Source organism: Rhodococcus sp. ABRD24 (genome assembly GCF_004328705.1).
In the GTDB taxonomy this organism is placed as follows: Bacteria; Actinomycetota; Actinomycetes; order Mycobacteriales; family Mycobacteriaceae; genus Prescottella.
The window spans coordinates 3,682,322-3,738,140 of the sequence record NZ_CP035319.1 but is presented as its reverse complement, the minus strand read 5'-3'; the positions used below and the strand labels follow the sequence as shown (position 1 = coordinate 3,738,140).

At 67.3% G+C, this 55,819-nt stretch carries 58 protein-coding genes and 1 riboswitch (1 of these 59 only partly in view); of the genes, 30 read left to right on the top strand and 28 right to left on the bottom strand.

The annotated features are described in order from the left end of the window. The 3 genes in view from ERC79_RS16585 to pdxH are tightly spaced (each overlapping or abutting the next) and all read right to left on the bottom strand, a layout consistent with a single transcriptional unit that may run on beyond the window. A protein-coding gene (locus ERC79_RS16585; protein WP_131579532.1) for a carbohydrate kinase crosses the window boundary here: on the bottom strand, positions 1-558 show its 5' portion. 363 nt of this gene lie to the left of the window's left edge; the window shows 558 of its 921 coding nt (coding positions 1-558); the start codon lies at positions 556-558; its stop codon lies beyond the left edge, outside the window. Then, complete coding sequence (locus ERC79_RS16580; protein WP_131581242.1) at positions 551-1,831, bottom strand: MFS transporter; 1,281 nt, start codon at positions 1,829-1,831, stop codon at positions 551-553. Before ERC79_RS16580 ends, ERC79_RS16585 begins: the two co-directional genes overlap by 8 nt. Beyond that, positions 1,831-2,481, bottom strand: coding sequence for a pyridoxamine 5'-phosphate oxidase (pdxH, locus tag ERC79_RS16575; protein WP_131581240.1), 651 nt, complete (start codon positions 2,479-2,481; stop codon positions 1,831-1,833). The genes ERC79_RS16580 and pdxH overlap by 1 nt, the downstream gene beginning before the upstream one ends. Positions 2,482-2,768: 287 nt before the next feature. Between pdxH and ERC79_RS16570 the strand changes: the two genes are divergently transcribed. The 4 genes from ERC79_RS16570 (at position 2,769) to ERC79_RS16555 (ending at position 6,822) form a co-directional block, all read left to right on the top strand. Further along, entirely contained in the window at positions 2,769-3,896 is a 1,128-nt protein-coding gene (locus tag ERC79_RS16570) for a citrate synthase 2 (RefSeq protein WP_131579531.1), read from the top strand. A gap of 36 nt (positions 3,897-3,932) precedes the next feature. Next, positions 3,933-5,051, top strand: a complete 1,119-nt coding sequence (gene serC, locus ERC79_RS16565; protein WP_131579530.1) for a phosphoserine transaminase — start codon at positions 3,933-3,935, stop codon at positions 5,049-5,051. A 164-nt stretch (positions 5,052-5,215) separates the two neighbouring features. Then, positions 5,216-6,058, top strand: coding sequence for a septation protein SepH (sepH, locus tag ERC79_RS16560; RefSeq protein WP_131579529.1), 843 nt, complete (start codon positions 5,216-5,218; stop codon positions 6,056-6,058). Between the two features lie 5 nt (positions 6,059-6,063). Next, on the top strand, positions 6,064-6,822 hold the full coding sequence (locus ERC79_RS16555) for a hypothetical protein (RefSeq protein ID WP_131579528.1): 759 nt from the start codon (positions 6,064-6,066) through the stop codon (positions 6,820-6,822). A 12-nt stretch (positions 6,823-6,834) separates the two neighbouring features. Here the strand turns inward: ERC79_RS16555 and ERC79_RS16550 are convergent, their stop codons facing one another. The 4 genes from ERC79_RS16550 to ERC79_RS16535 form a co-directional block, all read right to left on the bottom strand. Next, a complete protein-coding gene (locus tag ERC79_RS16550) occupies positions 6,835-7,113 on the bottom strand; it encodes a DUF2537 domain-containing protein (RefSeq protein WP_131579527.1) in 279 nt (92 codons plus the stop codon). Beyond that, positions 7,110-7,916 carry an RNA methyltransferase gene (locus ERC79_RS16545; protein WP_131579526.1) on the bottom strand — a complete coding sequence of 269 codons (807 nt, stop codon included), beginning with the start codon at positions 7,914-7,916 and terminating at the stop codon, positions 7,110-7,112. Before ERC79_RS16545 ends, ERC79_RS16550 begins: the two co-directional genes overlap by 4 nt. Before the next feature lie 104 nt (positions 7,917-8,020). Beyond that, a complete protein-coding gene (locus ERC79_RS16540; protein WP_131579525.1) occupies positions 8,021-8,713 on the bottom strand; it encodes a DUF4386 family protein in 693 nt (230 codons plus the stop codon). A 275-nt stretch (positions 8,714-8,988) separates the two neighbouring features. Beyond that, positions 8,989-10,029 (bottom strand): NAD(P)-dependent alcohol dehydrogenase, encoded by a 1,041-nt coding sequence (locus tag ERC79_RS16535; protein WP_242676604.1) that lies wholly within the window; start codon positions 10,027-10,029, stop codon positions 8,989-8,991. A gap of 117 nt (positions 10,030-10,146) precedes the next feature. Between ERC79_RS16535 and ERC79_RS16530 the strand changes: the two genes are divergently transcribed. Together ERC79_RS16530 and ERC79_RS23760 are read left to right on the top strand one after the other, a co-directional pair. Continuing rightward, positions 10,147-10,821, top strand: a complete 675-nt coding sequence (locus tag ERC79_RS16530; RefSeq protein ID WP_131579524.1) for a TetR/AcrR family transcriptional regulator — start codon at positions 10,147-10,149, stop codon at positions 10,819-10,821. 68 nt (positions 10,822-10,889) lie between these two features. Then, entirely contained in the window at positions 10,890-11,021 is a 132-nt protein-coding gene (locus tag ERC79_RS23760; RefSeq protein WP_278249709.1) for a hypothetical protein, read from the top strand. 15 nt (positions 11,022-11,036) lie between these two features. Here ERC79_RS23760 and ERC79_RS16525 read toward each other — a convergent pair whose 3' ends face one another. Beyond that, positions 11,037-12,797, bottom strand: a complete 1,761-nt coding sequence (locus ERC79_RS16525; RefSeq protein ID WP_131579523.1) for a class I adenylate-forming enzyme family protein — start codon at positions 12,795-12,797, stop codon at positions 11,037-11,039. A 54-nt stretch (positions 12,798-12,851) separates the two neighbouring features. Next, positions 12,852-14,042, bottom strand: coding sequence for an acetyl-CoA C-acyltransferase (locus ERC79_RS16520; protein WP_131579522.1), 1,191 nt, complete (start codon positions 14,040-14,042; stop codon positions 12,852-12,854). A 172-nt stretch (positions 14,043-14,214) separates the two neighbouring features. Here ERC79_RS16520 and ERC79_RS16515 point away from each other — a divergent pair, with 172 nt between their 5' ends. The 3 genes from ERC79_RS16515 to ERC79_RS16505 are packed head-to-tail and all read left to right on the top strand — an operon-like array spanning position 14,215 to position 17,991. Beyond that, positions 14,215-15,438 (top strand): acetyl-CoA acetyltransferase, encoded by a 1,224-nt coding sequence (locus ERC79_RS16515; protein WP_131579521.1) that lies wholly within the window; start codon positions 14,215-14,217, stop codon positions 15,436-15,438. Positions 15,439-15,448: 10 nt separating this feature from the next. After that, positions 15,449-16,981, top strand: a complete 1,533-nt coding sequence (locus ERC79_RS16510; RefSeq protein WP_131579520.1) for a carotenoid oxygenase family protein — start codon at positions 15,449-15,451, stop codon at positions 16,979-16,981. 8 nt (positions 16,982-16,989) lie between these two features. Then, on the top strand, positions 16,990-17,991 hold the full coding sequence (locus tag ERC79_RS16505) for a helix-turn-helix domain-containing protein (RefSeq protein ID WP_131579519.1): 1,002 nt from the start codon (positions 16,990-16,992) through the stop codon (positions 17,989-17,991). A gap of 52 nt (positions 17,992-18,043) precedes the next feature. On the opposite strand, the gene ERC79_RS16500 is transcribed toward ERC79_RS16505, so the two are convergent. Next, complete coding sequence (locus tag ERC79_RS16500) at positions 18,044-18,475, bottom strand: MarR family transcriptional regulator (RefSeq protein WP_131579518.1); 432 nt, start codon at positions 18,473-18,475, stop codon at positions 18,044-18,046. Positions 18,476-18,510: 35 nt separating this feature from the next. Beyond that, the gene (locus ERC79_RS16495; RefSeq protein WP_131579517.1) at positions 18,511-20,001 is read right to left on the bottom strand and encodes an NCS2 family permease; all 1,491 of its coding nucleotides are present in this window, start codon (positions 19,999-20,001) and stop codon (positions 18,511-18,513) included. A gap of 81 nt (positions 20,002-20,082) precedes the next feature. Here ERC79_RS16495 and ERC79_RS16490 point away from each other — a divergent pair, with 81 nt between their 5' ends. Beyond that, entirely contained in the window at positions 20,083-20,331 is a 249-nt protein-coding gene (locus tag ERC79_RS16490) for a DUF2530 domain-containing protein (protein ID WP_131579516.1), read from the top strand. 46 nt (positions 20,332-20,377) lie between these two features. On the opposite strand, the gene ERC79_RS16485 is transcribed toward ERC79_RS16490, so the two are convergent. Continuing rightward, on the bottom strand, positions 20,378-20,932 hold the full coding sequence (locus ERC79_RS16485) for a phosphatase PAP2 family protein (protein WP_207390346.1): 555 nt from the start codon (positions 20,930-20,932) through the stop codon (positions 20,378-20,380). After that, positions 20,929-23,478: an ATP-binding protein gene (locus ERC79_RS16480; RefSeq protein ID WP_242676603.1), complete on the bottom strand. Its 2,550-nt coding sequence runs from the start codon at positions 23,476-23,478 to the stop codon at positions 20,929-20,931. Before ERC79_RS16480 ends, ERC79_RS16485 begins: the two co-directional genes overlap by 4 nt. Before the next feature lie 6 nt (positions 23,479-23,484). Between ERC79_RS16480 and ERC79_RS23565 the strand changes: the two genes are divergently transcribed. Then, positions 23,485-23,679, top strand: a complete 195-nt coding sequence (locus tag ERC79_RS23565) for a hypothetical protein (protein ID WP_242676602.1) — start codon at positions 23,485-23,487, stop codon at positions 23,677-23,679. A gap of 68 nt (positions 23,680-23,747) precedes the next feature. On the opposite strand, the gene ERC79_RS16475 is transcribed toward ERC79_RS23565, so the two are convergent. Then, positions 23,748-24,644 carry a DUF3027 domain-containing protein gene (locus ERC79_RS16475; RefSeq protein ID WP_131579515.1) on the bottom strand — a complete coding sequence of 299 codons (897 nt, stop codon included), beginning with the start codon at positions 24,642-24,644 and terminating at the stop codon, positions 23,748-23,750. Between the two features lie 69 nt (positions 24,645-24,713). Here ERC79_RS16475 and ERC79_RS16470 point away from each other — a divergent pair, with 69 nt between their 5' ends. From ERC79_RS16470 to ERC79_RS16460, 3 genes are all read left to right on the top strand, one after another. Then, complete coding sequence (locus ERC79_RS16470) at positions 24,714-25,463, top strand: glutaminyl-peptide cyclotransferase (protein ID WP_242676899.1); 750 nt, start codon at positions 24,714-24,716, stop codon at positions 25,461-25,463. Positions 25,464-25,553: 90 nt separating this feature from the next. Beyond that, positions 25,554-27,287, top strand: a complete 1,734-nt coding sequence (locus tag ERC79_RS16465; RefSeq protein WP_131579514.1) for an MFS transporter — start codon at positions 25,554-25,556, stop codon at positions 27,285-27,287. Positions 27,288-27,338: 51 nt separating this feature from the next. Further along, complete coding sequence (locus ERC79_RS16460) at positions 27,339-27,836, top strand: DUF2771 family protein (protein ID WP_131579513.1); 498 nt, start codon at positions 27,339-27,341, stop codon at positions 27,834-27,836. A gap of 10 nt (positions 27,837-27,846) precedes the next feature. On the opposite strand, the gene ERC79_RS16455 is transcribed toward ERC79_RS16460, so the two are convergent. After that, positions 27,847-28,260 carry a cold-shock protein gene (locus ERC79_RS16455; RefSeq protein ID WP_165497221.1) on the bottom strand — a complete coding sequence of 138 codons (414 nt, stop codon included), beginning with the start codon at positions 28,258-28,260 and terminating at the stop codon, positions 27,847-27,849. A gap of 695 nt (positions 28,261-28,955) precedes the next feature. Here ERC79_RS16455 and ERC79_RS16450 point away from each other — a divergent pair. The 4 genes from ERC79_RS16450 to ERC79_RS16435 all read left to right on the top strand — a co-directional run bounded on the left by ERC79_RS16450 (position 28,956) and on the right by ERC79_RS16435 (position 31,323). Continuing rightward, entirely contained in the window at positions 28,956-29,459 is a 504-nt protein-coding gene (locus tag ERC79_RS16450) for an alternate-type signal peptide domain-containing protein (protein ID WP_131579511.1), read from the top strand. 4 nt (positions 29,460-29,463) lie between these two features. Then, a complete protein-coding gene (locus ERC79_RS16445; protein WP_242676601.1) occupies positions 29,464-30,012 on the top strand; it encodes a hypothetical protein in 549 nt (182 codons plus the stop codon). Continuing rightward, on the top strand, positions 30,009-30,650 hold the full coding sequence (locus ERC79_RS16440) for a signal peptidase I (protein ID WP_131579510.1): 642 nt from the start codon (positions 30,009-30,011) through the stop codon (positions 30,648-30,650). Before ERC79_RS16445 ends, ERC79_RS16440 begins: the two co-directional genes overlap by 4 nt. A 97-nt stretch (positions 30,651-30,747) precedes the next feature. After that, on the top strand, positions 30,748-31,323 hold the full coding sequence (locus ERC79_RS16435; RefSeq protein ID WP_131579509.1) for an alternate-type signal peptide domain-containing protein: 576 nt from the start codon (positions 30,748-30,750) through the stop codon (positions 31,321-31,323). A gap of 411 nt (positions 31,324-31,734) precedes the next feature. Here ERC79_RS16435 and ERC79_RS16430 read toward each other — a convergent pair whose 3' ends face one another. The 4 genes from ERC79_RS16430 to ERC79_RS16415 form a co-directional block, all read right to left on the bottom strand. Beyond that, positions 31,735-33,201, bottom strand: a complete 1,467-nt coding sequence (locus ERC79_RS16430) for a cellulase family glycosylhydrolase (protein ID WP_131579508.1) — start codon at positions 33,199-33,201, stop codon at positions 31,735-31,737. Positions 33,202-33,340: 139 nt separating this feature from the next. Then, on the bottom strand, positions 33,341-35,092 hold the full coding sequence (locus ERC79_RS16425; RefSeq protein ID WP_131579507.1) for a signal peptidase I: 1,752 nt from the start codon (positions 35,090-35,092) through the stop codon (positions 33,341-33,343). Between the two features lie 7 nt (positions 35,093-35,099). Then, complete coding sequence (locus tag ERC79_RS16420; RefSeq protein ID WP_242676600.1) at positions 35,100-35,663, bottom strand: SipW-dependent-type signal peptide-containing protein; 564 nt, start codon at positions 35,661-35,663, stop codon at positions 35,100-35,102. A gap of 305 nt (positions 35,664-35,968) precedes the next feature. After that, a complete protein-coding gene (locus ERC79_RS16415) occupies positions 35,969-36,598 on the bottom strand; it encodes a hypothetical protein (RefSeq protein WP_131579505.1) in 630 nt (209 codons plus the stop codon). A gap of 115 nt (positions 36,599-36,713) precedes the next feature. Here ERC79_RS16415 and ERC79_RS16410 point away from each other — a divergent pair, with 115 nt between their 5' ends. From ERC79_RS16410 to ERC79_RS16400, 3 genes are all read left to right on the top strand, one after another. Beyond that, the gene (locus ERC79_RS16410; protein ID WP_131579504.1) at positions 36,714-36,950 is read left to right on the top strand and encodes a hypothetical protein; all 237 of its coding nucleotides are present in this window, start codon (positions 36,714-36,716) and stop codon (positions 36,948-36,950) included. Between the two features lie 81 nt (positions 36,951-37,031). Further along, positions 37,032-37,439 (top strand): YccF domain-containing protein, encoded by a 408-nt coding sequence (locus ERC79_RS16405; protein ID WP_131579503.1) that lies wholly within the window; start codon positions 37,032-37,034, stop codon positions 37,437-37,439. A 271-nt stretch (positions 37,440-37,710) separates the two neighbouring features. Further along, positions 37,711-37,918, top strand: a riboswitch (cyclic di-AMP (ydaO/yuaA leader). Between the two features lie 7 nt (positions 37,919-37,925). After that, positions 37,926-38,543 (top strand): resuscitation-promoting factor Rpf1 domain-containing protein, encoded by a 618-nt coding sequence (locus ERC79_RS16400; protein WP_131579502.1) that lies wholly within the window; start codon positions 37,926-37,928, stop codon positions 38,541-38,543. Between the two features lie 72 nt (positions 38,544-38,615). Here the strand turns inward: ERC79_RS16400 and ERC79_RS16395 are convergent, their stop codons facing one another. Next, positions 38,616-38,804: a hypothetical protein gene (locus ERC79_RS16395; RefSeq protein WP_131579501.1), complete on the bottom strand. Its 189-nt coding sequence runs from the start codon at positions 38,802-38,804 to the stop codon at positions 38,616-38,618. A 60-nt stretch (positions 38,805-38,864) separates the two neighbouring features. On the opposite strand from ERC79_RS16395, the gene ERC79_RS16390 reads away from it, so the two are divergent. Both ERC79_RS16390 and ERC79_RS23755 read left to right on the top strand, forming a co-directional pair. Next, entirely contained in the window at positions 38,865-41,168 is a 2,304-nt protein-coding gene (locus ERC79_RS16390) for a helicase-associated domain-containing protein (protein ID WP_131579500.1), read from the top strand. Positions 41,169-41,272: 104 nt separating this feature from the next. After that, positions 41,273-41,398, top strand: a complete 126-nt coding sequence (locus tag ERC79_RS23755) for a hypothetical protein (protein ID WP_278249708.1) — start codon at positions 41,273-41,275, stop codon at positions 41,396-41,398. On the opposite strand, the gene ERC79_RS16385 is transcribed toward ERC79_RS23755, so the two are convergent. After that, complete coding sequence (locus ERC79_RS16385) at positions 41,392-41,577, bottom strand: hypothetical protein (protein ID WP_131579499.1); 186 nt, start codon at positions 41,575-41,577, stop codon at positions 41,392-41,394. The genes ERC79_RS23755 and ERC79_RS16385 overlap by 7 nt on opposite strands. 50 nt (positions 41,578-41,627) lie before the next feature. On the opposite strand from ERC79_RS16385, the gene ERC79_RS23165 reads away from it, so the two are divergent. From ERC79_RS23165 to ERC79_RS16375, 3 genes are all read left to right on the top strand, one after another. Continuing rightward, positions 41,628-41,792 (top strand): hypothetical protein, encoded by a 165-nt coding sequence (locus tag ERC79_RS23165; protein ID WP_165497151.1) that lies wholly within the window; start codon positions 41,628-41,630, stop codon positions 41,790-41,792. A 135-nt stretch (positions 41,793-41,927) separates the two neighbouring features. Beyond that, positions 41,928-43,586, top strand: coding sequence for a DNA repair helicase XPB (locus tag ERC79_RS16380; RefSeq protein WP_131579498.1), 1,659 nt, complete (start codon positions 41,928-41,930; stop codon positions 43,584-43,586). 12 nt (positions 43,587-43,598) lie between these two features. Further along, positions 43,599-44,267 carry a DUF3239 domain-containing protein gene (locus ERC79_RS16375; protein WP_131579497.1) on the top strand — a complete coding sequence of 223 codons (669 nt, stop codon included), beginning with the start codon at positions 43,599-43,601 and terminating at the stop codon, positions 44,265-44,267. A gap of 14 nt (positions 44,268-44,281) precedes the next feature. Here the strand turns inward: ERC79_RS16375 and ERC79_RS16370 are convergent, their stop codons facing one another. Further along, entirely contained in the window at positions 44,282-44,518 is a 237-nt protein-coding gene (locus ERC79_RS16370; RefSeq protein ID WP_131579496.1) for a hypothetical protein, read from the bottom strand. A gap of 208 nt (positions 44,519-44,726) precedes the next feature. Between ERC79_RS16370 and ERC79_RS16365 the strand changes: the two genes are divergently transcribed. Further along, positions 44,727-45,686: a sigma-70 family RNA polymerase sigma factor gene (locus ERC79_RS16365; protein WP_131579495.1), complete on the top strand. Its 960-nt coding sequence runs from the start codon at positions 44,727-44,729 to the stop codon at positions 45,684-45,686. Here the strand turns inward: ERC79_RS16365 and ERC79_RS16360 are convergent. Beyond that, complete coding sequence (locus tag ERC79_RS16360; RefSeq protein ID WP_131579494.1) at positions 45,622-46,215, bottom strand: carboxymuconolactone decarboxylase family protein; 594 nt, start codon at positions 46,213-46,215, stop codon at positions 45,622-45,624. The two genes, ERC79_RS16365 and ERC79_RS16360, sit on opposite strands and share 65 nt — an antisense overlap. Before the next feature lie 121 nt (positions 46,216-46,336). Here ERC79_RS16360 and ERC79_RS16355 point away from each other — a divergent pair, with 121 nt between their 5' ends. Together ERC79_RS16355 and ERC79_RS16350 are read left to right on the top strand one after the other, a co-directional pair. Continuing rightward, positions 46,337-47,521 (top strand): pyridoxal phosphate-dependent aminotransferase, encoded by a 1,185-nt coding sequence (locus ERC79_RS16355; protein WP_131579493.1) that lies wholly within the window; start codon positions 46,337-46,339, stop codon positions 47,519-47,521. Then, the gene (locus tag ERC79_RS16350; RefSeq protein ID WP_131579492.1) at positions 47,518-48,534 is read left to right on the top strand and encodes an AraC family transcriptional regulator; all 1,017 of its coding nucleotides are present in this window, start codon (positions 47,518-47,520) and stop codon (positions 48,532-48,534) included. Before ERC79_RS16355 ends, ERC79_RS16350 begins: the two co-directional genes overlap by 4 nt. On the opposite strand, the gene ERC79_RS16345 is transcribed toward ERC79_RS16350, so the two are convergent. After that, positions 48,531-49,139 (bottom strand): TetR/AcrR family transcriptional regulator, encoded by a 609-nt coding sequence (locus ERC79_RS16345; protein WP_131579491.1) that lies wholly within the window; start codon positions 49,137-49,139, stop codon positions 48,531-48,533. The genes ERC79_RS16350 and ERC79_RS16345 overlap by 4 nt on opposite strands. Positions 49,140-49,387: 248 nt before the next feature. Between ERC79_RS16345 and ERC79_RS16340 the strand changes: the two genes are divergently transcribed. Continuing rightward, on the top strand, positions 49,388-50,494 hold the full coding sequence (locus ERC79_RS16340) for an alpha/beta hydrolase (RefSeq protein ID WP_131579490.1): 1,107 nt from the start codon (positions 49,388-49,390) through the stop codon (positions 50,492-50,494). An 18-nt stretch (positions 50,495-50,512) separates the two neighbouring features. Here the strand turns inward: ERC79_RS16340 and ERC79_RS16335 are convergent, their stop codons facing one another. The 4 genes from ERC79_RS16335 to ERC79_RS16320 form a co-directional block, all read right to left on the bottom strand. Next, positions 50,513-50,938, bottom strand: a complete 426-nt coding sequence (locus ERC79_RS16335; RefSeq protein ID WP_131579489.1) for a VOC family protein — start codon at positions 50,936-50,938, stop codon at positions 50,513-50,515. A gap of 42 nt (positions 50,939-50,980) precedes the next feature. Beyond that, positions 50,981-52,012: a zinc-binding dehydrogenase gene (locus tag ERC79_RS16330; RefSeq protein WP_131581230.1), complete on the bottom strand. Its 1,032-nt coding sequence runs from the start codon at positions 52,010-52,012 to the stop codon at positions 50,981-50,983. Positions 52,013-52,147: 135 nt separating this feature from the next. Further along, the gene (locus tag ERC79_RS16325) at positions 52,148-53,971 is read right to left on the bottom strand and encodes a BCCT family transporter (protein WP_131581228.1); all 1,824 of its coding nucleotides are present in this window, start codon (positions 53,969-53,971) and stop codon (positions 52,148-52,150) included. A 302-nt stretch (positions 53,972-54,273) separates the two neighbouring features. Then, positions 54,274-55,347 (bottom strand): 3-deoxy-7-phosphoheptulonate synthase, encoded by a 1,074-nt coding sequence (locus ERC79_RS16320; protein WP_131579488.1) that lies wholly within the window; start codon positions 55,345-55,347, stop codon positions 54,274-54,276. Positions 55,348-55,819 lie beyond the last annotated feature (472 nt).

Here is a 55,819-nt window from a genome sequence, read left to right as displayed (position 1 = left end):
GTCGTCGGAGACCTTGACGATGTCGATCGACGGCACCAGATTCGCGAACCGCCGCCGGTAGCCGTCGGGAAAGACGGCCGGACGGATGTTGGGGTCGACGATCGTGAGCCGGCCCTCGCTGCGGCTGCGGCGCAACAGATCCGCGTAAAGACTCGCACCCGGCTCGAACACCAGCGACAGGGTGCCGAAGGAGACCGCTGCCACCGAGTCCGGCAACGATCCGGGATCGGTGACCAGCCGGTCGGCGGTGCCGCTTGAGTAGAACGTGTACTGCGCGCCGCCGTCCGGGCCGATCCCCGCGACCGCGAGCGTCGTCGGCTCGGGACCCCGCTGAACCCGCGAAACATCGACGCCGGACGCGGCGAGCGCTGTGACGAGCCGCTCGCCGAACGGGTCGGTGGAGACCCGGGAGCAGAGGCCGACATCGCTGCCGAGGCGTCCGAGTGCGGTCGCGACATTGTACGGTCCGCCGCCGAGACGCGCCACGAACTGCGCGTCACCGGTCGGCACGAGATCGACCAGCGCCTCGCCGCACACCAGGATCCGTGGCTCAGACATGCTCCGGCCTTCCCGTCCGACCGACCCGGTACCGCATGAACGCGGGGAACGCGAGCATCGAGACGACCACCCCGATCACCACCAGGATGCCGCCACCGGCGGACGCGACGGCCGTACCGAACAGGAAGGCTGCACCGCCGTGCAGGACGTCGCCGATCCGCGGTCCGCCGGCCACGACGACGATGAACACACCCTGCAAACGGCCGCGCATGTCGTCGGTGGCGACCTGCTGGAGCATCGTGGAGCGCAGCGCCGCCGAGACCATGTCGACCGCGCCGCCGAATGCGAGGAAGCCGAGGGCCAGCCAGAGCAGGATCGGCGTGCTGTCGGGATTCGCGACACCGACGACGACGCCGAACCCGATCATCGCCACACCCCACAACGCGATGCAGATGATCACCGCCCGCCCCTGGTACCGGATCCGCGGCAGCCATCCGGAGAAGACCCCGCCCAGCACCGCGCCCGCCGACATCGCCGCGAACAGCAGTCCCAACGCGAGACCGCCGCCACTCGGGTCTCCGAAGGTGTCCTCGGCGATTTCCGGGAACAGCGCGCGGGGCATGCCGAACACCATCGCGATGATGTCGACCACGAACGACGCCAACAGCACTTTCTGGGTTGCCAGGTAGGCGAACCCCTCCCCGAGGACCCGTAGACCCACGCGGCGCGCTTCCCCGGTCGGCGGCAGAGCGGGCAGCTTGATCACGGCCCACAGCGTCGCGAGCAACGCGATCGAGTCCAGCAGGTAGATCGTCGCGAAGCCCAGATGCGGGATCAGGACACCGGCAAGCAATGGTCCGGCGATGGCGCCGAACTGCATCACCGTCATGTTGAGCGAGTTCGCGGCCGGTAGATCCTTCAGCGGCAGCAGCCGCGGGATGATCGCGCTGCGGGTGGGTGAGTTCACCGCGAAGAACACCTGCTGCAGCGAGAACAGGCACAGCAACAGCCACACGTTGTTCGCGCCGGACGCGGCCTGCAGCCACAACAGCACCGACGTGCCGATCAAGCCGTACGTGGTGATGATGATCAGCTTTCGCCGATCCATGACGTCGGCCAGTGCGCCGCCCCACAACCCGAACAGTACGAGCGGGACCAGACCGAACAATCCGGCAAGGCCCACGTACGCGGAGTTGCCGGTGATCGCGTAGATCTGCACCGGCACCGCGACGACCGTGAGCTGGCCACCGACCACGGTGACGATGCCGCTGGTCCACAGCCGTCGGAAGTCGGGGTTGCGCAGCGGTGTGGTGTCGGCGAGTAGCCCCCGCATCATGGCTGGAGACGCTCGACGGTCCAGCCGCCGTCGACGAGCCGGGTCCGGATCCGGTTGTGCATCCGGTTGGGCCGGCCCTGCCAGAACTCCACCGACTCGGGTCGGATCCGGAATCCGCCCCAGTGCGCCGGCACCGGAATGTCGGTGTCGACGCCGAATCGCTCACCGGCTTGCACCAGCGCCGCCTCGAGGTCGGCGCGCGAATCCACCGGCCGGGATTGCCGAGACGCCCACGCCCCCAGCTGGGATCCACGGGGACGGCCGTTCCAATAATCGGACGTCGTTTTCTCGCTGGTTCTTTCCACGGGGCCGCGGACGGTGATCTGGCGGGCCAGCGGAATCCAGGTGAAGGTCACCGATGCGTACGGTGTGGCCGTCAGCTGGCGTCCCTTGTCGGACTCATAGTTCGTGAAGAACAACACACCGTCGGCGTCCATCCCCTTGCACAACACGGTCCGGGTGCACGGATGTCCGTCGGCGTCGACGGTGCCCAGCACCATGGCATTGGGCTCGGGCAGTGCGACCTCGACCGCGTCCTCCACCCACCGCCGGGCGAGCGGTAACCAGCCCTGGTCCAGCCAGGACGGCTCCAGATCGGGCTCGACGATCGGACGCTCCGGCCCGATCTCGCCATAACTCACCCGCATGGCGGACAGGTCGGACTTCGGGGAAATCCGGCGTTGTGAATCTGATGACACAAGCCCAGAGGCTACTCGCAGGTACGCGCTGGCCAGCCGCACGGTGACACCCGCTAAGGTTTGAGAACCAGGCCCGTTCCAAGCGAGGATCCATGCAACGATTCCGCAGGGCAGGGGGTTGTCGATTGCGCGAACCGTGCGGCTGCTCATCGATGCACGCATGCGTCGCTGTAGTTGAAGGCTGAGGCAGTGCAGCTCTGATCGGGCGGCACTCGGATGAGGAGAGTCCACGAGCAATGGCACCTAGCGCTGCGGTACCCGAGGATTTCGTCAGCGGCCTGGAAGGCGTCGTCGCCTTCACCACTGACATCGCCGAACCGGACAAGGACGGCGGCGCGCTGCGTTACCGCGGCGTCGACATCGAGGATCTGGTGGGCAACCGGGTCACGTTCGGCAACGTGTGGGCGCTGCTGGTCGATGGCCGTTTCGGCCCCGGGCTGCCCCCGGCCGAACCGTTCCCGCTGCCCATCCACACCGGCGACGTCCGCGTCGACGTGCAGGCAGGCCTCGCAATGCTCGCGCCGATCTGGGGCTACCAACCGCTGCTCGACATCGACGACGAGACCGCCCGCGAGCAGGCCGCACGCGCCTCCGTCATGGCCCTGTCCTATGTGGCGCAGTCGGCGCGCGGCATCTACCAGCCCGCCGTACCGCAGAAGGTCATCGACGAATGTTCCACCGTCACGGCCCGTTTCATGACCAGGTGGAAGGGTGACCCGGATCCGGCCCACATCGAGGCCATCGACGCCTACTGGGTCTCAGCCGCCGAGCACGGCATGAACGCCTCCACCTTCACCGCCCGCGTCATCGCCTCCACCGGCGCCGACGTCGCGGCTTCGCTCTCCGGCGCGATCGGCGCCATGTCGGGCCCGCTGCACGGCGGCGCCCCGGCCCGCGTCCTGCCGATGATCGAGGAGACCGAGCGCACCGGCGACGCCCGCGCGCTGGTCAAGGGCATCCTTGACCGCAAGGACAAGCTGATGGGCTTCGGTCACCGGGTGTACCGGGCCGAGGACCCCCGCGCCCGCGTGCTCCGCGCCACGGCCAAGCGCCTCAACGCCCCCCGTTACGAGGCTGCCGCCGCTCTCGAGCAGGCTGCGCTGGCCGAACTGCGCGAGCGCCGGCCGGACCGCGCGATCGAAACCAACGTCGAGTTCTGGGCTGCCGTGATCCTCGACTTCGCCGAGGTTCCGGCGCACATGATGCCCGCGATGTTCACGTGCGGCCGCACCGCCGGCTGGTGTGCACACATCATGGAGCAGAAGCGTCTGGGCAAGCTCGTCCGCCCTGCCGCGATCTACACCGGGCCCGAGCCCCGCACCCCCGACTCGGTCGAGGGCTGGGACCAGATCTCGCACAGCTAGACCCGTCACCACAACCGAGAAGGACACCTCGCACCGATGAGCACCCCGATCATCCCCGCCGACCTCAAGCCCATGGACGGCCGCTTCGGTTGCGGACCGTCGAAGGTCCGCCCCGAGCAGCTGCAGTCCCTGGTCGACGTCGGCGCCTCGGTGTTCGGCACCAGCCACCGGCAGAAGCCCGTCAAGGACGTCGTCGCCCGCGTACGTGCAGGTCTGCGCGATCTGTTCTCGCTGCCCGAGGGCTACGAGGTCGTGCTCGGCAACGGCGGCTCCACCGCGTTCTGGGACGCAGCCGCGTTCGGCCTGATCCGTGAGCGTTCGCAGCACTTCACGTACGGCGAGTTCTCGTCGAAGTTCGCGTCGGTCGCGAAGAACAACCCGTTCATCGGTGACCCGATCGTCGTCTCGAGCGATCCGGGCACCGCGCCGGCGATCGTCGCCGACGGCTCCGTCGACCTCATCGGCTGGGCGCACAACGAGACCTCGACGGGTGTCGCCGTGCCGGTGACCCGCCCGGCCGGCTCGGAGAATGCGCTCATCGCGATCGACGCCACCTCGGGTGCCGGCGGCCTGCCCGTCAATGCCGCCGACGCCGACGTCTACTACTTCGCGCCGCAGAAGTGCTTCGCCGCCGACGGTGGCCTGTGGATCGCGCTGATGAGCCCGGCCGCGCTCGCGCGTGTCGCCGAGATCAAGGACTCGGGCCGCTGGACCCCGGATTTCCTGTCGCTGCCGATCGCGGTCGACAACTCCACCAAGGACCAGACCTACAACACGCCGGCGCTCGCGACGCTGCTGATGTTCGAGAACCAGATCGCGTGGATGAACTCGAACGGCGGTCTGGACTGGACCACCGCGCGCACCAAGGATTCCTCGGACCGCCTGTACTCGTGGGCCGAGGCCTCCGAGTACGCGACGCCGTTCGTCGCCGATCCGGCATACCGCTCGCAGGTTGTCGGCACGATCGACTTCAACGATGACGTCGACGCGGCAGCCGTCGCGAAGATCCTGCGCGCCAACGGCATCGTCGACACCGAGCCGTACCGCAAGCTGGGCCGCAACCAGTTGCGGATCGGCATGTTCCCGGCGATCGACCCCGAGGACATCAGCCAGCTGACCAAGAGCATCGACTGGGTCGTCTCCCAGCTCGGCTGAACTCGACAGCACCCCAGCCGAGGGGCGGGCACGCGTCACGTGCCCGCCCCTCGGCTCGTTCTCGGACGCCGACAGTCCCATGCGTGTCTCCCCTGCACATGGGTCACAAATGAATTACAGTCGACAACGGCGTGATCGCGAGTCGGCGCGATAAGGAGGACAACGTGCGGGAGCTGCGAGTAATCGGTCTCGAGCCTGGCGGCGCGCATGTGGTGTGTTCTGATCCAGACACCGGCGAAAAGTTCCGGCTCCCAGCCGATGACAAACTCCGCGCGGCCTCCCGCGGGGACATTGCTCGACTCGGCCAGATTGAGATCGAAATGGACAGTCAGCTCCGCCCCCGCGAAATCCAGGCCCGGATTCGCGCCGGCGCATCCGTCGAGCAGGTCGCCGAACAGGCTGGCGTCCCACACTCCAAAGTCGAACGTTTCGCCTACCCGGTCCTCCTCGAGCGCGGCCGCGCCGCCGAGATGGCTCGGGCCGGTCATCCGGTCCGGCCCGACGGTCCCGCCGTGCACACGCTGTCCGAGATCGTCACGCAGGCGTTCCGCGCTCGTGGGCACGACATCGACGCCGCCATGTGGGATGCGTGGAAGGACGAGGACGGGCACTGGGTAGCGCAGCTGCAGTGGCAGGCCGGAAGGACCAGCAACGCAGCGCATTGGCGCTACCAGCCGGATGCGCACGGCGGCACCATCACCGCACTCGACGATACTGCCGCCCAGCTGGTGGACCCGGATTTCGGCCGCCCGTTGCGCGGGCTGGCCCCCATCCCGGCGGACGGCATCTACGGCCCCGCAGACCTGGAACCAGACCACGACACCTTCGAGGATTCCTCGATCCTACTGTCGGACAACGAGATTCACGGCGAAATGATCGAGCAACCGGAGCCGGAGCAGCCAAAGCCGGCCCCGCAGCATCCGCACAGCAAGGACAAGCGCGGCAAGCCCGCGCTGCCGTCCTGGGACGACGTGCTGCTCGGGGTCCGGAGCAACGGACGCGGCTGACGCCGATGCGGGACGCCAACGCATCCACGATCTGGTACGTCGACGTCGCCGATCCCGTTTCTGCTCTGCGCCAGGCGGAATGCGACCGGGGCGGCGCGCGGGACCTGGCCGCCGAACTGCATCCAGGTCTCGAGGTCGAGTTCCTCGGCGACGAGCCACTCTCCCGTGCAACCGAACCTGCGGAGGGTGAGGTCTACATCGGCCGCTATCCCGGCGTCACGGTGGTGTGCACCTCCGAGCCGCTTCCGCCAACACCATCAACGATCCCCCAATCATGGACGCGGACAATGGTTTCCAAACGAACCTACCTCTTCGCGTCGAATCCGCACCGTCCGTGGGGCGCTTTCGCCCGATGGGAGGACGGCGAGCTGAAGCACTCGTTCAGCGCCACGTCGGTGCATATCCTCGAGAACCTCGGCGTCCCGCAGGTGTGGGAACGTCCGTACTGGGCCGGTGAGCACCCGGTCCGCCATCCCATCGAGGTGATGCCGGACCCGCAGACCCTGCCGTTCGACCCGATCGAACTCACCGAGGCCGCTCACCATGCGTGGATCGGCTTCCGCCGTCACGATCCGACAGGCGACACAGACCTCGACGCGCTGGCCGTCACGGTATCCCGGTTCGCGGTGTTCCCCCACGACCGGATTCCTGAGTCGGTCCGCCGGCTCGCCGAACAGCAGCAGGCACAATTGGATCCGCCGCAGCCGCAACGCGCCACACGCGAGCGGTCATGGCTCCGATGGCTCCGGCGCCACACGAACTGAACGGCCGGCAGATCAGAGGGCAGAGGCCAGCAGCGCTAGCCACCCTGCGAGTACGCCCGCGGCCGCACCGTAGACCGCCCACCGCCACACCTGCTTACGCCGCCACCGCCATACGGTAGGCGCCGCGCCCCCGACCACTACAACGTTGAACCCGACCGCCAGCACGGGATGGATGCCGGCGAGTGCCGAGCCGAAGGCAACCACGCCCACGAGCGTCACGACGAAGGCGAAGGCACTGACGAGCAACCCCGTGGACCACGGGGCGGGCTCGGGTCCGGCACCAACGGTCACCGCGCCGTCCGGATACGCTCGTAGAAGGCCATCGCCGCAGCCGTCGCGACATTGAGCGAATCGGTACCGGGCGCCATCGGGATCCGAGCGCGCACGTCGGTCGCGCGCATTGCGTGCTCGGTCAGGCCGGGCCCCTCCGCACCGAGGAGTACCGCCACCCTCTCCCCCGTCATCGCCTCCGCCAACGGGACCGCGGACGGGTTGGGAGTCAGAGAAATCAACTGAAATCCACTGTCACGCAATATATTCAGCCCACGAGGCCACTCGGGCACCGGAGCGAACGGCACCCGCAGCACGTGCCCCATCGACACTCGCACCGCGCGGCGGTACAGCGGGTCCGCGCAGCTGGCACCGAAGAGGATCGCGTCCACGCCCAAGCCCGCGGCGTTGCGGAACATCGACCCGATGTTCTCGTGGTCGTTGACGCCCTCGAGCACCGCGACGGTGCGCGCGCCGCGGAGCACGTCGGCGAGGTCCAGCGGCGGCGGCCGGTGAGCGGCCGCGAGCACGCCCCGATTGAGGTGGAAGCCCACCACCTCGGCCATCACCTCCGCTGATGTCCGGTAGAACGGCACATCGACGCCGGCGAGGTCCTCCGAGAGCTCGTCAAGCCGCCGGTCGACACCGAGCAGACTGATCGGGGCGAACCGCGACGCAAGCATCCGCTGAGCCACCAGCACGCCCTCCGCGATCACCAGCCCTTTGCCTTCGGGCAGGTCAGGCCGGCGATCCGACGAGTTGAGATCGCGGAAATCGTCCAGCCTGGGATCGGCTGGGTCTGCTATGTCGATGACGTGAACCACGGATCCATCGTGCCGTATCCGGACCGGCGGCTACCGGGCACTCCCGGCGCCGTCGAACAGTGCTGCGAAATGCGCATCGATGCGTTGGCAGGACGGTCGGCCGTTCAAGCGCGCACCAGCCGTACGCCGGCCGCAAGCAGCCACACGAGCCAGGCGGCGTAACCGGGCATCCCCACGTACAAGAGCGCCGAGCCGTCCGCGATCGCGAGGTTGGCCGCCCCGGCGGCGAGCAGCAGGCCTCCCCCGGCCACGCCGAGCAGACGCTGCCACGGCGGCGTCAGCCGGCTCGTATGCGCCGCCAGCGCAGCACCGATGAAGGTGGTGCCGAGCACTGGCAGCGCCAGCGCGAACGCTGCCGCATGCAGCTGCCAGGCGAGCTCGAACACCGGGCTCGGCTCGGCGAGCTCGCTGGCGGACAGCACGACTCCGATCCACAGAACGGCGTAGAGCGCGAAGATCGCCGAGAAAGTCGCGCCTGCGGCCAGCGCGAGGCGCGACCAGTCCGCTCCCGCACCCCCGCGACGCTTGACGAGCCCGTGGAGACCGGTCACGAACCCGAGCAGCAGCGGCAGGTTCAGCGCCTCCAGGCCGACCGCGATCGCGACCGCGACCCGGTTCTCCGCGTGGAAGGCGAGCACCCTTTCAATCGGGTCCCCGAAGGCGGGCGCTCCGGCCACGACCACCACCGCGTTCTGGATCGCCACCGACAGTGCCAACGCGATCGCCGTCGCGCCGACGACCCGCTCTCGGAGCCCTCGGGTCGAGTTGGTCTCCGCTGTTGCCGCTGCCGCGCTCATTCGGGCTTCTCCCGGTTCCAAAGCTGGTCCAGCCTGCTGCGAGCTTCGCCTGGACCGCCCAGCCGGTCCTCGAGCGCGGTGAGTTCTGCTGTCGGGCTTCGCACGTCGTTACTCCTTCGCTTCAGTCGAAAGGCGGCTTGTCGAGCAGGTTCGGGGTGTTCGTTGCCATGGTCATCGGTTCTTCTTTCGAGAGGACCGGTTCGTCCGCCGGAGCGGCGGTAGGTCTGGGCGCGCAGTGGCGCAGTGTGGCTCGTTCTCGTCCCGTCCTCCGGTCTTCAGATGGTGATCACGACCTTCCCCCGCGTGTGGCCGGCCCCGACGTGGCGGAGGGCGTCAGCTGCTTCGTGAAGGGGGAAGGTGCAGGCGATGACGGGCGTCACCTGTCCGGTCGTGAGCAGGTCGGTCAGGGCGAGCAGGTCCTGGCGCTTCCCCAGCGAGAGGAATGGCTTCAGCTGCTGGCGGGTGAACCCGGAGAGCACCCGCGCTCTGACGATCCGACCGATGGGGCCGAGCCAGCGGCTGCCGTGTCCACTGTTGGGGATGAGGGTGCCGGTGGGTGTCAGCACTCGGCGGACAGCTGCCAGGGGCTGGGCTTCGACGTTGTCGAGGATGACGTCGTAGCGCTTCTCGGTGTGAGTGAAGTCGGTCCTCGTGTAGTCGACGACATGGTCGGCACCCAGCGAGCGGACCAGGTCGATGTTGCCCGTGCTGCACACACCCGTCACCTCGGCACCAAAGGCCTTGGCGATCTGTACAGCGAAGGAGCCCACACCGCCCGATGCGCCCGTGACCAGCACGGCCTGGCCTGGTCGAACCTTCGCGATGTCGCGCAACGCCTGCAAGGCCGTCATCCCCGACGTTGGTGTCGCTGCCGCGTCCGTGACGGATACGTCGGCAGGGACGGACACGAGGTTGTCCGCCGGGACGCAGGCGTACTCCGCGAGCGCTCCAGCGGTGTTCCAGCCGAACACCTTGTCGCCGATACCGAAAGCGGTGACATCGCTCCCCACCGCTGCCACCACGCCAGCGAGATCCCTGCCGGGGATGCCGTGGCGCGGGCGGCGGAGGCCGAACGCCAGGCGCGCCACGTATGGCTCACCGGTCATGACGAAGTAGTCGCCAGGGTGTACCGAGGCCGCGCCGACCTGGACGAGGACATCGCCTGGCCCCGGCAGCGGCCGCTCGACGTCGGAGCACTCGAGCCCCGACGGCGGGCCGTAGCGGTGCTGGACCGCAGCCCGCATCGTTGCCGTGCCGGCCGGACCCACCCCCGGGCCGGGGCGTGCCCCGGCATTCGATCGCCGCTCGATTCCCACGGAAGCCTCCTCACATCCAAGCCGTGACCCTCACCGGCTCGTACACCGTACGTCGTACGCTGTACTATGGGCGCACGCTGTACGGTTGTCAACCTGTTCGAGCAAGTGAGGAGACCCGTGTCTGCGAGGGAACAACGCCAAGTCGCGTCAGACGCCGGACTGAGCAAGCAGCGAGTGGTGGCGGAGGCTGTCCGGCTAGCCGACCGCGAGGGGGTCAGCGGGCTGAGCATGCGCCGGCTGGCTGGTGCGCTCGGTGCGGGCGCGATGTCGCTCTACCACTACGTGGCGAACAAGGAGGAGCTGCTGGACGCCATGGTCGACATCGTGTTCGAGGAGATCGAGCTCCCGCCCGAAGGGACCGACTGGCAGTCGGCGATGCGCCGGCGGTCGGTCTCCGCCCGACAGGTTCTGGCACGCCACCCGTGGGCGATCGGCCTGCTGGAGTCGCGGACATCGCCGGGGTCCGCAAACCTCCGCCACCATGAAGCGGTCACCGCATGCCTCCGCAGGGCTGGCTTCACGGTCTTGATGGCGACGCACGCCAACTGGCTGCTCGACAGCTACGTCTACGGGTTCGCGCTGCAAGAAGCCAGCCTGCCGTTCGACACCACCGATGAGTTCACGGACATGACCGAGGACGTCTACCTGCCCCAGCTTCCTCCTGACGAGTTCCCCTACCTCAACGAGTCCGCCGCAGCGCTCCTCGCGGCCGACTACGACCCGGCGGAGGAGTTCACCTTCGGCCTCGACCTCATCCTCGCCGCCCTCGAGCCCCTGAGAGCCGCCGGGTAGCGACGCTCACGGACTGTCGCGCGGCCCTCTGCGCTACAGGGTCCGGTCCACAAACGCCGCACCGTCGGATGGTCGACGATCCGACCCGCACCGCCGCGCTCACCGACTGGATCCGTAAGCTCACCATCGGGTTGGGCGTGTGGGGTGCGATTGCTCTGAGCTACACGGTGTTCCCTGCCCGATCACCGCGACAGAAGTAGGCAGCCGCGCGCAGGTCAGGCAGTCTCGACTGGCGGCGCGAACAGCGCCTCCCGAATGTCGCGCCGGACAATCTTGCCGACCGGGTTTCGCGGGATGGTCGCGACGATCTCGAGCCGCTCCGGCAGTTTGAACGACGCCACCTGGCGCGAACGCAGATGCTCGACGAGATCGTCGAGACAGATCTCGGCCTCCGCCGCCGGCACCACCACGGCGCAGCACTTCTCGCCGAGCACCTCGTCCGGGTATCCGACGACGGCGACATCGGCGACGCCCGGATGCTCGAACAGCAACCCCTCGATCTCGGCCGGCGCGATGTTCATGCCGCCTCGAATGATGATCTCCTTGATCCTGTCGACGAACTCCAGGTACTCCCCGGACTCACCGCCCAGCTCGAACACATCACCGCTGCAGAGGAATCCCTGCTCGTCGAAGGGGCTCGACGTCGCGGTGCCCTCGAGATAGCCGCCGAAGACGGTCGGGCCCTGCAGCCGAAGTTCGCCGCGTTCGCCGACAGCGTGGACGTCGGCGCCCGAGACCGGATCGACCAGCCGAACCGAGGTCATCCCCGCAACCCGTGTCGCCCACTGCTTTCCCTGTGCACCGTAATTCGGCAGATGGCGGGCGCGGACCGTCGGATCGGGGATGTCGGCCGGGGCGCCGAGCAAGCACACACCCTCGTTGGAGCCGAAGAAGTTGAGGACCTCGATCCCGAATTCCTCCTGCCACCGACGCACCACTGCCGGCGGGAGCGGGGCACCGCCCGAGCCCACCCTCTGCAGCGACGACAGATCCACCGAGGCACGCAACTCCTCTCGCTGAAGGAGCATGGTCAGGATCGCGGGCGGCATCGCGGTGTGGGTGACGCGATGGCGCGCGATCTGAGCGAGGAACACCGGCAGATCGAGCGGCTGATGCTGAACCAGATGCCCGCCGCCCAGTAGCCACGGCAGGAAAGCTCCGGCGAAGCCGGCCATGTTCACCATCGGGAACGGGTTCAGGATCACCGACGCCTCGTCGGTCTCGAGACCGTCCTGCGCGGCTTGGCCGCTGGCGAGCCAGTCTGCGTGACACCGCGGAACGCCCTTGGGCGCAGCCTCGGTCCCGCTGGTCCAGCAGATCGTGATGCGGTCGCCGATCGTGACGAGCAGCCCGTCGATGTAGCGACGGCTGCGCGCAAGCATTTCGGCCGTGACCGGCACGTTCATCGACACCGCCCGCGATTCGGTCGCCGGCCCGAATGTGAACACCGTCTCGACCCCGGCGACCTTCTCGCGCAACGAAAGTGACTCGGCCGCGAGATCGCGATCTTGCAGAGTCCCCACGGTCACGACGGCCACTGCGCCGGTGGCGGCACAGATATTGGACAACTCGTGGAGGCGGTACGCGACCGGCGCGGGAGTAGCGACCGCCCCCAGACGCCACAGGGCCAGATAGGTGGCAACGAGCGAGACCGTGTTGGGCAGCAGCACCAGTACGACATCGCCCTGCCGGATCCCGTTCGCGTACAGGTGCGCGGCGATCTCATCCACCCGGTCGTGCAGTTCCGCCCAGGTCAGGGTCTCGGGCTCGGCCCCGATGAGCGCCGGGAGATTCGCCGGGTCGGACAGCGCATCCTCGTGCGGGCGGCCGCGGACCCAGCCGTCGAACGCATCGAGCAGGGTAGTCTCCCGCCACCAGCCGCGTTCCACGTAGTCACGGATCTTGTCCTCGGGATGACAGAGGATGGCTCCGCCACGCTCATCGGAAAACGAAGTGGGCATGAACATTTCGGGCATGGCAACCTTTCGCGACTACGCAGAGGGGTAGGACGGGGTGGTCATTCGGACGTGTCATCGGAGGCGGCGCAGGACCAGGGCCGAACCGAGCCCCAACGCCGCCGGAATCGTGATCAGGGCATGCTCGCCGTCGATACGGCGCAGCGAATCCAGCGCGGACACCAGCAGGTTGCCGCCGGTGGCGCCGAGGGGATGCCCGACGGCCAGTGCACCACCGACGGGGTTCACTCGTACGGGATCCAGAGCCAACTCCCGGGTGAGCAACAGCGGGCTGACCGCGAACGACTCGTTCGCCTCCACGACGTCGAGGTCGTCGGTGCCGATTCCCGCTCGCTGCAGCGCATCCCGCGCAGCATCGACGGGCGCACTGAGCAGCGGTGAGCGGACGGCCCGATGCGTCGCCGCGACGATCTCCGCAACCGGCTCGCAGTCAGGCAGCGCTACGCTCGCGGCGGCTGGACTCGCAACCACGACCGCCGATGCCCCGTCCGCCAGTTGTGGCGCCGTCGCGATCGAGTGCAGCCCACTCTCCGGCTTCTCGAGCCCGGGAAGACGTCGAAGCACCCGCTCCCACGCCGGATCGTCGCCGAACAGCGCCGGCAGGGAAGCGAACTGCTCCGCGCTCGCGTCCGCGCGGGCGCCCTCGTCGGTCGCGAGCAGGATCTCGCCGCCGCGCCTCACGGGGACCACCGAGTCGGAGACCGGTGCCGCCACCGCACGCCGATGAGACTGCGCCGCATACGCGTCGAGCTGCTCGCGGGTGAAACCGTACGCAGCCGCCGTCGCATCGGCGGAAACGCCGATGGTGACAAAGCCGGTGCGCTCACCCAGTTCTACGTCGGTGGCAATCGCCGGACGGTCCGAGAGGATCGGCACCCGCGACATGGACTCGACGCCGCCCGCGACCACGACGCCGGACTGGCCCGAGACGACCTTCGCAGCCGCTGTGGCGAGCGCATCGAGCCCGGAGCAGCACAGCCGCGATACGACCGCTCCACCGACATGTTCGGGCCAGCCCGCGTACTGGACTGCGGCCCGAGCCAGGTTCCCGGCCTGTTCGCCCGTGACAGTGCTGATCCCGACCACCACGTCGTCGACGTGTTCGGCAACCGGAAGTCGCTGTTCGAGCGCGCTCAGCAGCTGCGCGAAGAGCCGGTGCGGCGCCTCGGTCGCGAGCGTGCCACCGTCGCGCCGCACCCGGCCCCGGGGCAATCGGATCGCATCGAAGACCAGCGCCCGGCTCACCGTACCGACTCCGCCCCGCGGAGGAGAGCGTCGTCCACCAGGTTCAACCAGTGCACAGTTGTCGTCATCGTGCGATCACCCCACGACTCGGGGGAATGAGTGGTCCGTGTCACTCTGTTAGTTGTAGTATGAAGGACGTCAAACCGCAAGGCTCGAGGAGATGAGACCCGGGATGAACGATGGCGCGATTCGGATAATCGGTGGCTACCAAACAGATTTCTCACGCAATCTGACCAAGGAGGGACTCGATGTCGGCGACCTGACCCGCGAGGTGGTCGAGGGAACCCTGGCGGACGCTGGCATAGAGCCCGCCGACGTCGAGGTCGTGCACGTCGGCAACGCATTCGGTCAACTCTTCACCGGCCAGGGCCATCTGGGCGCGATGCCCGCGTCGGTCGTCCCTGAGCTGTGGGGAGTCCCGGCCACCCGGCACGAGGGTGCGTGCGCATCCGGGTCCCTGGCACTGCTCGCTGCCATGGCCGAACTCGAGGCCGGGCGGTACAACTGCGCGCTCGTCCTCGGCGTCGAGCTCGAGCGGACCGTCCCCGGCGACACCGGCGCCCAGCACATGGGTGCGGCCGCATGGGTCGGACACGAGGGGTCCGACGCGAGGTTCATGTGGCCCTACATGTTCAGCGCGATAGCCGACGAGTACGACCGCCGTTACGGCCTTGACGAGCAGCACCTGTGGTCGATCGCGGAACTGGGCGCCCGCAATGCTGCGCTCAACCCGCTGGCGCAGACCCGCGGATGGGAGCGGACCGCGGCGTCCTTCAGCGCCGACCCGATCGCGAATCCGCCGGTCGAGGGCCGGCTTCGCAAGGCTGACTGCGGTCCGCTCACAGACGGTGCTGCCGGGGTGGTGCTGGTCCGCCCGGATCACCCGGCTGCACGTGTCGGCCGAAACGCCCCGAACCAGTCCGCCGTCCTCGGCTGGGGCCACCGCACTGTCGGACTCTCCTTGGCCGACAAGCTTTCCCGCAGCGCCGACGATCCCTATGTGGCTCCACATGTGCGGCACACGATCGGAGATGCCTTCGCCAGGGCCGGTATCTCCGGAGTGGACGATCTCGACCTGATCGAGACGCACGACTGCTTCACGGTGAGCGAATACCTGGCCATCGACCACTTCGGGATCACGCCACCCGGCGAGAGCTGGCGCGCGGTCGAATCCGGCGACCTCGAGATCGACGGGCGCATCCCGGTCAACCCCAGCGGCGGTCTCCTCGGCGTCGGACACCCGGTGGGAGCGACGGGAATCCGGATGCTGCTCGACTGCCATCGCCAGGTGACCGGACGGGCCGGGGCGAACCAGGTGACGGACGCGCACCGCGCGGCCACCCTGAACTTCGGCGGAAGTACCTCCACAACAGTCAGTTTCGTCATCGGAAACTAGGAGAGATCACATGGACATCGAGATACTCGGCCGCGCCCTGACGACCCTGCCGGAGGACGACGATCACCCGTACCGCATCGGCGCGTGGCGACCCCAGCACGTCGAACGCGGCGCCGATGATCTCGAGGTGATCGGTGAACTGCCGAGTGACCTCGACGGCGTGTACCTGCGCAACACCGAAAACCCCGCGCACCCCGCACTCGAGGGTCGGTACCACCCATTCGACGGTGACGGCATGATCCACGTCGTCGGCTTTCGCGACGGGAAGGCCTTCTACCGCAACAGGTTCGTCAAAACGGATGGCTTCCTGGCCGAGCAGGAAGCAGGTGGCCCGCTGTGGGCGGGCATCGCCGAGCGCCCGCAGAACTCGATCCGCCAGGACGGCTGGGGTGCCCGCGGACGAATGAAGGACGCGTCGAGCACCGATGTCACGGTGCACGGCGGTGTCGCGCTGACCAGCTTCTGGCAGTGCGGCGACCTGTACCGACTGGACCCGACGACGCTCGAAACCCTGGGAAAGGCGACCTGGCACGGCGACTTCCCGGCCGATATGGGTGTGTCGGCGCATCCGAAGGTCGACGACCGCACCGGTGAGTTGTTGTTCTTCAACTACGGCACCGACGCACCGTACATGCACTACGGCGTGGTCGACGCCGACGACAACCTCGTGCACTACACCGATATCGAGTTGCCGGGGCCGCGCCTGCCGCACGACATGGCGTTCACCGACAACTATGCGATCCTCAACGACTGCCCGTTGTTCTGGATTCCGGAGGCGCTCGCGGCCGGCAAGTACGTATCCCGGTTCCATCCGGATATCCCGCTGCGGCTCGGGGTGATTCCCCGCCGCGGAACCTCTGATCAGATCCGGTGGTTCGAGGCCGCGCCGACATACGTCCTGCACTGGACCAACGCGTACGAGAGTGGCGACGAGATCGTCCTCGAGGGGTTCCACCAGGAGAATCCCGAACCGGCAGATACCGGCGACGGAGACCTGTACCAGCGGATGTTCCGCTTCCTCGCACTCGACCGGATGGGTACCCACCTGCATCGGTGGCGCCTGAACATGCGCACCGGTGAGGTCCGTGAGGAGCGACTGTCGGAGACGGTGACCGAGTTCGGGATGATCAATCCACGGCATCAGGGGCGCGATCACCGCTACACCTACGCCGCCACCGGGCTTCCCGGCTGGTTCCTGTTCGACGGACTCGTCAAGCACGACACCCTCACCGGCAGCGAGGAGCGTTTCTCCTTCGGCGAGGGCGTATTCGGCAGCGAGACCGTCATGGCGCCGCGGATCGGGTCCACGGCCGAGGACGACGGCTACCTGGTTACCATCACCTCGGATGTCAACCGCGACCTGTCCGAGTGCCTGGTGTTCGATGCGGCCCGCGTCGCCGACGGTCCGATAGCCCGAATCCGTCTGCCCGAAAGGGTCTCGAGCGGCACGCACTCGACGTGGGCACCCGGATCGGTACTTCCTCAGTGGCGCGAGGCAGACGACTTCACGGCCGCGGCGGGCCTGGGCGACCCCGGACTATAGTTCTCTGAATGCCCGACGAACATGCCTCCGGCGCGGAGCCGACCGCTCCGTCCGCCGGACGCATGCTCGAGGCCGGCGGCGACAACGCAATTGCGGTCACGCTCGGCATCCTCGGGGACGAATGGAACCTGTGGATCCTGCGTCATTCCTTCCAGGGTGCTCGCCGGTACAGCGACTGGACTGCAGTCGGTGGCATCTCACATGCCGTCCTGTCCTCTCGACTGGGGGCGCTCACCGAGGCCGGGCTGTTCGATCGGGTGCGCTATAGCGAGCGACCTCCGCGCTACGAGTACCGGCGCACCGAGTGCGGCCAGGCGGTGTGGCCGATCCTGCTCGCGGTGTGGTCGTGGGAGCTTCGGTGGGCCCCAGACGAGGGAATCCTGCCGCGAATGGTCCACTCCACCTGCGGCCACGAATTCCGGCCGGTCCTGCACTGCGCCGCCTGCGGAGATCCCGCAGGCGCCCGCGAAGTCGTGGCCGAGATGGGCCCCAGCGGCGGCTGGACGCGCAGCGTGCCCGCGGCATCCAGCCGACGGCGATCGAGCGGTGCCACCCGAGCGCCGAATGTGCTGCCGCACACGATGGCCTTGCTCGGAAACCGCTGGTCCGCAGCGATGCTCGGCGCCGCGTTCTTCGGGGCACAGCGTTACGGAGAGTTCGCCGAGCGGATGCAATCGTCCCCGGCTATCGTCGCCGAGCGGCTCCGCACATTCCTCGATCTCGGCGTGCTGGCCGAGACGCCGAGTACCGAACGAACGGACTGGGCGACGTATCACCTGACCGCGAAGGGCCGCGACTTCTTCCCCGTTGTGGTTTGCATGATCACGTGGGGTCAGCGGTGGTTCCATGCACCGGAGGGTGAAGCGATCGTCTTCACCCACACCGGATGCGGGCAGGTGTTTACCCCTCGGTTGGTCTGCAGCGAGTGCGATACCGCGCTCGAGGCGAGCACGGTGTCGGTCGAACCTCGAGTCGACGGAGAGATCCCGAGAGCAGCATATTCACGCTAGAGCGAATCGGATCGTGCCATGTATCAAGCGATTCGAGCGTGGCCGTACCTACTCAGTCGTTTTCGGTAACCAGCGAGGAGATGATGGTGACCGCGTCCCGAAGCGTCTCGAGTTGCTTGCTGTCGAGGCCCGACAACTTCTCGGTCATCCACGCCTCACGGGCTTGGGTCTCGCCCTCGATCAGGGCGTGGCCGGCATCTGAGAGTGACACGATGATCTGGCGGCCGTCGGTGGGATGCGGTGTGCGATCGACGAGTCCGAGATCCGCAAGCGACGCAATGACCCGAGTCATCGACGGCGGCTGCACCTTTTCCCGCGCGGCCAGAGCGCCCGGCGTCATGGAACCCTCGCCGCTCAGAGTGGCCAGCGCCGACAACTGAGTCAGCGAAACCTGAGCTTCCGCTCGACGCCCCCGCAGGTGGCGCGTGAGACGCACCACCGCTAAGGACAGGTCACTGGCCAGGGCGCGAGTATCCGATGTCACAAATCCAAACAATACGGGAACTCGCGCCCCGCCAGTCACGTAACGGCGTCAGTGATCGGGCCGACGGCGAAGTAGGCCACGAACAGTGCCGCGACGATCCACAGCAGCGGATGCACCTTCTTCGCGTTGCCACCCGCGGCGGCGAGGACGACGTAGGAGATGAAGCCGACGCCGATGCCGTTGGCGATCGAGTAGGTGAACGGCATCGCGACGATCGTCAGGAACGCCGGCAGCGCGATCGAGAACTTACTGAAGTCGATATCGCGCACCTGCCCGATCATCAACGCGCCCACAACGACCAGCGCCGGAGCGGCCGCCTCGATCGGCACCACCGAGTACAGCGGCGTCAGGAACATCGCGGCCAGGAACAGCAGGCCGGTGACGACGTTGGCGAGACCGGTGCGGGCACCCTCTGCGATTCCGGATGCGGACTCCACGAACACGGTGTTCGACGACGCGGATGCACCACCTCCGACGATCGCGCCCGCGCCTTCGACGACGAGGGCCTTACCGACACCCGGCAGATTTCCGTCCTTGTCGGTCAGTCCGGCTTCCTTGCCGAGGCCGGTCATGGTGCCCATTGCGTCGAAGAAGTTTGCGAGCACGAGCGTGAAGACGAGCAGGCTGGCGGCGAGCACACCGATGCGGGTGAACGCGCCGAACAGGCTGAAGTCGCCGACCAGGCTCAGATCCGGCATCTGCGCCACAACGTCCGGCATCGCCGGGACGGACAGGTTCCAGCCCTTGGGGTCGACGCCCTTCGAGGCGCCGATGTCGAACACAGCCTCCAAGATCGCGGCGAGCACGGTGGTGACGACGATTCCGATCAGCAAACCGCCCCGGACCTTGCGGACCACGAGTGCACCCATGAGCAGGACGCCGAAGATGAAGACCACGGTCGGCCATGCGGAGATCGAACCGCCGATACCCAGCCCGACGGGGACGGACGTGCCGGCGGCGTCCGGGAGGCGGCGCACGAACCCGGCGTCGACGAGGCCGATGAAGGCGATGAACATGCCGATGCCTGCGGCGATCGCGGCCTTGAGCTCCGCCGGAATCGCATTGAACACCGCGGTGCGGAAGCCGGAGACCGCCAGCGCGACGATGATGACGCCGTCGATGACGACCAGGCCCATCGCCTCCGGCCAGGTGACCTGTGGCGCGATCGACACGGCGAGCAGACTGTTGATGCCCAGACCCGCGGCGATACCGAACGGATAGTTCGCGACGATGCCGAAGATGATGCTCATCAGGCCGGCGACGAGCGCGGTGACGGCAGCCACCTGGCTGACCGGCAGAATGTTCCCGAGCACGTCGGTCTTCGCGGCGGCATCGTCGGCGGAGAAGCTACCGAGGATCAGCGGGTTGAGCACGACGATGTAGGCCATGGCCACGAACGTGACGAGACCGCCGCGTACCTCGGTGCTGATCGACGAGCCTCGCTCGGTGATCTTGAAGTACGTGTCGAGCATCCGCGAGGGTGCCGACGGCCTGGTGGAGCCGGAGGTTCTGTCGGTTACCGCCATGTCGTATCTAGTCCCAATCGCCGAAGGTCCGGTGTCGCACCCGGCAGATTAGGGCACCGACGCGGGGGTAGCGTTAATCGTGTGACCGAGATCCGTAGCACGTCGACGCTCGTGGCCCGCTTCTCCGACCCGCGTCCCGTGCTCGCTGTGGGCACCTCGGCGTGGATAGCGGCCACCATCGTCGTGCTTCTCGGCGGCGATCGGTGGAGCACCGCGCTGCCCGTGTGCTACGCCGGAATCGCCCTCGGTTTCATCGGATTCGGGTTGTTCGTAATACAGCGGCGCGCCGCACGCCGCGGCGGCCGGGGAGCACAGCAGGGCCTCACCTGACTACGAAGCCTGGGGCGCTCTCGCCTGCTATGTCGGGTGGGTAATCTCACACCTCGATCGTGCGGGTCCGCGACGCGTTCCGACGGCTGATCGCCCAGATCCACAGCAGGGCCCACGCGACACCGAAAGCCCAGCCGGCGACTACATCGGAGAGCCAGTGCGCGGCAAGGTAGACCCGCGATACCCCGACAGCGAGTGTGTAGCACGCGAGCAGCACCAGGAGCAGATTCCGCCGGATCCCGGGCGCGAGAAGCCTCAGCACCACCACGCCCAGCACACATGCGAGTATCGCGGTCATCATCGCGTGCCCGGACGGGAACGAGTGCGAGTCGAGATCGACCAGGCGCTGCGGAATCGGCGGACGCTGGCGGCCGAACAGTAGCTTGAGCAGGCTCATCGCGACCCAGCCCGAGAGCATCGCCCCCGCGACTATCACAGCCTCGGCGGTGTACCGCCGCGCCAGCAGCGCGAGTGTGACGACGGTGGTGATCAGGAACGTCGCGATCGTGCCGCCACTGTTCGTGATCACCGTCACCACATCCGTCAGGCCGGGGGTCCGATGGTCGAGCATCCACTGCAGGACCGACTGGTCGATGGTCACGCCGTTCCTTCCGTCCGTTTCTGCGCCGTCCGTTTCTGCGCCGTCCGATTTGGTGCCGTCCGATTTGGTGCCGTCGGCAACCGGGCACAGTGCGCGTGGCCGTCCGCGTCCACCCACCACGGGACGGCGACCTCGCCGTCGAGCGCACCACTCAACTGAACGACCAGTCGATCGTGCACCTGCACCGGGCCGGACGGCAGCGCCAGCCCCAGCGCCGCGCATGCGAGCACCGCACCGGGTTCGCGGTCCCACGAGCTCGGCTGCCCCTCGCCGAGCACCTCCGCGTGGATCGCGGTCGAGGCCAGCGGCAGGTCGAGCAGGTCCGCGAGCGCGTCTGCGGTCTCGAAGGCCCCCAGCACCAATCGCGCGGGCGGAACCACCGCGCCCAGGTACGGACGGTCGAGCACGAGGGCTCGGTCCGGGTCGGCGACCGTGCCGGCCAGGCTGCGCACGCCAGCAGGCAGGCCCAGCTCGTCGAGGTCGAGCACACCGCGGTCGGCGGCGTCCGCGAGCAGACGGTGGGTGCGCGCGATGACGGCCGGTGTCGGCGTCCGCTCCGGATCGGCGAGCCGGTCGAGCAGGACCTGCGCCAGCTCGGTGCCGTCCACCTCGGCGGGCGCGAGCGCCGAGGCGAGTGCTGCAGCCTGTGGATGATCGAGCACGTCGAGCAACCCGGCGAAGGTGTCGTCCTCCGGTCCACACAGCAGGCCCAGCGGCACTGCGCCCACCTCGGCATGGGTGCGCAGCCACCACGCGGTGTAGCCGTCGCGGTCGGCCAACGCCGCCGCGGTGGCTGGATTCTCGGCAAGCAGCGTCAGCGCCTGCGGCCACTTCGCGGGGTCGACGAGATCCAGATCCCGCACCGCGACGAGCGTCTCCGGGTCGTCGGCGAGCGTGTCCCACCACCGCTCCTCGGAGTCGAGGTCGTGTTCGGGACCGGTCGGTAGTTCGGCCCGCAGCAGTGGAAAGCCCCAGCCGACACCGACCGCACGCAGCGACTCTTCCCCGACCTGCGCGACCCACTCCGGGTCGACGGTGCCGAACGGCGAGTCCTCGTCGAGAACGTCCGCCAGCGGCGCGCCAGGCAGCAGCAGCTCATCGGCCGGCGTCAGGTCACCATCGGCGTCGGGAACGAGCAGCTGTCCCAGCCAGTCCGGCAGTGCGTCGGATGCGCAATTTCGCACCAGCGCCAATACCGCCGACGCCAATTCTTTTGCGGTGGTGGGATCGTCATCGTCGACGTCCTCGATCCGGGCCCGCAGCGCCGGATCGCCGAGCAGGTCACCCGCCGTCGCCTGTCCCGCGCCCAGGCGGCTCAGCAGTGGGTGTGCGGCATCAGGGTGCACCAACCGTACCCAGTTCAACGCCGCCGCAACGGCGTCGAGGGTGTGGCCAAGATCAGTACCCAGCACGGTGGTGCGGGGGCCGGTCACGGTGCGCCCGTCAGCGAGCGGAACCGGAACAGCTGCAAGCTCTTCCACCGCCAGCGCGTCCACCACGAGCGGTTCGAGCGCGGCGTACACCGCGTGCCACCACTGCGGATCGCGGGCCTGCCCGGCGAGCAGCTCTGCGATGCGCGCCAGACCGATCCGGTGTACGTCCACCGCCGCTAGTGCCGGCGCGTACCGCGGCCCGGACAGTACCGGATCCACCAGGCCCGGAACGACATCGGCGAGGGCAGCGGCCAGCTCGTCAGTGAGACCCGAGACCACCGTCGCGCGGGACGGGATCAGGTCGTGAGGCTCGTCGCCCGCACCGGCGTCGCCGGCGGACGGCACCCAGCGGTGCGTGCGCAGCTCACGCAGCATTTCCTCGCGCAACCTCGCGTCCGCCTCGCTACGGGCGAAACCCGGCGTGGGCACCAGGCTCAGGCGCTGATCCGCCGGCAGGGCCGCAACGAAATCGGCGTAGCCGCGGGCACACTCGGTGAGCGAGGCACCGGGTAGCAATCTGCGCCGATCCGGTTGCATCGCGATGTCGGCGATCAGCAATGCCGGAACGGACAGCTCCTCGTCGGAGCGGGTGGGTGCCCGCAACACGTCCGACGTCACCGGCTGTACCCGTCCGTCGACCACAGGCACCAGCCAGCGCGCGGTGTCGGTCGCGTACTGCCACCATGTGCGGTCCCCGACAGTGATCTCGGTGAGCCCGCCGTCGAGGTCGCGACTGCTGCGACAATGCACGGCGTCGCCGATCTCGATTGACGCGAGCGCCGGGAGTTCGAGCAGCAGATCCACTGCCTCGGCAGCGAACCGGTCCAGCAGTTCGGCGCCGTCGACGCCGGGCCGCAGGTGCAACACCACCTCGGCGTCGAATCCAGCGGGCGGACCCTCGTCGAGCGGCCACGCCAGGCGCAGCACCGGCAGACCCACTGCAGGTATGTCGAGGCCGGCGGCCAAGAGCTCGTCGCGGGTGCGAGCGGCAGAAAACTGCAGTGAACCGGAGGTGGAGCGAAGCTCGATCTCGTCACTGACCGCGAGAACGGATGTGAACCCGACACCGAATCTTCCTACCCCAGTGGACTTTCCGGATGCGCGCAGCGCCATGAGCGCATGCACACCGGCTACGTCGAGTGGGGTACCGGTGTTCGCGACTCGCAGCACATCGTCGTGCAGGCGGACGCGCAGCGCCCCGGGCACACCGGCGCGAGCAGCGGCGTCGGCCGCGTTCTGGGCGAGTTCCGTAAGCAGCCGGTCACGGTAGCCGCCGCGTACGAGATCGGATTCGGCCGCCGCATCCTCGCGTAAGCGTGTCGGGGACGTGCGCCACGCCAGGACCGTTCCCTCTCGCAGCGTCGCAGTGCCGAAGGGATCTGTCAGGTGGTCGATGCCGGGTCCAGTGGGGGCTCGGGATCGGTGGACGTCTCGACCTCGGGCTCTGCCAGTGCCGGATCGGTGGGCGCCTCGGCACGCTCGATCTCGACCACCTCGACCGCCGCGTCGTCATAGGCGTCATAACGCGGGGTTCCGGCGCCGGTCGGCAGCGTCGTATCGGAGTGTGCGCCGCAGCCGTGCGACGCGTGCACGACGTGCCCGTCGGCCGCCATCTCGTTTCCACACACACCGAACGCGGCGTGCAGCGAACCCGCGAGCGGGAGGAAGAAACCGCACAGGTCGCAGGTGGACGGTGCGGCCTTCGCCATCTCCGAGTCGGGGCCGTGCGCTCCGTCGTGCCAGCGCTCGGCGCAGTCGAGTCGGCCCTCACGGCTCATGACCTGCTTGCGGCCCAGGCCGAGCTCGAGCGCGACATCGTCCACCTCGGGGTCGCCGGTGGCGACGTAACCGGGAACCAGACGGACATCTCCCGCCGGCGGCGCCAGCAGGTCGCCGGGAGACAGGTCGCCCGGACGGATCCGCCGGTCCCATGGCAGCCACTCCGGCGCAACGAGCGCATCGGGCCCAGGCAGGAGCGCCAGCTCACTGATCGTGACGCGGTCGGACTCGGGCGCCGCGGCCATGACGACGGCCCACTGCCAGCCGCGATAGCCGGGCAGATCCGCCTCGAAACGGTGCGTGGCGGCGCACGCGTCCTCCCAGGCCACACCCAGGTACTTCCCGACGCCACCCTCACCGAGGTCGACCAGCGCCGTCCGGGCACGGTCGACGGCGTCGGCAAGGACGGGGCGCACGACGGCGATCTCAGGAGAAGACGCAACAGTCACATTGCCTATCTTGCCGCACTCCACCCGGTCGGCGCTCGTGCGGGCTGTCATGCTGGTCTCGTGAATCGGCGTCGCACCTCATATCCGACCGTGATCGGCGTCTGCGTGCTGGCCGTCGCGCTGCTCGCCGGATGCTCCGCCGAGGCCCCGGCCGAGGGCGCGACACCCGCGCAGAACCTGCACACCGAGATCGTGCGCGAGCTGCCCCACGACCCCGCGGCGTTCACTCAGGGGCTCGAGATCTCCGGCGGCACGCTGTACGAGAGCACCGGACTCACCGGACAGTCGTGGGTGCGGGCCACGGAGTTCAGCTCGGGAGTCGAACAGGCCCGAGCCGATCTGCCGCGTGAGATGTTCGGCGAGGGCATCACCGTGGCTGGCGAAACGGTATGGCAGCTGACGTGGAAGCACGGGGTCGCATTCGCCCGCGACCGGGACACTCTCACCGAGCAGCGTCAGGTCCGGTACGACGGAGAGGGCTGGGGTCTGTGCGCTCAGCCGGACCGGCTCGTGATGAGCAACGGCTCGGACACGTTGACCTTCCGAGACCCCGCGACGTTCGCGCCGACGGGATCGGTCGACGTCACGCTCGACGGTCACCCCCTCGACCAGCTCAACGAACTCGAATGCGGCAGCGACGGTTTCGTGTACGCCAACGTGTGGACCACCGACACCATCGCGCGGATCGATCCTGCCACCGGAACTGTCACCGGACAGATCGACGCGGCGAACCTGCGGGCCGCGCTGCCCGGCAGCCTGAGCGACCCGAACGCCGTGCTCAACGGCATCGCCCAGATCCCGGGAACCGACCGGTTCCTCCTCACCGGCAAGAACTGGCCGCGCATGTTCGAGGTGCGGTTCACCGGCTGACCGCTCGCGCGGCGGCGCCGACACGTCCGAACTAGCAGGAGCAAACCGCCCGTGTCGTGCAATGCCCGGGGTCTAGGAGAGAATTGACGAGTGACCGGACCTCGCGAACCCCACGACGCCTATCGGCGTGGGCCCGACCCGCGCGATCCTGAACCTCGGCGGCATCCCGGCTACGACAACTACCCGCCCACGCGGCGTGCCGCGGCTCGCCGGACGCCCCTGCCTCCGTTGCACCCCGTCGACCGGTCGGCCCAGACCGAGCGCATCGCGTCGCAACCCGAGCCGCCGCCCACGGGCGAGACCGAACAGTCCACGCAATCGACGCGGCCGTTCGCCGCGGCGGACGCGCCGGAACCGGATACCGCCGAACATCCGGACAGTGGGCCGCCGAAGCCGCCGCCCATGCCGCGCAAGCTCACCGTCACCCGCGTCGCCGCGATGCGCAGCCGTGAGCTCACCAACAAGAGCATCGCGACGTTCCATCGGGCGGCAAAGGCCGATGGCGCGGACAAGTCAGGTCTCACCGCGCTCACGTATGCGGTGATGGCCAACTTCGCGACCGACGCCGCGATCGCGGTGGCCCTGGCGAACACCCTCTTCTTCTCAGCCGCGACCGGCGAAGACAAGACGAAGGTCGCGCTGTACCTCTTGATCACCATCGCACCGTTCGCGGTGATCGCACCGCTCATCGGCCCGGCACTCGATCGCCTGCAACGCGGTCGCCGGATCGCGCTCGCGTCGTCGTTCGCGCTGCGGACTGTGCTGGCCATCGTCCTGGTGTTCAACTTCGACAGCTGGGCGCTCTACCCCTGTGCGCTCGGGATGATGGTGCTCAGCAAATCGTTCTCGGTGCTCAAGAGCGCCGTGACGCCACGCGTGCTTCCCCCGGAGATCGACCTGGTGCGGGTGAATTCGCGCCTGACGGTCTTCGGTCTCATCGGCGGCACGATCGGTGCCGGCGCGCTGGCCGGCATGGTGGCGTTGATCACCGGGTCGTCGATGGGTGTGCTGTGGCTTGCCGCCCTGATCACGATGCTCGGCGCGTACCTGAGCATGCGAATCCCGGCGTGGGTCGAGGTCACCGAGGGCGAGGTCCCGGCAACCCTGACCTTTCACGGCGACGATTCGCCGACCGAGCTGATCGACGCTGCCGCGGTCGCCGGCGTGAAGCCGAGCAAGCGGCGCCAGCCACTGGGCCGCGCGGTGGTCACAGGACTATGGGGCAACGGCACCATCCGTGTGCTCACCGGCTTTCTCACGCTGTACATCGCTTTCGTCGCGAAAGCGAACACCAACCATGAGGCGCTGGTGCAGGCCGCGATGCTGGGCCTGGTGGGGGCCGCCGCCGGCATCGGCAACTTCGCGGGCAACGCCACCGGCGCCCGCCTGGAGCTGGGTCGGCCTGCGGTGATGGTGCTACGGTGCACGATCGCGGTGACCGTCGTCGCGATCATTGCGGCGATCACCGGCAATCTGCTCACTGCGGCCCTGGCGGCCCTGGTGGCGTCCGCGGCCAGTGCGTTGGCGAAGGTCTCACTCGACGCATCGTTGCAACAGGATCTGCCCGAGGAATCGATCGCGTCCGGCTTCGGCCGCTCCGAGACCGTTCTGCAGCTGAGCTGGGTGATCGGCGGCGCGCTCGGTGTGCTGCTGCCCACCGAACTGTGGATCGGTTTCACCGTCGTCTCGGTCGTGCTTACGATCGGTCTGGTACAGACGATCGTCACGTACCGCGGCGGCACCCTGCTACCCGGCCTGGGTGGCAAGCGTCCCGAGCACGTGAACCAGGAGACCACGGTCGGCCGCAAACCCCATGCCGACTGACCGCTCGATGCGCCACCCCGCACGTGAGAACCGAATGAGAAACGGAAACCGATGACGTTGCAAGACCGGACGAAGAAGATTCTTGCGCTGCTGGTGGCAGTGCTGCTGGTGACGGCGGGCGGTCTCGCCACTGTCGTGACGCTGCTCGTCAAGGACGCTTCCCCGGCGCTGCCGACCATCACCGCATACGCGCACGGCACATCCACGCAGGTCCAGGCCGGCGTTTGTAATGCCAACCTCGAGTGCGACGGCCTCGAACTCGTCGAACTACCGGTGCCGGCGGGGATGCCGCTGCAGCTGTCGCTTCCGAAGGATGTCGCCGACTCCAACTGGCGGCTGAACGTGCAGTTCGGCAACCCGCGCACCGGCGAGGTGTTCGACGGCTATCGCGACTACTCCGCAGGCGAGGTGTACTCGGTGACCGTGCCGTCGAAGCCGGATGAGCAGCTCCTCGGAGTCATCATCCAGCTGCCGTCGAATCAAGGCCTCGCCCCGGTCTGGGCGATTCAGACGCTGCCGATACCCGCCTCGGCCCAGACCGCGTCGTAGGCAGTAGGGGTCAGCTGTCGAGTTCCCGGGCCACCGCCCGCACCACCTCGGAGATCCTCTGAGCAGTCTTGCGGTCCGGGTACTTACCCTTGCGCAGATCCGGCTGGATCGTCGCCTCGAGCAGCGTGATCATGTCCTCGACCATGCCGTGCAGCTCGTCGGGCGAATGCTTGCGGGCCGACGGCTCCTTGCGTGCACCCGCACCCTGGCGCACGGACGGCGCCGGATCGAGCACCTTGACGCTCAGCGCCTGCGGACCGCGGCGCCCGGCCGCCATGCCGAACTCGACTCGCTGGCCGGCCTTGAGGCCGCCGACACCCTCGGGCAGAGCGGACGCGCGAACATAGACGTCCTCCCCCTCTTCCTGTGACAGGAAGCCGAATCCCTTTTCGACGTCGTACCACTTCACATTGCCGGTAGGCACCGTGTTCACCCGCTCATCTGATGCCGCACCCCGTTCGGAGTGCGCGCGTGGATAATGCAAAACAACGCGCCCCACCTCGAGTGCAGGACGCGCGAACACACCAGTGTACCCGTCTGGTTCACGGTCCGGCATCCGGAATATCTCCGCACCAGCTGGTCGTGGACGGTCGACATCCTGCGAATCCAAGCGAGGGCGGCGGCCATCCGCCGTCGCACCACGACGACGCGCATCCCGCCCATCGTCACGATCAGGTCGGCGGTGGCGCCGACGTTGGTTGCTTCGATCCTGCCGATCGTCGGCGAACCGGCAGCCCCGTCCGCCCGCGATTCGCCGGTACTTGTCGATGCGCACGCAAGTTCCGACGGTGGCGCGTGGAGAAGTACAAGGGCCATTGACCTGCGGCTTCAGTGCCGGAAGCGGACGGCCCCGGCAACTGAACCGATTCGGGACAAAACTCCTTCTGGACGATTGACCAGTTTTGCCACGACGAAGGTCACGGTAGTGCTACAAATTACTCCGGCACGGCCCGAAGGCCTGCCGCATCCGTTGTACCCAGCACTACCCCGGTGACAGACAGCGCCGACCGAGTGGCTCTTCGAAACAACGCTCTGACCGGTCACGTGCTTCCCGATCCGACGCACCAACCCCCTCGCACCGACCCCATCCGTGGGGCCAGAAGAATCGAGATCACCGAGATGAACAAGAAGACCAAGGGCGCAATTGCCGCCGGGGCCGCCGCCCTGCTCCTCGCCGGTGGCGCGGGTTCCTTCGCGCTGTGGAGCGACTCCGAGTCGCTGAACGGTGGCACCATCACCGCCGGAACGCTGACGCTCTCCACCCAGGGCACCCCGAGCTGGTCCGACCAGAACGGCCCGATCGACATCGCCACGTTCCTGGCCGTGCCCGGCGATGTCCTCACCTACAAGACGCAGGCCGTCATTGGCGCCACCGGCGACAACCTCGAAGCCGCCATCACCGTCGATCCCACCAGCATCACCGGCGATCTCAAGACCGCGCTCGGAACTCCCGCTGTGAGTATGAAGATTGGCAGCACTTCGGTGACCACGATCACCGACGACAACGACACCGACCTCGTCGACGTCGAGGTCGCGTTCACCTTCGCCCAGAGCTCGGACAACACGAGTCAGACCAAGACTGCCTCGCTCGCCAACCTGACCCTCGAGTTGCAGCAGCAGTAGCGCCTTGTCCAAGAACCACCGTTGGTGGGCACTCGCAGCGGTGCCGGTCCTGGGTCTGATCTTCTTCTCAACCCAGCAGACCGGCGCCCTGTGGAGTGGCACCGAGAACCTCGACGCCGGCACCATCACCGCCGGCACCCTCGACATCGCTGTCGGCAGCGGTGGCACGGCTCAGAGCGACTATGCTTTCACTGCTTTGGCCAAGTCCGGGATGATGCCTGGCGATTTCGCACAGGCGCCGGTCACTGTGCAGAACTCGGGCAATGTTGCCATGAAGTACCGCCTGCAGAACGGCGTCCAGTCCAATCCGGCGGTGCCGCTGGCACTCACATTGTCGACCGTTCCGTCCGAGGGCGCCTGCCCCGCAACCGGGAATCCCTCCGATGCAACACCTTTGTACAGCGGCGCACTGGTCGGCGCCCAGATACCGCTGTGGCGCACGCTGGCTCCCGGTGCCTCCGAGGTGTTGTGCCTGCGCGCTGGCATCAGTGATGAGGCAGCCCAGAACGCCACCACCACCGCGACGTTCACGTTCGCCGCAGAGGTCGGATGAACCGTCACCACAAGCTTGACAATGAACCCACCACCGCTTGGTGGTGGGTCAAGTCGGTTGCGTCGTGGGTGCTGCTGATCGCGATGGTCGGGATCCTTTTGCTCACCATCGTGGTTCCTCGTCTCGCCGGAGCTACGCCCTATACCGTGCTGACGAGTTCGATGGAGCCGACCTATTCGCCCGGCGCGTTGATCGTCGTGCGAACTCAAGACCCTGAGACTCTGAAGGTCGGCGACCCGATCACTTTTCAATGGGAATCCGACAATCCGGATGTCGTGACGCATCGGATCACAGCTGCGCAGCGAACATCGCAGGGCGAACTGCGATTCACCACCCAGGGCGATGCCAACTCGTCGCCCGACGAGAGAACCGTTGTACCCGAACAGATCCGCGGCAAGGTCTGGTATTCCGTCCCCTATGTCGGATACGTCAACAACTTCGTCAGCGGTAAGCAGCGCTCGATCCTCCTTGCAGTGGTCGTGGGCGGCCTGCTGATCTATGCGGTGTCGATGTTCATCAGCTCGGGCCGCGACAACGCCCGCAAGCGCCGACATCAGTCGGTGCCGAACGACGGATCCACCGACACCGTCGCAAGCCAAGTGCTCGACGCCGACAATTCGACACCGAGCGCAAAGTGAATACCACCGCATGAAGCCGGAACCCGTCCACCTGATTCGGAGGACGTACTTGGCACGAGATCGGTCGGACCACCGACCCGAGGGGAATGAGTAGCCGATGAAGACGCGAACCAAGGGCATCGTCGCAACGGCTGCGCTGTGTTCAGCGTTCCTGCTGACCGCCTGCGATCCGATCGGATCCGGAAGCGCGGGCAGTTCAGGCGGAAGCTCCGGCGGTGGGACCACGACGACGGCACCGCCCACCACGATCGGCGGAGGCGGAAACGGTTCCGGCTCGCTGGCTATTACACCCCTCGATCAACCGACGTGGACCGATCAGAATGGCCCGATCAACATCTCGACCATGCGGATCGTCCCGGGGGATGTACTCACCTACCGTGGCACCTTCAAGATCACGGTGCGGGGCACCGATCTCGAAGCGCGCCTCACCGCCGACGACGTAACCTTCACCGGCGGTGGGCAACTCAAGGGCAATCTTGCACCCGAGGTGACGGCCACGGTCAACGGTGCACCCCTGCCGGTGGGCAACATAGTAACCACGGCCCAGGACGGTGCGACCGTCGAAGTATCAGCGAAGTTCACATTCGATCCACAGACCGCAGGCGCTGTCGGACAATCGGATACAGCGGACTTTCAGAACATCGGCATACACCTCGAGCAGGTCATCTCCTAACCGCTGAACTCAGGGCCACCGACGGTCCCCCTCCCGATCGGTGGCCCTGCCTTACATCGCATGTGCTCCCCGGTCTCAGCTCGAGTCCGGGGAGCGCTGCGGTATGAGTGGGCGTAGCTCCGCACCCGTCGGGCTTCAGCCGAGAGTCAAGCCGGGCGAACAGCATCGAAGCGGTTCGGATTCGTCCAGGCTATTCCGGGGCAGACTCCCGCCACTTCGCGATCTACCGGCACGGGGCGGCTCCCCTCCCCCCCCGAACCACGACACCGCGATGAGTGCCGCCGATTCGCTCACGATCCGCCTCGGTGACATGAGCGGCACGTGAACGCCGACGAGTTAACGCGATCGGCCCGCATCCAGTGGATGCGGGCCGATCATCGGACGGCCCCGAGCCCCTGCCGGAACGCCGATTCAGTTGGCCGGAGTGACCTTCACGGTGGCGCTGGCTGCGTCACCCACCGTCCGTACGGTGAGAAGTCTGCTGTCTCGATCCCACGAGACGATGTCGGCGCCCTCGACGTTCACCGCTCCGGGGAAGCCCTGCTGCGGCAGGTAGATCTCGGTGGGGGCGGTAACCGCCGGGTCGGGGCGGAAGGTCAACTGCAGATTGGTATCCGACGCCGACCATTCGACTGGGGTACCCGCCACCGCGCGCGGATACGGCTTGTTCACGGTGCCCACGAGCGCAGTCGAGGTACCGTCCTCGAGGTACGGGCCCCACGGCCCGGGATCACTTGACCAATACGCGACACCTGCGCCCATCTCGCGGGCCTCGTCGTAGACGCGCCCGATGTAGTCGACGACGCCTGGGAGGGTGGTGTCGAATCCGAACTCTCCGATGATGACTGGTACGCCACCGAGCACGCCGGACACCCGCTCCACATCGGCACGCCAGGCATCGATGGTCACGTCGGTGAGCGTCCGCGCCGGGCCCTCATATGCACTACCGAGGTCCATCGGGAGCGGATACAGGTGCGGGCAGTAGGCGATGCGCTGCTCACCGGCGCGGGGATCGTCGATCTTGGTGAGTCCGCTGGGCAGACCCTGGTTGACGCCGATTGCCTGCGGTGCCACGCAAACCCAGCTGTCCTGGTCGACCTGCCGAATGGTGTTGGTGGTCCGCTGATACAGCGCGGCGAGGGGACCGGCCTCGAACGGCGACCCGATCATGGAGCCTCCCCAGGGCTCGTTCATCAGGTCGTAGGCTACGACGGCGTCGTTGTCGGCGAAACGCTCGGCAACCGCCCGCCAGGCGTTCGCGTAGTGCTCGGCGAGTTCGGGGTGCTTGCCGGTGGTGTTCCAGAAGTTGTCGAACGCCCGCATCACGCCCGGCTGAATGTAGTACAGCTCCCACCGGTCCTGGGGCTCGACCGAGAGACCATCGGTGTATGTTGCCCACGCCGGCGCACCGTTGCCGATCGGCCCTGCTCCGTTGCCGGTATCGCCGCCGGGAATGGCCGCACCGGAGTACACGTCCTGGTGCATGTCGAGCATCACCTTGTAGCCGCGCTCGGCGTACCAGCCGACCCGTTCCTCGACCCGGTTCAGATATGCCTGGTCGTACTGCCCCGGAGCGGGCTCCACCGAACGCCACGAGATCAGGAACCGCACGAAGTTCGTTCCCATGGCGGCATATTCGCGTTCGAGGTCCGCCTCGGTGAACTTCGGCATGCCGTCCGGCGCGCTCTTCGAACTCGATGCGGTGTTGAACCCGCGCAGGATCAGGGAGCGACCGTCCTCGTCCTTCAGATACGACGGCGGTGCCGCACTGCCGCCCTGGCTTCCGGATAAGGGAAGACTGCTCTGCGCGGCGGCCACGCCGCCACCGAGAACCAGCGAGCCCGCCATGATCGCGGACAGGAATCTGATGCGGCGCAAGGGTTCCTCCTATGGTCACTTGGTCTGCACATCGTGCCCCATCGCCAATAGCGATGCGGGCGAAATGCGCCGACCCGCCCGGAAACGAAAGGAGGGGGGGCCGGGCATTCCAAGCCCGACCCCCCTCTTCTCGAAACTCCTACTTGATCAGTGCTGCAACAGCTTCCGGAATATCCCCGGACGCGGAATCGACCGTCACCAGCGTCCAACTACCCGCGTCCACATAGCGAACAACGTCACCATCGACCATCCACAGTCGGTCGGACGTGGCATCCCACTGCAAGACAGTGGATCCCGGTACGGGGGTCGTGAATACCGCCTTCCCGGAAGCGTCCTGCACCACTGCATCCGATCCGGACCGGCCAGCCGTGTACGCACCCGACGGCGATACCATCACGCCGTCCAACGCCGTTGTGACCGGGTTCGTCGTCGTAGCCGCGGTCGTTCCATCGACTGGCATCGACGTGACGGTCGTCGAGGACGGCTCGGTGGACGTCGAACTGGGCTGGCCGGTCGACGTTGTTGTCGGAGGTGTGGTTACGGTCGACGGAGTAGTGGTCGCAACCGTCGTCGAGGACGGCGACACCGTAGTGGATTCCGTTGTCTCTACAGTCGATTGCGCGGAGGTAGTGGACGTAGCGGAGGGACCGGCCACCTCCGGCTGGGAAACACCAGGGGCCGCCCGCAGGAAGTTCCCGCCCGCACTCGCGGGACCGAGTCCGCCATAGATATCGTTCTCGAAAGCGGGGTTCGCGGTATTGTTCTGACCGCCGTCACAATATGTATCCGCGTTATGGGTCGAGGCCCACATGTTGTGCCCCATCCAACCGGTGGACATTACGCCGTTGTTGACGGTGTGCACCTCTGCGCGATAACCCCTTGCGGTGTCTCCAATACGGAAACTACCGTAGCTCAACCCGCTGATCACGCCCGAATCCTTTGCGACGTAACCATCTGAATTGCGCTTGACGAACACCCGGTACTGGTATGCCGATCCGAGCGGCGACGTACCAGCGCTAGTCCACTTGATCGTGACACTCCGGGATCCCCAGACGCCGTTGGTGGAGCACGATGCCGATGGCACCAAGGGAGTCGGATAGAAGTTGGCCGCCGACTTGACCGTGCTGGCCGCGGTGGCATTGTCGGTGAAGGCTGCCGCGGTGCCGACCGTCGTCGCTCCGATGGCGGTGAGGCCGACGACACCGAGCGCGATCACCGCGCGGGCGGACAGAATGCGTCGCATCGAAAATCCTTGTGTCCGGAATGATTCGGTGGGTACGTCGTGCGCGTGTGCATAAGCGGCCGGTGGCGGCTCGCCGACGCCATGCGCGCCCGGCGCCTCGCCGTCGGCGTCCGAGCCGGAGTCGGAATCGTCGTCGTCCTTACGTTTCGAACCGGGGCCGAAGGCGAGCACCATGACGCCGCCGACCAGTGCTCCGCCGAGGAAGATCGCAGCGGGAGACGACAGCCACGACACCACGTATCCGAGGCCCGGCACGCTGAAGAAGACGCGATCCGCCTCGGTCACGGTGTACGGCGTGAGGTCGGCATCCTGATTGGCGTCACCCTTGAGGATCAGTACCGATGAGGTGCCGTCGGAGGAGACGATCTCGTCGACCCGGTGCGTGATCCGCGTTCCCTGCTGATTCTCGACACTCACGACATCACCGACCTGCAGGTCGGCGGCCTGCGTGGTTTTCGACAGAGCGAGCGCGCCGGTCGGGATATCCGGCGCCATGGAACCGGAGCGGAAGATCAGCGGCTTGATTCCGAACAGGAACGACGCCACCGCCGCGAGCACACAGATCAAACCCGCGATCGCGCCGACATTCAGGGCGATGTCGCGTCCGCGGGATCGACCGGCTTCGGTCGCGTTCTCGTGAATGGCCATGCGAAACTCAGACGCTCGTAGCCGCGAAGTTGAACGACGCGTTGACCGTCTGCCCCTGGACGGCCGTCGTCGCCGCCGGATCGACCTTGACCTGGAAGCAGAGCGTCTCGCTGACGCCGTTGTCCAGCGTCCGCGGCGCAGTGATCAGGTTGGCGGAACCGCCGGAGACCAACGCAACGTCGGTAGCGATCGGGGTACCGCCACTGCATACTGTGCCGTTCGACGTGCCCGTGGAGATCGTCACCTTGAGGAACGGTGCCAGCGGCGACGTCGTTGCCGCGGCGTCCATCGTGTACTCGAACGAGGTCGACCCTGCGTTCTGCACCGGCAAGGTAGCGGCAACCGAATTACCCGGGAGCATGTTCGACTTCGTCAGCGTCGCAAACGCGTAGGCCGTCGGGTTTCCCGGATCTCCGTTGAGCTGGAGGTCCACCGACCCGGTGGAGAACACACCCGATGTTGCCGTCGCGGTGTCACTCCAGGCGGCGAGGGTGCCGATGGCACCCAGCCCCAACACGATCCCGAGTGACGCGATGGCGCGGGGACGACGACCTGTCAGGAGCGTGCGCACTCGGGTACCTACTCCTGGGCGTTCATCCGGAACGACGTGACGAGACATTGCAGTGTGAGCCTTTCGTGAAAACCGAACGGGCGCCGCCACGCCGGAGGCTGTCCGGGTTACGCGTCATGAGGTTTTTACCACCCGAAGTGGTACTTCCGCGGCAAAACTGGTCAACCGTCCAGAAGGAAGTTTGCCAGATTCCCGTCACAGGATGACTGCGGCCACTCAGCAATCCCACTCGAACCGCGGGCGGGCCGCTATCCGACCATCCCGGCGAGGGAGCTCGGGTCACCGCCCGTGCGGGGATCAGCGAATCAGGAAGCAAGGCTTCCAGTGCCCAGCGAACCGAAGATGCAGCCGAGCGAACCGGTGGATCCGGTACCTCCACAGCCGGGATCGGGCGCCGCATCGGGGGTGAAGCCGACGGCCCACCTGGGATTCACGTGGCCGTTCTGCGTCTGGTTGTCAGCGTCGGCGGGCATGCCGACGACTAGGGAGATCACCGCGGTTGCGTTCGGTTCGAGATGGATCGAGCCGAGCTGCGTTCCCGGGGGCACCGTGCGGGCCTCGGTCAGTGCCACCGCTTCGCCGATCTTGCCGTCGACGTCGACGCGCGCGGTCGCGGTCATTCCCGGAGACAGGGTGTACTGGCCCACCGAGAAGCCGACCCAGCCCTCCACACCGGAGGCGTTGCGGACCTGGAAGTTGGTGGCGCGCTCCCGCCCAGGCACCAGCTCATCGAGATTCCAGTCGATCTCGTCGATGCCGCCCCAAGTGGCACCGTCGTCGGACGAGTACTCGACGGTGGGAGCCGGGGTGTCGGCGCGAGCGACGGACGGGACCGCGATCACGGCAACAGCCGCGAGGAAGAGCGCGAGCAGCACGCCGCCCAGAACTTTGCCCTGCCCCGTCAGGGCTCCGGACATACGAGTGAAAGCAGTCATGGCGCGGAGCCTAAGGCAGCAAATGTGATCAAGCGTCCAGTTCGGCAAATTTTCTGCACTCCCGAAGCCGGAAGCTCCGTACACCTCTTCGCTACAGGTGGCCTACCGTTGTGTTGTGACGAACGAACCGAACCGCAGCGGCACCAACACCAGCAACAACGGCAAGACGCTGTTCCGCCTCGCTATCGCCAGCTTCCTCATCGGGATCGCGGCGATCGTCGCCATCTTCTTCGTCCATTCGCTCTCCGAGGGCGACCCCGGCCTGGTTCTGTACTTCCTCACCCTCGCGTGCCCGCTCGGCTTCGTTCTCGCCATCGCATACGCACTCCGCTCCGGACGCCGGAGCCGCTGAGCCGGAGGCTCCCCGATCACCGAGCCGGAGGCACCCGGATCACCGAGCCGGAGGCTCACCTACGAACTTTAAGGACAACACATGCGGATCTTGCTGAACATCATCTGGCTGATCTTCGGCGGCCTATGGTTGGCGCTCGGATACTTCCTTGCCGGCCTGGTCATGTGCATCCTCATCATCACGATCCCCTTCGGGATCGCGTCGTTCCGGATCGGCGTGTACGCGCTGTGGCCATTCGGCAAGACGGTCGTCGACAAGCCGACCGCGGGTGTCGCATCCCTGATCGGCAACATCATCTGGCTGATCCTGGCGGGCATCTGGCTCGCAATCGGCCACATCGTGTCGGCCATCGCGATGGCGATCACGATCATCGGCATTCCGCTCGCAATCGCGAACCTCAAGATGATTCCGGTCTCCCTGATGCCACTCGGCAAGGAGATCGTGGATGTCGGCGGAAGCAGCGATCAGGCGCGGTGGACCCCCGCCTGACCGTTCCGGAACGTGGGATCGACAGCCCCTCGGCATGTGATCTCAGTCACATCACACGGCGATAACGGTACGGTGTCGAATCGTACCTACCCATCCGGCAGCGCAACTAGCTGCGAAGAAGCCGCCGGGCCCGAATCCTCCACCCGAGCAACACAAGACGCGCCGCGTTATCAACTGGTGACGTTCGGGGCCAGATCGTCGTACCGTCGTTGCTGGCCGGAACCTCGGCCACACCCGGGCCCGCCGCGCCAAACCCCGTCCAGCGGGTCCGGACACCCACGAGTCATCCATGGACGGGGACGGGGGACCCAAAGGTCCTCCGGGGAACACGGTCCCGCACGGGGCCACCCCCGCAGGCATCGGGAGAGTGATCTCCCTTGGGGTGAAGCCAGACCCGCTCCCTCCAGGAACGGTGAGGCCGGGCTACCTCTCAGCCCGAACCCGACAGCTGACCTCGCAGGCGCGTATGGAGAGGAACCGACCGATATGAGCGGACGCCATCGCAAGCCCACCAATACCGGCCGCACCATCGCCAAGGTCGCCGTCACCGGCGCCATCATGGGCGTGAGCGGGGTCGCCCTCGCGGGCACCGCCAACGCCGCACCCGATTCCGACTGGGACAGGCTCGCGCAGTGCGAGGCCGGCGGGAACTGGGCCATCAACACCGGCAACGGCTACCACGGTGGCCTGCAGTTCTCCCCGAGCACCTGGACCTCCCACGGCGGTGGCCAGTTCGCCGCTACAGCCGCGCAGGCCACCCGCGAGCAGCAGATCGTCGTCGCCGAGCGCGTGCTCGCCAGCCAGGGCTGGGGCGCATGGCCCTCCTGCTCCTCCAAGCTCGGGCTGACCAGCGCCCCGTCGCAGCGCACCACTCCGGCCACACCGGCCCCGAAGCCGGTTGCCCCGGCCCCCACCGTGCAGGCACCCGCCGCGCCGGGCGCGCTCACCGTAGAAGACGTCGCCAAGAACGTCATCTCCGGTGTCGATTCGCTGATCGACGCCGCACGCTCACAGGGCATCGTGATCGACCAGCAGGTCCTCGATGCTTACCACGCTGCAAAGTCGTTCGATCTGCGCAGCATCGCAGGTCTCTCGCAGAGCTGAGCCGCGCTCACCCCGAGACCGAAAGAGGGCCCCTCGCCGTGACGGCGAGGGGCCCTCTTTCTTGCGTATGCGTCAGCGGTTGATCACGGTGTGGGGGTGTGCGTACGGGAGTTGGTCCGCGGGAAGCGGGAACTCCATCTCCTCGCCGAACGGCGAAAGACCTCCGGCACGGCTGGAAGACAACTCGGTCACCGCGTGATCTCCATCCGCAGTTTCCGGCCACCCTGGATCGACATAGCGCTTCTTCGAATTGTTAGCCACGCGCCCATTTTGACAGGAGCGCGCGGCGCGGTACAGCCCAGGTCACTAATCTCATAGTCGATGACCCATACGCATGGCACCGAGGGCACCCCGGAAACCGCGAATCCTGTGGTGGCACCCACCCTGACCGGGTGGCTGTCCGACTGCAAGGACGCCGAGCTGACCGAGCTGATCCGGCTTCGCCCCGACCTCGCCGTGCCCCCACCCGCCACCTGCGCCATTCTCGCCGGCCGCGCGGAGCAGCGCGCCTCGGTGATGCGGGCCGCGGACACCCTCAACTCGCTCGAGTTCAGCGTGCTCGAGGTCCTCGCACTCGAACAGGCCGACCGGATGCCGATCCCGCGGCGGCTGATCGACGAGGCCCTGGCTGCGCGAGTCCCCGGCAAGAGCCTCGACCGAGCCCTCGCGCATCTCAGATCGCTGGCGCTGGTGTGGGGCGACGAAGACCGCCTTCGTATTGTGCGGGCCGCGGCGGACGCCATCCCGTGGCGCATCGGCCGGTGCAGGGCCGAATCCGATGCCATGAGCGAGGACGAGATCCGGGCGGCCCTGGACACGATCGAGCCGAGCGAGCGCGACCTGCTCACCACCTTGGCCCGGTCCTCCCCGGTCGGCCGCACCCGCGACGCCGCGCCCGGCACATCGCCGGACCGTCCGGTCCAACGTTTGCTCGCCCGCGGCCTGCTGCACTGGATCGATGCCGAGACAGTGGAGCTACCCGTCCAGGTGGGCCAGGTTCTGCGCGGCGAGTCCGTCTTCGACCCTGCCTCCCCCACCCCGCCCCAGCTGTCGGGGCGCAAGCACAAGCTCGCCGACGTCAACGCTGCCGCCGCAGGTGAGGCACTCGAACTCGTCAGGCACTGCGAGGACCTGATCGCGGCGCTGGGCGATTTGCCGGCGCCCGCACTCAAGGCTGGCGGATTCGGCGTGCGGGAGGTGCGCCGGCTCTCGAAGGTCACCGGCATCGACGAAGCCCGGATCGGCTTACTGGTCGAACTCCTTGCCGGCGCGGGCTTGATCGCGAACGGCAGCCCCGACCCAGCCCCGCTCACCGACATCGACGACTACTGGGCCCCCACCGTGGCCGTCGACGGCTGGCTGCACTCCGGCACCGCCCGGCGCTGGGCGACTCTGGTCGGCGCGTGGCTGTCACTGCCGCGCCGCCCTTGGATCATCGGCAGCCGAGACGCCACTGGCAAGCCCATCGCTGCCCTGTCCGAGGAGGTGCGGGCCCCGGGCGCCGCGCTCGAGCGCCGGATGCTCTTCGAGCTGTTCGCTGAAGCCGGCAGCGGCCGATCGGTGTCGGCCACGGACGCCAGCCGGCTCCTTGCGTGGCGCCGGCCACGCTGGGCGGGCCGGCTCGGACCCGTCGTAGTCGAGCGGACCCTCGACGAAGCCCGTGTCCTGGGACTCGTCGCGCATGGGGTCCTCAGCTCGCCGGGAAAGGCGCTGCTACACGGCGGCGACCCGGAGTCCGAAATGGATGCGGCGCTGCCCGCACCCATCGACTTCGTCCTGGTGCAGGCCGATCTCACCGTCGTCGCACCCGGACCGCTGATTCCCGAATTACTCGAGCAGATCACCCTCGTCGCCGACATCGAATCGGCGGGCGCCGCGTCGATGTACCGGATCAGCGAGGCCAGCATCCGTCGCGCACTCGACGCCGGCCTCTCCGCGTCCGAGCTGCAGACGCTGTTCGTGACCCGATCGAAGACACCGGTCCCACAGTCGCTGACGTACCTCATCGACGACGTCGCAAGGCGGCACGGACAGCTCCGTGCTGGGGTCGCGGCGTCGTTCATCCGCTGCGAGGATCCGGCGCTGCTGGCAGAGGTCCTGGCCTCCCCGGTCGCCGAGCCACTCGCACTACGGGCGCTGGCTCCCACCGTCGCCATCTCCCAGGCCCCGCTCAAAGAGGTCCTCACCGAGCTCCGCGCTGCCGGGTTCGCGCCAGCCGGTGAGGACTCGTCGGGCGCAATCGTCGACCTGCGCTCCCGCGGCGCCAGAGTCCCTGCGGCGCGGGTGCCGCGGGGGCGGGCTCCCGCATTGCCCACCGACGACCAGCTCTCGACGCTGGTGCGCTCACTCCGGTCCGGGGACCGGGCCGCAGCCACGGCCGGGGGCGGCATCCGCGCCGACGGCAGCCGGGCCGCGGGCGCGGCCACGATGACGCTGCTGCAGACCGCAGTCCAGGTACGCCGTTCCGTCACGATCGGCTACGTCGACGCGCAGGGCATCGCGACTCACCGCATCGTGGAACCGGTGAGCGTCGGCGGCGGCCAGCTCGACGCGCTCGACCGTGCGACGGGCGAGGTGCGCCGTTTCACGCTGCACCGCATCACCTCCGTCGCACTCGCCGACTGAATTTTTCGGGCCGCAAAAACTGCCGAACGGCCGCGACTGGATTTTTCTACAGAATGACGTATGGTCTCGAGTCAGTGATTGCCACTTCGAGGTCAGGAGCGATAATGGCAGACAAGAAACCTGGTAAGAATTTGAAAAAGCCCTCACAATCCATCAAGGAGCGGCGCGCAGAAAAGCGTGGACGCGCTGCCGACGCGGACGAATTGATCAAAAAGCGCAAGCGCTACTGACGGACCCGGCCATGACCGACGAGACCATGGTGCCCGACGCACCGGTTGTCCTGGATCACCTGCACCGGAAACTCGATCGACTGCTCGGGGACAGCACCCTGCAGGAACCCCGGGCCGACGGATTCCGGTCCGGCATCGCATCGGCGAAGCTTTTCGTCCTGGACGAACGCGCCCAGCATTCCGGATTTCCGTTTTTCCCTGAACGACTAGGAAAAAGAAGGACCAGATCGTGAAGCGGACCATGCTCGCCCTGGACAGAATTCAGGCACGACTGGAAAGCGAACTCGACGCCACCGCCGTGCGCTCCGAACGGGATGCCGGATATCGCGCCGGAATTTCCGAGGCGCTCGTGCAGGTGATGGAAACGAAGAAATCCATCGCTGCCGGAGACTGATCCTGAGCAGGCCTGCGGCCCGTGCGCGTTTCTGGTGGGTCCCACTACCGAAAACGCGCACGGGCCGCAGGCCTACATGGCGAGATGTCGGCGCCGTCTGGACAATGGTCTGGTTACCGTTGCTAGGAGGCACACGTGACCGACGGCCCGCTGATCGTCCAGTCCGACAAGACACTGCTACTCGAGGTCGATCACGAGCGCGCAAACGATGCTCGGCAGGCGATCGCGCCGTTCGCCGAGCTCGAGCGTGCACCCGAGCACGTGCACACCTATCGGATCACCCCGCTCGCACTGTGGAATGCCCGCGCCGCCGGGCACGACGCCGAACAGGTGGTGGACGCCCTGGTGTCGTACTCCCGCTTCGCCGTCCCGCAGCCGCTGCTGGTCGACATCGTCGACACCATGGCCCGCTACGGGCGGCTGCAACTGGTCAAGAGCCCCTTGCACGGCCTCACGCTGGTCAGTCTCGACCGCGCCGTGCTCACCGAGGTGATGCGGCACAAGAAGATCGCACCGATGCTGGGCGCCAAGGTCGACGACGACACCGTGGTCGTGCATCCCAGCGAACGCGGGCACCTCAAGCAGATGCTGCTCAAGATCGGCTGGCCGGCCGAGGACCTCGCCGGATACGTCGACGGCGAGGCGCACCCGATCGACCTCGCGTTCGAGGAGGGCCACTGGCACCTGCGCGACTACCAGGAGATGGCGGCGGACTCATTCTGGGCCGGCGGCTCCGGCGTCGTCGTGCTCCCCTGTGGCGCCGGCAAGACGATGGTGGGAGCCGCGGCTATGGCGAAGGCGAAGGCGACCACGCTGATCCTGGTCACCAACACCGTCGCAGGACGCCAATGGAAGCGTGAGCTGATCGCGCGCACGTCGCTCACCGAGGAGGAGATCGGTGAGTACTCGGGCGAGAAGAAGGAGATCCGCCCGGTCACCATCGCCACCTATCAGGTGATCACCCGCAAATCGAAGGGCGAGTACAAGCATCTCGAGCTGTTCGACTCCCGCGACTGGGGTCTGGTGATCTACGACGAGGTGCACCTGCTGCCCGCTCCCGTGTTCCGGATGACCGCCGATCTGCAGTCGCGGCGGCGCCTCGGCCTCACCGCGACCCTGGTCCGTGAGGACGGGCGGGAGGGCGACGTGTTCTCGCTGATCGGCCCCAAGCGCTACGACGCGCCATGGAAGGACATCGAGGCGCAGGGCTGGATCGCGCCCGCTGACTGCATCGAAGTGCGGGTGACGCTCACCGACGCCGAGCGGATGGCGTATGCGACGGCCGAACCGGAGGAGCGCTACAAGCTGTGTTCGACGGCCCGGACCAAGCACGCCGTCGTGAAATCGATCCTGGACCGGCACCCCGGTGCGCCGACACTGGTGATCGGCGCCTACCTGGACCAGCTCGAGGAGTTGGGCGAGGAACTCGACGCCCCGGTCATCCAGGGGTCGACGCGCAACAAGGAGCGCGAGATCCTGTTCGACAAGTTCCGTAACGGCGAGATCCAGACGCTGGTGGTGAGCAAGGTCGCGAACTTCTCGATCGACCTGCCGGAGGCGTCCGTGGCGGTGCAGGTGTCCGGCACGTTCGGCTCCCGGCAGGAGGAAGCGCAGCGCCTCGGGCGCCTCCTGCGTCCGAAGCACGACGGCGGTCAGGCACACTTCTACTCGGTGGTCGCACGCGACACACTCGACGCCGAGTACGCCGCACACCGCCAACGCTTCCTCGCCGAGCAGGGCTACGCGTATCGCATCGCGGACGCCGACGATCTGCTGGGCCCGACCATCGGATAGGACTTCACACCCGTGCGACGCTTCGAGTTCCCGGTCGACAAGCACCACGCCAAGGCCGTCAACGAGACCTTGGCGGACGTCCGTCGTCTGCAGTGGTCTGCCGCGCTGATGGCGGTCGTCCTCGCCGCCGCCGCGGTGGGGTTGTTCTTCCTCGGCCAGCCGTGGGCCTACATCCTCGGTGCGGTCCTGGCGATCTGTGCGGTCACCTCGCTGTGGATGGTGGTGTGGACGCCACGCAAGGTCGGCAGCATCGACCAGCTCTACGCGAAGGGCGACCTGGTGCCGGCCCTCATCTCGGAGGTTCATCCGCGCGGCTACACGCTGCTGGCCCTCGTCGACATTGCCAAGCCCGACGCGGCCGCACCGCGCTACGCGTTGGCGACCCGCACCATCCGCGCGCTGCCCGGCAAGGGCTACACGGTGGGCCACAAGGTGCCGTCAGTCTCAGTGCTCGGCGACCGCACGAACCGTGGCGACTCCGACACTTGGCAGATGGTGAGCATGATGCCCATCGCATGGGGAACGTGGGACAGCAAGGTCATCGCGAAGGCAACCTCGCAGATCACCGAAACCGAATGGAATCTGTTGCGCCGCAATATCTCCATGTCGGAGAAGGTGCGCGCATCGGACAACCAGTACGTCCTGCTCGATCCCGCCCAACTGCCGGACGAGCTGCACTGACAGCGTCGCGTTCGTCAGATCATCAACGCGGCGAGCGCGATACAGATTAGGGTGCACAGCGCCATCACGGCGCCGTTGACGGCCGAGCCCGTCAGGGCGAATGCCGTCGTCGCGGGCACTGCCGCCGCGAACAGCATCAGGGAGACCCACCACAGCGCAGTCCGGCGCGAAGAAGGCTGGCGGGAATCGAGATTGCGGATCTCCGCCGTCCGAGCCGCCGGTCCGTGGTTCCCGGTCGATTGAACTGTCATGTCACGACCTCCTTGGTCCCGGGCGGTCCATTGTGCCGCAACCAGCTGAGCCGCGGTTCGACTTCCCGCATTGACCGCTGTGTCGCGTTCGAGCTCACCTGCCTCCCGCGATTCGCGCACTTGTCGCGAAAGCCGCGGGCAGGATTCCGCGCTTCGCGCACTTATCGCGAGGAGGGGGCGGAGCCGAGAGGAGTCGTAGGATCGCGTCATGGGTGAAGCGATCGCGCCGGAATCCTTCGAGTCCCATCGTCGCCACCTGCTCTCCGCCGCGTATCGGCTGACCGGCAGTGTGAGCGACGCCGAGGATGCAGTGCAGGACGCGTGGCTGCGCGTGGTCGGCACCGACACCTCCGATATCCGGGACCTACGCGCGTGGCTCACTACCGTCGTCGGCCGGATCTGCCTGGACCGGCTCCGTTCGGCGACAGCGCGCCGCGAAAGCTATGTCGGACAGTGGCTGCCCGAACCGATCATCACCGACCTGACGCCGTCCGCCACGCCCGATCCAATGGAATTCGTTGTCCGGCAAGAAGAGAACCGTATGGCGGCGATGGTCGTCCTCGATACGCTTTCACCCGACCAGCGGGTGGCGTTCGTGCTGCACGACGGGTTCGCGGTGCCGTTCGACGAGATCGCCGACGTGCTCTCGACGACGGTATCGGCCGCTCGACAGCTCGCGTCGCGAGCCCGACGCTCGGTCGCCGCGGCGCCGCCTCCCGTGCCGGACGCCGAACACGCCGAGGCCGTCTCCCGGTTGGTCGCCGCGATGTCGAGTGGCGACCTCGAGGCAGTGCTGGCGGCGCTGCATCCCGATGCCCTCGTCATCGGCGACGCGAACGGCACCACCCGCACCGCCGTCAACATCATCACCGGCGCCGACCACTTCGCGCGCTTCTTCCTCGGGCTCGCCCGCCGGTACGGGCCGTCGGCCTTCGTCTCAGCAACGCCGACCCTGGTCAACGGTCAGTTGGGGTTCCTCAGCCACGGCTCCGCCGGCGACGACACGCACCCCGGATTCCCGGGGCGAGTTACCGCGTTCACCGTCCGAGACGGCAAGGTGTGGGCTGCCTACGACATCGCGAACCCGGACAAGCTCGGTGGGATCAGGTCTTCTTCCCCTCCCGATCGACTGTCCCCCACGGCACCCGACAGGCGTCCCCCGAGTTGAAGCCCTGGTCGTGGATGCCGAGCGCCGAGTTCATCCGCGAGCGCATGTTCTCGAGGCCGATCTGATACGTCAGTTCCACGACGCCGTCTCGGCCGAACCGGCGTTCGAGGTCGGCCACCTGCTCGTCCGTCGCGGTCGTCGGGGTCTCGGTCATTGAGTCTGCGTAGGCGATCGCGGCCCGCTCGTCGTCGTTGTAGAGCGGCGACGTCGCATAGTCCTCGATGTGCTGCAATCGGTCCACGTCCAGACCCTCGAGGCGCTGCATCATCGCGCCGAAGTCGACGCACCACGAGCAGCCGACGGTACACGCAACCCGATACACCGCAATGTCGCGCACGTTCGGCGGCAGCACGGTCGATGCCTTCTGGACCGCCATCTCGTGCCTGGCCGAGACGGTGAACAGTTTGCGATGGTTGGCAACCACCGCGAAGGGCTCGGGGACCTCGCCGAATCGCCGACCGGCGTACCAGTACCCGGCCCTGACCAGGGGGCCGGCGTCCTGCGGGGTCACGGGGGCAATACGAGGCATGATCTCCTCCAGCTTCTCCGGGGCGCCGGTTGCGCCCCGCCTACTCCAAGGACGACACAGCACCGCCCAACGTGACACGGCCGAGTTCGGTCGATGCCGCAGTGGTCGCTACGCTGGATAAATGCCCGCAGCGCCGCGATCCCGCACCGTCCAGCGACTGCAACCGTTCGCGTCCACGATCTTCGCCGAGATGACCGCGCTCGCCACCGAGCACGACGCCGTCAACCTCGGCCAGGGCTACCCCGACACCGACGGTCCGGCGTCGATGCTCGAGACCGCACGCCGTGCCATCGCGGAGGGACTCAACCAGTACCCGCCGGGACCTGGCATGCCGGTGCTGCGCCGGGCGATCGCCACCGATCGCGCCGCTCGCTACGGCATCGAGCACGACCCGGAGCGGGAGGTCCTGGTTACTGTCGGCGCGACCGAGGCGATCAGCGCTGCGATCCTCGGTCTCGTCGAGCCCGGCGAGGAGGTGGTACTGATCGAGCCGTATTACGACTCGTACGCGGCCGCCGTCGCACTCGCCGGAGCGGTCCGGCGGGCCGTGCCGATGGTGCGCGCCGGCGACGCATACACGCTCGACCTCGACGCTCTGCGCGCCGCGATCACCCCGAACACCCGCATGCTCGTGATCAACTCGCCCCACAACCCGACCGGTACCGTGTTCACCGCGGCCGAGCTCACCGCCGTGGCCGGGCTGGCATGCGAACACGATCTTCTGGTCCTCAGCGACGAGGTGTACGAGCACCTGGTTTTCGACGGGCGCGCACACACCCCGATGGCGGCGCGGCCCGGGATGTACGAGCGCACCGTCACCGTCTCGAGCGCCGCAAAGACGTTCAACGTCACCGGATGGAAGACGGGCTGGGCGTGTGGGCCGGCCGAGCTGATCGACGGTGTCCGCGCCGCCAAGCAGTTCATGTCGTTCGTCGCCGGAGGCCCCTTCCAGCCCGCGGTCGCGCACGCGCTCACCCACGAGCAGGCATGGGTCACGGAAATGCGGGATGCGTTGCAGCGCAAGCGCGACCTGCTCGCCGCGGCACTGCGGGACGCCGGGTTCGGCGTGTACTCCGGGGGCGGCACATACTTCCTGTGTGCCGACATCACCGGATTCGGCACCCGAGACGGCATCGAGTTCTGCCGAACTCTGCCGCAGCGAGTGGGGGTAGCAGCCGTGCCGATCAGCGTCTTCACTGATCACCCGGGCCAGTGGAATCACCTGGTCCGTTTCGCCTTCTGCAAGAGAGACGAGGTGTTGTCGGAGGCAGTCTCGCGCCTGCACCGGCTGGAGGTCTCGCAGTGAGCCTGGCTACCATCCCCTCGGACTTCGTCCGCCGCGCGCTGCTCCTCGCCGAGGCCACGGGCGCCGACCTGTCCGGCACCTTCGCGGCCGCCGGCATCGACACCGCCGTACTCGACGATCCCCGCGCCCGCCTCACCCCGACGCAAGTCACCGCCTTCACCCAGGCCACGTGGCAACTCACCGGCGACGAACTCTTCGGCCTGAGTGCGACGCCGGTTCCACGTGGCACATTCCGGCTGATCTGTCTGGCGTTGATCCACCGGCCGGATCTCGGCAGCGCCCTCGAACGCATGGCGGACGTGGTTCGTGCGCTGCCGGTCCCGCCGTTGGCGTTCGTGCCCGGCGAGGACTCCACCCGCCTCGAGGTACGGGTCGACATCCGGGACGACGACTATTCACCACAGTTTGCCGATGAGGCTTTCCGTCTCGTCACGGACTTCGAACTGATTCTGCTGCACCGGTTTGCGGCCTGGCTGGTGGGCCGCCGTGTCAAGCTCCGCTCGGTGCGGATCCCTTATCCGGAGCCCGAACCGCAATTCGCGAAGCACTACGACAGCATCTTCGGCGTCCCGGTCACCTTCGACGCGGACGTCGCGTCGCTCGAGTTCGACAACGCGATCCTTCGGGCACCGATCATCCAGACCGAACAGACCCTCTCCGAGTACCTCCGCGAATCGCCCAACCTTCTTCTCTCCGAACGCGACTACGACAGCACAGCGTCCGCGCAGGTGCGCCGCGTGCTGGAGTTGGGTGTTCGGGGCCGCACCTGTACGGCCGAAGACATCGCGGAGATGCTCTCCATCAGCGTTCCGCATCTTCGGCGGCTCCTCCGCCAGGAGGGCACTTCCCTCAACACTCTGCGGGAGGAGGTACTGCGGGATGCGGCTGTCGCGGCGCTCGGCCGGGGCGAGCCGGTGGACGAACTGTCAGCGCGCCTGGGGTTCTCCGAACCGAGCGCCTTCCGGCGCGCCTTCAAACGTTGGACGGGCTCGACGCCGGGCACGTATCGTTAGTCCACTGCCGCCTGCACGACGGCCAATCGAGCGAGTATCGCCGTGAACGACTCGATTGCGGCCACCACCTCGTCGGTGCGACGGTCCGCAAGCCAGCCGAGGATCAGCCCGTCGATCACCGTGGCCACCATCCTGCTGATCACCGGAATCGGTACGGACCATTCGATTTCCGCTGTCTCGGCGAGGCTGGCGAGGAAGGTGCCGGTGGCGGCGAAGTACTCTCGGTATTGCCACTCGGCGAGGTCACTGCGGTTCGGCTCCCGTAGCGCGCCGACAGTGAGTTCGTAGAACACCAAGTGTCTTTCGGGCTGGGCGTTCACCGTCTCCCACAGCACCGTCAACCCGTCGCGTAGCGATTCCTCGACGTCCGCCCCCGGCTTCAGGCTCGCCAGGGCGGTCTGCACCATGCCCCCCACCACCTCCCGGGTGAGCGCGCGCAACAGTTCCTCTTTCGAGCTGAAGCAGTAGTGGAAGACGCTCTGTTGCACGCCGGCTTCGGCACAGATGGCCCGCGTGGTCGCGGCCGTCAATCCCACGTCGGCAGTGACCCGGATCGCAGCCCGGATCAAGTCCTGCCGCCGCTGTTCCACCGAGATGTACGCCATGTCAGCCTTCCCTGAGAAATTCAAGACGTTGGCGGCAGCGTAGTTCGCCGATCCGCTACAGACCAGGATGAATCGAGGACGGCTCATGAGCGCCGGTAGCCGACGCATTCCACCCACCGATTCAAGTTGGTCGATTGACAGCCTCGCCGAGTATGTCTACGGTCACGAAATCCACCGGCCATGTCCCGCTTCGCCCGAACAGGAAACGCGACACCGTGGGCAGGGATTCGACCAGAGGACGGACTTTCATGGGGACGAAGCTCGACGCAGCACTCGAATCAACCGTCCGCACCGCGGCCACGATCGCCGGTTCGCTGCCCGGCTCACTTCAACGCCTCCTCGCCGGCAGGCAGATTCGAGTCGACGGCCAGGAACTGAATACCGAGATCCAGTTGATGCTGCGCATGCTGGCGCTGTTGCCCGACTCGGATTTCGAACAGCTTCCACTCGAACAGTCGCGCGCCCAGATCGATATGGAGGCAAGGCTTGTCGGGGGACGGCCGATCCCGATGCAGTCGGTCCAGGACATCACCCTCCCCGGACCCGCGGGCGAAATCCCCGCCCGGCTGTACCGGCCGAGGGGTCTTCCGCCGGCCGCACCGCTGCTCATGTACTTCCACGGCGGCGGGTTCGTTCTCGGCAGCCTCGACAGCCACGATCCGCTCTGCCGGTTCCTCGCGCGGCACGCCGAAGTCGCGGTCCTGGCGGTCGACTATCGCCTGGCGCCGGAACACGCCTTCCCCGCCGCCGCGGACGACGCCGTGGCCGCCTTCCGTTTCGCGGTCGACAATGCCGCCGAGCTGGACATCGACCCCGCCCGCGTGGCCGTGGCCGGGGACAGTGCCGGCGGCAACCTCGCGGCGGTGGTCTCGCAGGTCACCCGCGCCGCGGGACCACGGCCCGCCTTCCAGATGCTGTTCTTCCCGTGGCTCGACATGACTGCCAAGAGGCCGTCGTACGAGCTGTTCAGCGAGGACTTCTTCCTCACCGAGGCCCAGATAGACTGGTACACAGCCCACTACGCGCCCACGGCCGAGCAGCGCACCGATCCCCGTGCCTCGCCGATCCTCACGAAGGACCTCTCGGGGCTGCCTCCCGCATACGTCGCGCTGTCCGGCTTCGACGTGCTCCGTGACGAGGGCCTCGAGTACGCCGAACGCCTGCGCGCCGCGGGGGTTCCGACGACGCTGCGCGTGCACAGCGGGTTGGTCCACGCGTTCGTCAATCTCACCGGGTACGGCCGCGCCGGCATCGACGCACTGTTCGAGGCCGCCGGTGCCCTTCGGGTGGGCCTGTCGTTCGCCGTCATGGCCTCTCGCGCTGCGGCACCGGAAACCGCGGCCGCAGCAGACTGACGAACACGCGGACCCGGTTCAGCCGACGCAGAACTCGTTGCCCTCCGGATCGGCCATCGTGATCCAGACGCTGGGCCCCTGCTGCCCACGGTGGAGAATCGACGCGCCGTCGGCGGCCAGTTCCTCAGCCACCTCCTCGCGCCGGTCTCCCACCCGTAGGTCCAGATGGAGCCGATTCTTGACCGACTTGCCCTCCGGCACCAACTGGAACAGTATGCGGGGCTGCTGCGGATGCTCGGGGTCGCTGATGGCCGCGCCCTCACGCCACACCAGCACACCCTCGAAGACGAGCGTGTCCGACTCGCGGGCGTGACCAGCGGCAACGAGTCCGCGGATGAACTGCTCATCGCTCGGCTCGACCTGCCAGCCGAGCGCCCTGGCCCACCACTTGGCCTGCGCGTGCGGGTTCGCCGAATCCACTGTCACCTGAATCTCATATCCCATGTGCAGACGCTAGCCCCGGGGTCCGACAGGTTCCGCGCGCTACTACGGCTGCACCAGGATCCGGATCGGGTTGCCCTCGTGATTGTGCAGCTTCTCGATGCCCTTCGCGATGTCCTCGAGTGGAATGATCTCGCTGACCGATCGCGAAAGGTCCAGCCGTCCCCGCGACACCAGTTCGGTGAGGGTTTCGATATCGACGTTCTGGTAGCCCAGATGGCCCACGGCGTGCTTCTTCGACAGCACCAGCGACGCGGTGGACCCCAGCGAGACGTCCTGGCCGCTCATCCCGACCACCACGAGCCGCCCCCCGATGTCCAGGCAGCTCAGCGCCTGTTCCGAGGTGACCTTCAAACCCGCGGCGTCGAACGCGACATCGAGCATTCTGCCGTCGGTGGCCTCCGCCACCTTCTCCCGCAGGTTCTCGTCGCGGGAATCGAAGGCGTAGTCGGCGCCGAGCTCGAGCGCACGCTCGCGCACAGCGGGATTGATGTCGAACGCAATGATCGGGACCGCGCCCACCAGACGCGCCAGCTGCACGATGTGGGTGCCGATCCCGCCGACACCCCACACGCCGACCGACTCGCCCACCACCACCTGGCCGGTGCGCACCACCGCGCCGAAAGGGGTGGACACTGCGTCGGCAAGCAGCGCGGCCTGCTCGAGCGGGACGTTGTCGGGAACCCTGGTCAGCCCGCCCGCCTGCGCGACCGTGTATTCGGCCCACGCGCCGTCGTACGCAAAGGCCATCAACTGAATGTTCAGGCAGTTGGTGAAGTCGCCACGACGACAGTTGCGGCACTTCATGTCCGGCCGTCCTGCCGACGGGATCACCCGGTCGCCGACCTTCCACCCGGTGACACCTGGGCCCAGCGCGGCAATCGTGCCGGACGATTCGTGCCCTTGGGTCACCACCGGCAGCAACGCCGGGAAGGTCCCGTCGAGCAGGCTCAGATCGGAGTGGCAGATCCCGCAGAACGCGACCTTCACGAGCACCTCACCCGGCCCGGGCTCGGGAATCGGAACATCTTCCACCACATTGGTTTTCGTATCCGCGTGAAACCTCGCCGCGCGCATCGTCCGATCGTTTTCTGCCACAGTGCATCCCTTCCGAATCACGGACGTGCGGCAGCGAACTCGGCGATGCACGCACTCCGTGGAGTCGACAGTCCCGAACAGCGCTCACCTTACGCCGGTTCCTCCGGGCGTGGGCTACGGCGTTTCGACCCGTGAGGGCTGTCGCAAGTGTCCCTCGGCCGAGTCGGCGAACTCCTGCGTATCGAACACCTCGCCGCCGAGCGGATCGGCGACCCTTGCATCGTCGTCGAGCGTTACCGCACCCGAAGCTGGATCGACGCTCACCGCGCCGGTAGGCACCTCGTGGACGGCGAAGATCCGATGCGGCCCGTCGGCCCCGGAGGCCCGTTCCGGCGTGGACGTCGGCAGACCCGCCAGGGTCGCGGAGAAGCCCGAGCGCCGACCAGGAGCACCGATCGGCTTCCGGTCACTGCCCTCCGCAGAGGTGATCCGAACGTAACGCGGCGACGAGGCGACCTCGTACCTGAACGCTCGGAGCATGGAGACACACGCGAGAACGAGCACCACCGAGAACGGCACCGCAGTGGCGATCGAGGCCGTCTGCAACACGGTCAGCGAACCGCTGCCACCGACGAGCAGCAGCACGGCGGCAACCACTCCCTGGAGCACGGCCCAGTAGACCCGTGTCACCACCGGCGTTCCCATATCGCCGCCCGTCGACAGGATGTCGATGACGAGCGAACCGGAGTCGGCGGAGGTGACGAAGAAGAAGACGACGATCGCAATGGCCAGGACGCTGGTGATCGTCCCGAGCGGCAATCCGCCGAGAAGACTGAACAGACTCGTGTTGGTGTCGACAGCGCCGTCCGCGCCGAGCATGTCGCCGTCGTTGCGCTGACGCAGGATGCCGGAGCCACCGAAGATCGTGAACCACAGCGATCCGACGAGGGTGGGAGCGAGCAGCACCCCGAAGACGAACTCACGAATGGTGCGGCCGCGTGAGATGCGTGCGATGAACATACCGACGAACGGCGCCCAACTCATCCACCAGCCCCAGTAGAAGATGGTCCAGGCGCCGGCCCACCCGTCCTCCGAGAACGGTGACGTCCGCAGCGCCATCTTCGGCAGGGCCTGCACGTAGCCACCGAGGTTCTGCACCCAGGACTGCATGATGAACAGGGTCGGCCCCAGCAGCAGGACGAACACGGCCAGCGCGACCGCGAGCAGCATATTGATGTTCGACAGCCACTTGAGGCCCTTGGACACTCCGGACACCACCGAGAACGTCGCAAGCGCGGTGACCGCGGCAATGAGAACGACGATGAGCCAGTTGTCGACCTCTACCCACCCCAGATACTCGAGACCTGCACTGATCTGCTGGATCCCGAATCCGAGCGACGTCGCCACTCCGAACAGGGTGCCGACGATCGCGATCACGTCGATCGCATGCCCGATCGGACCTTCGATGCGGCGGCGACCCAGAAGCGGCTCGAGCAGCCACCGCACCGACAGCGGACGCCCCTTGCGGAACGTCATGTAGGCCAGACCCAACCCGACGACGACGTAGATGGCCCACGCGTGCAGGCCCCAGTGGAACAGCGTCAGCTCCATTGCCTGGTTTGCGGCAGCGTCCGTCGAGCCCTCGACGCGGCCGGCCTCCGGCGGTGTGACGTAGTGCGAAAGCGGTTCCGCGACACCGTAGAACACCAGACCGATGCCCATGCCGGCGCTGAAGAGCATCGCGAACCAGGACAGGATCGAGAATTCCGGTTCCTCGCCGTCCCGTCCGAGCCGGATGTTCCCGATCCGGCTCATCCCGCAGTACAGCGCGAACACCACGAATCCGGTGGCAACGAGGATGTACCACCAACCGACCCCGTCGGCGATCAACCGATTGAGCGACTCGAACGCACCCTCCGCGGCGCCCGAGTACACCACCGCGAACGCGATCATCGCAAAAATCACGATCGAGGCCGGCACGAACACCGGCTTCTTCATCGCACGCCAAGCATCACGCACATTCACTTCTGTGGACTCCCTTCTGCGCGATCTGCTCGGCACGATCGGCAGAAGGCACTCGATCCAACCTAGGGGCCCACCACGAAACCTGCCCGGCTCGCTCGGCGCACCGGCCACCCTGGACCATCCATATCCACTGGTCCCGCCCACGCAAAGAAGGAATAGTGTCCTACACCACCGGGTACACGACGGGGCCCGGCGACATGTTGGTGAGGGTGAACACACCACCGGACACAGTGGTCACCGAGGCCACGCGAGCATGCGTCACCGCAAGGCGCGCGTCAGCGCCGCGCAGCGACCGCCGCCGCGAGACGGTCGAGCGTCGCCGCGGTGGTGTCCCAGTCGATGCAGGCGTCGGTGATGGACTGGCCGTATGCGAGCTCGTCCGCGCGACCGAGCGTCAGATCCTGACGGCCGGCCTCGATGAAACTCTCGAGCATTACCCCGACGACGCCCTTCTCCCCGGCCTCGATCCGCTCGGCAACGTCGGCGACGACGTCGACCTGCTTGTTGTGGTCCTTGCGGCTGTTGCCGTGGCTCGCGTCGACAACGACGCGCTCCGGCAGACCGGACTTACGCAAGCGGGCGAGAGTGTCCGCGACTGTGGCGGCGTCGTAGTTCGGTCCGTCAGTGCCGCCGCGCAGGATGACATGGCAATCGGGATTGCCGACCGTGTGGATCAGCGCAGCCTGGCCCTCGAGATCGGTCCCGGGGAACACGTGGCTCGCCGCCGCCGCGCGAGTGCCGTCAACCGCCACCTGAACGTCGCCCTCGGTGGAGTTCTTGATGCCGACCGGCATCGACAGGGCGCTGCACAGCTGGCGGTGCACCTGACTGGCCGCGGTTCGCGCACCGATGGCGCCGTAGGTGACCAGATCTGCGATGTACTGGGGAATGATCGGATCGAGGAACTCGCAGCCCACCGGCAGACCCAGACGGGAGATGTCGAGCAGCAGCTTGCGCCCCATCCGCAGGCCGGTGTTGATGTCGTAGGTGCCGTCCAGGTGCGGGTCGTTGAGCAGACCCTTCCAACCCAGCGTCGTGCGCGGCTTCTCGAAGTAGACGCGCATCACGATCTGCAGATCGTCGCGCAGTTCCTCGGCCTTCGCGGCAAGGCGGCGGGCGTAGTCCATCGCGGCCTCGGGATCGTGCACCGAGCACGGTCCCACGACGACGACGAGACGGTCGTCGTCGCCGTTCAGGATGTTGACGGTGTCGGCACGGCCCGAACGCACGGTGGCGGCTGCCACGTCGTCGGGGGTGTACTCGGCGCGTAGGACGGACGGCGCGGCTAGTGGACTGATGCTGACGGTGCGCTGGTCGTCCAGGCGCTGATCGTTCGTGATAACGGTCATGGGGTTCGGTTTCCTGTTCTCAGGCCGACCCTCGAAGACTGAAGAATCCCAGCGAGCCGGTCTGTCATCCGGCTCTGGGGTGGGTTGTCAGCGCGTGGTTACGCCGACCGACCCACCCGGGGCCGGCCTGCTAAACCAGAAATAGGTCGCTGACACGTCTGCCAGGGTAGCGGCTCCCCCATTCGGGCCTGGCACCACCCCCAGGATCGAGACCAGCATCACAGTGCGTGACGAGAAGATCGAGAACCGGCCGGACTTCGCGATCAGCCCGACCGACGCCGTCCGAGCGTCCACGCAGCGAGGGCCGTCGAGTCCTACTGGGCCCGGAACCTCGACGCCAGTGCGTGCCAGACTGATTTTCAGAGCTGATTTAGTCGGCGCCAAGCACGAAAAGCATGCTGACTCAGATTCTCACACACCCGTCGGAGAGTCTCCCGACAGTTCCACAACCGGTCCACCCCAACGCGTATCC

What these genes read in the sequence shown, in the direction of transcription:
- ERC79_RS16580 (WP_131581242.1), bottom strand. Translation starts at nt 1,831, where the DNA reads ATGCGGGGGCTACTCGCCGACACCACACCGCTGCGCAACCCCGACTTC.
- pdxH (WP_131581240.1), bottom strand. Translation starts at nt 2,481, where the DNA reads ATGCGGGTGAGTTATGGCGAGATCGGGCCGGAGCGTCCGATCGTCGAG.
- ERC79_RS16570 (WP_131579531.1), top strand. Translation starts at nt 2,769, where the DNA reads ATGGCACCTAGCGCTGCGGTACCCGAGGATTTCGTCAGCGGCCTGGAA.
- serC (WP_131579530.1), top strand. Translation starts at nt 3,933, where the DNA reads ATGAGCACCCCGATCATCCCCGCCGACCTCAAGCCCATGGACGGCCGC.
- ERC79_RS16555 (WP_131579528.1), top strand. Translation starts at nt 6,064, where the DNA reads ATGCGGGACGCCAACGCATCCACGATCTGGTACGTCGACGTCGCCGAT.
- ERC79_RS16540 (WP_131579525.1), bottom strand. Translation starts at nt 8,713, where the DNA reads ATGAGCGCGGCAGCGGCAACAGCGGAGACCAACTCGACCCGAGGGCTC.
- ERC79_RS23760 (WP_278249709.1), top strand. Translation starts at nt 10,890, where the DNA reads ATGGTCGACGATCCGACCCGCACCGCCGCGCTCACCGACTGGATCCGT.
- ERC79_RS16525 (WP_131579523.1), bottom strand. Translation starts at nt 12,797, where the DNA reads ATGCCCGAAATGTTCATGCCCACTTCGTTTTCCGATGAGCGTGGCGGA.
- ERC79_RS16515 (WP_131579521.1), top strand. Translation starts at nt 14,215, where the DNA reads ATGAACGATGGCGCGATTCGGATAATCGGTGGCTACCAAACAGATTTC.
- ERC79_RS16510 (WP_131579520.1), top strand. Translation starts at nt 15,449, where the DNA reads ATGGACATCGAGATACTCGGCCGCGCCCTGACGACCCTGCCGGAGGAC.
- ERC79_RS16505 (WP_131579519.1), top strand. Translation starts at nt 16,990, where the DNA reads ATGCCCGACGAACATGCCTCCGGCGCGGAGCCGACCGCTCCGTCCGCC.
- ERC79_RS16495 (WP_131579517.1), bottom strand. Translation starts at nt 20,001, where the DNA reads ATGGCGGTAACCGACAGAACCTCCGGCTCCACCAGGCCGTCGGCACCC.
- ERC79_RS16480 (WP_242676603.1), bottom strand. Translation starts at nt 23,478, where the DNA reads ATGGCGCTGCGCGCATCCGGAAAGTCCACTGGGGTAGGAAGATTCGGT.
- ERC79_RS23565 (WP_242676602.1), top strand. Translation starts at nt 23,485, where the DNA reads ATGCACACCGGCTACGTCGAGTGGGGTACCGGTGTTCGCGACTCGCAG.
- ERC79_RS16475 (WP_131579515.1), bottom strand. Translation starts at nt 24,644, where the DNA reads ATGACAGCCCGCACGAGCGCCGACCGGGTGGAGTGCGGCAAGATAGGC.
- ERC79_RS16460 (WP_131579513.1), top strand. Translation starts at nt 27,339, where the DNA reads ATGACGTTGCAAGACCGGACGAAGAAGATTCTTGCGCTGCTGGTGGCA.
- ERC79_RS16450 (WP_131579511.1), top strand. Translation starts at nt 28,956, where the DNA reads ATGAACAAGAAGACCAAGGGCGCAATTGCCGCCGGGGCCGCCGCCCTG.
- ERC79_RS16440 (WP_131579510.1), top strand. Translation starts at nt 30,009, where the DNA reads ATGAACCGTCACCACAAGCTTGACAATGAACCCACCACCGCTTGGTGG.
- ERC79_RS16435 (WP_131579509.1), top strand. Translation starts at nt 30,748, where the DNA reads ATGAAGACGCGAACCAAGGGCATCGTCGCAACGGCTGCGCTGTGTTCA.
- ERC79_RS16425 (WP_131579507.1), bottom strand. Translation starts at nt 35,092, where the DNA reads ATGGCCATTCACGAGAACGCGACCGAAGCCGGTCGATCCCGCGGACGC.
- ERC79_RS16415 (WP_131579505.1), bottom strand. Translation starts at nt 36,598, where the DNA reads ATGACTGCTTTCACTCGTATGTCCGGAGCCCTGACGGGGCAGGGCAAA.
- ERC79_RS16405 (WP_131579503.1), top strand. Translation starts at nt 37,032, where the DNA reads ATGCGGATCTTGCTGAACATCATCTGGCTGATCTTCGGCGGCCTATGG.
- ERC79_RS16400 (WP_131579502.1), top strand. Translation starts at nt 37,926, where the DNA reads ATGAGCGGACGCCATCGCAAGCCCACCAATACCGGCCGCACCATCGCC.
- ERC79_RS16390 (WP_131579500.1), top strand. Translation starts at nt 38,865, where the DNA reads ATGACCCATACGCATGGCACCGAGGGCACCCCGGAAACCGCGAATCCT.
- ERC79_RS23755 (WP_278249708.1), top strand. Translation starts at nt 41,273, where the DNA reads ATGGCAGACAAGAAACCTGGTAAGAATTTGAAAAAGCCCTCACAATCC.
- ERC79_RS16385 (WP_131579499.1), bottom strand. Translation starts at nt 41,577, where the DNA reads ATGCTGGGCGCGTTCGTCCAGGACGAAAAGCTTCGCCGATGCGATGCC.
- ERC79_RS16370 (WP_131579496.1), bottom strand. Translation starts at nt 44,518, where the DNA reads ATGACAGTTCAATCGACCGGGAACCACGGACCGGCGGCTCGGACGGCG.
- ERC79_RS16365 (WP_131579495.1), top strand. Translation starts at nt 44,727, where the DNA reads ATGGGTGAAGCGATCGCGCCGGAATCCTTCGAGTCCCATCGTCGCCAC.
- ERC79_RS16360 (WP_131579494.1), bottom strand. Translation starts at nt 46,215, where the DNA reads ATGCCTCGTATTGCCCCCGTGACCCCGCAGGACGCCGGCCCCCTGGTC.
- ERC79_RS16355 (WP_131579493.1), top strand. Translation starts at nt 46,337, where the DNA reads ATGCCCGCAGCGCCGCGATCCCGCACCGTCCAGCGACTGCAACCGTTC.
- ERC79_RS16345 (WP_131579491.1), bottom strand. Translation starts at nt 49,139, where the DNA reads ATGGCGTACATCTCGGTGGAACAGCGGCGGCAGGACTTGATCCGGGCT.
- ERC79_RS16340 (WP_131579490.1), top strand. Translation starts at nt 49,388, where the DNA reads ATGGGGACGAAGCTCGACGCAGCACTCGAATCAACCGTCCGCACCGCG.
- ERC79_RS16335 (WP_131579489.1), bottom strand. Translation starts at nt 50,938, where the DNA reads ATGGGATATGAGATTCAGGTGACAGTGGATTCGGCGAACCCGCACGCG.
- ERC79_RS16330 (WP_131581230.1), bottom strand. Translation starts at nt 52,012, where the DNA reads ATGCGCGCGGCGAGGTTTCACGCGGATACGAAAACCAATGTGGTGGAA.
- ERC79_RS16325 (WP_131581228.1), bottom strand. Translation starts at nt 53,971, where the DNA reads ATGAAGAAGCCGGTGTTCGTGCCGGCCTCGATCGTGATTTTTGCGATG.
- ERC79_RS16320 (WP_131579488.1), bottom strand. Translation starts at nt 55,347, where the DNA reads ATGACCGTTATCACGAACGATCAGCGCCTGGACGACCAGCGCACCGTC.